The organism is Acetobacterium paludosum, from assembly GCF_008086595.1.
GTDB lineage: Bacteria > Bacillota > Clostridia > Eubacteriales > Eubacteriaceae > Acetobacterium > Acetobacterium paludosum.
The window spans coordinates 57672-115342 of record NZ_RXYA01000008.1; the positions used below are offsets into that span (position 1 = coordinate 57672).

The following is a 57671-nucleotide window of genomic DNA, read 5'->3' on the forward strand; positions in this document are numbered from 1 at the left end:
TCCGGCAATCAGCACATGAGGCATTTTGCCGATGTCGCCAATAATACTTTCTCCGGTAAGTGTTTTTCCCAGGGCAAAAGTTAACGGACTTTTGCTGTCCTTAAACTCAGGCGTATCAATGATTTCCCGTAAGCCGACAATTTCCGAAACTTCGTTGGGTACTTCTATTCCAACAGCGGCCTTGCCGGGAATCGGTGCTTCGATGCGAATATCTGAAGTTGCCAGACTTAATGCCAAATCGTTGGCTAAGTTCACAATCTTATTTACTTTCACGCCGGGCGCCAGTTGGAGCTCGAAACGGGTAATACTCGGGCCGACATTCACTTCAATAATTTTTGCCCGGACGCCAAAGTTTTTCAAGGTATCTTCAATGATTTTTGCTTTTTTGATTACATCATCTTTTTTTGATTTTTTTTTTGCTGCCGGAGGATTGAGCAGATCTAATGACGGAAACGTGTATTCTTCGATTTCTTCACCCAGGTTGATTTTCTCCTGATTAAGATGTTCTGCTTCTTCACCTTTGTCTTTTCCAATTTTTCCACGACTTAAGCCGCTAAAATCCGAATGATCAGCCATTTTGTTTTCTTCATTTATTCCATTGTCTATTTTGCCCCGACTTAAACCACTTAAATCCGATGGATTAAGAAAGTTTTCATGAATTTTAATGGGTGGTTCTTTGACAATGACTTCTTCTTCAATAAAACCAAACGGATCTGTCTTGGTCTTCTTTTTTGATTTGCCAGCTGATTGATTGACGGGTTTAAATAATGATTTGTTTGAGTCGCCGTTTATATGAAGGGGTTCAAATAATGCCGCATCATTTTCCTCCGCACTAATCGGGGGAATCATTGCTGTTTCGGATGTGCGATCTTTGGTCGCCTTCACTTCGTTTTTAATTTTTCTTTTATCTTTGATCGCCGCAATCTTGTCTTTAACGCGATTTTTTAAGGATGGTGCATCTTTATTTTTATCTTTGATGTTCTGCCAATATTTTTTGAGACTATTTTTGAATATAATTGCCATCATCAGAATAGAGGAAATAACGACAAGCAAAATCGTCCCTTTGACCGCAAATAACTTTATCAGTAATACCGCCAGCAATATTCCAATGATTCCACCGTATTGACCATACTGTGCTAAACTAAAAAGTTCCGGGATACTATAACCCATTAAATTAGGCGTATTAATCGTAAAGATAATCATCAAATTGACGAGCAGTAAAAAAACCAATACAAAGTTTTGGGCCCAATCATCAATTTTATTGATACAAAGAATAATTCCCAGGGCAACAAAGTAAAAACAAATTAATAGCGTTGCTGACCCAAAGCAATAGCTAAATCCCTGACTAACCAGATCACCAGCAATCCCGGCATTAAAATCAATATAGGAATAAGCGGTAAAACATCCGACAATGATAAGCAACACCCCAATAACCAGGTTATTGCCAAATATTTTTTTTGTTGCTTTCTTTTTTCTTCGACTTTGTGCTGCATTTCTGCTTTTTTGATTTTGTGTGGTTCTTTTTTTTGTAGCCATTCTTCTCCTCATAATATAACCCAAGAAATACACTTTGCAAGTTTCTCTGCGTTTGGCGACTGCCTTCACACAAATAAAAGACATGATAAAAGGTGTAGGAAAACCTACACCTTAGAGTCTCGACAATCATAAGGTGCAGCAATCATGAAATTTTGCGACAGCTCCTAGTGCTTGTTTATTAATTGTTATTACTATTGGAACGCAATATGACACTCAACTTCACTTTCCTGAGTGACCAAAACCACCATCGCCTCGTTCACTGGTTTCTAATTCTTCAATGCTGGTGACTTCTGAAAAATCCGCTTTTACATACTCAGCAAAAACCATTTGCGCAATTCGCTCACCTGGCTCCAACTGATACGGTCGATCCAGTAAGTTTATCAAAATAATCTTAATTTCTCCACGATAATCTGGGTCAATCGTTCCGATCCCGTTAACCAATGAAAGTCCGTGCTTAAGAGCCAATCCGCTGCGCGCCCGTATTTGGGCTTCAATTCCTAGCGGCATTTCAATAAATATTCCGGTCGGAATCTGATAAACTTTCTTAGGCATCACAATCAATTTTCCTTCGATATTCGCTCTTAAATCGACCCCTGCAGAGCCTTCGGTTTGATACTGCGGTAATGGGTACTCAGATTTATTGAAGATCTTGATTTTGCAATTATTAACCCTCATTATTCTTTTGGCAACATTGCTTTGCGAGATAAATTAATACGTCCCTGTCCATCTATTTCCATAACTTTAACGGTCACTTCATCACCGATGTTTACAACATCTTCAACTTTGTCGACGCGTTCGTTTGCTAATTTCGAAATATGGATCAAACCATCTTTTCCGCCTGGCAATGATACAAAAGCACCGAAAGTCATAATCCGGACAACCTTACCGGTCAATACTTCGCCAACTTCTACTACACGTACAATGTTTTCGATTATTTCCCGTGCGCGTTTTCCAGATTCTGAATCAGTCGAGGCAATGAATACCCGACCATCATCTTCAATATCAATTTTCACGCCGGTTTCATCAATAATTTTATTAATGACTTTTCCGCCTGAACCGATAACGTCTCTGATTTTATCAGGATTAATCTGCATAATGAAAATCTGCGGCGCATTTGGAGATAATTCTTTTCTCGGTTCTGATATTTCTTCATTCATAATGCCCATAATATGAAGTCTGCCAATACGAGCTTGTTCTAAGGCTTCAGTCAATACTTCTTCACTGATTCCATCGACTTTAATATCCATTTGAATAGCAGTAATGCCATCTGCTGTTCCCGCTACTTTGAAGTCCATATCGCCAAGGGCATCTTCCATTCCCTGAATATCTGAAAGAATAGCAAGTTTATCGCCTTCTTTAATAAGTCCCATGGCAATCCCGGCAACTGTCGCCTTTATCGGTACCCCGGCAGCCATTAGCGAAAGGGAACTTCCGCACACACTACCCTGTGACGTTGATCCGTTTGAGCTTAAGACTTCTGATACCACACGAATGGCATATGGAAAATCTTCTTCTGATGGCAGCACTGGTAACAGCGCACGCTCGGCTAGCGATCCATGACCGATTTCACGGCGACCCGGTCCTCTTGAAGGTCGGGTTTCACCGACACTGTAGGACGGGAAATTATAATGATGCATATACCGTTTTGATTCTTCATTTGATAAACCATCAAGTGATTGCGCATCGCCTAAAACACTCAGAGTTGTCACCGACAATACTTGGGTTTCTCCGCGCGTAAACAAACCTGAGCCATGTGGTCTGGCAAGAAAATCAATTTGGGCTGATATTGGTCTGATTTCATTCGTTTTACGATTGTCCGGTCGAATACGTTCTTCAAGAATAAGTCTTCTTATCTCTTTTTTCAAAAGAGATTTAAGAACATCATCAACTTCATTTCCCTTTTCTGGAAAGAGCTCTTCGCAATGTGCTTTTACCAACTCGTTTACTCTGTCGATATTTTCCAGTCTTTCAAGTTTGTCTGAAGTATTAACAGCATCCTTTAATCGATCACCGATAAATGAAACAATTTCATTCTGGACATCTTCAGAAGGCAAAAATAATTTGTATTCCTTTTTTTCTTTTCCGACTGTTGCGATGATTTCTTCCTGAAAAGCCACAATTTTTTTAATTTCTTCATGAGCTAATAAGATTGCATCCAACATCAGTTTTTCAGAAACGATGTTAGCACCTGCTTCAACCATCATAATGGCCTCTTTGGTTCCTGAAACAACTAAACTAAGATCACTTTTTCCGCGTTGTTCTTCGTTTGGATTAATGATCAACTCTCCGTCAACATAGCCTACTGCGACGGCGCCGGTTGGTCCGTTAAAGGGAATGTCAGAAATCGACAATACAATTGACGATCCGATCATAGCCGCAATTTCTGGGGCATTGTCCTGATCAACCGACATAACGGTTGCGGTAACGGATACATCGTTTCTAAAGCCCTTTGGAAACAAAGGGCGAAGGGGACGATCCATGAGTCTTGAATTTAAAATAGCTCTTTCCGTCGGTCGACCTTCTCGTTTTATAAAGCCTCCCGGAATTTTCCCAACCGAGTATTGTTTTTCTTCATAATCACAACTTAATGGAAAGAAATCCATTCCTTCACGGGGCTTTTTAGAAGCAGCAGTTACTACTAAAACTTCTGTTTCGCCATATCTAATCATGGCAGCACCTTTTGCAAGCTGTGCTACCTGGCCAATTTCCACCCGGAAAGGGCGTCCGGCAATTTGAGTTTCAAAAATATTCATTATTTTCTCGCTTTCTATTTATTTTAACCACAAGAAACACGTTTGCGAGTTTCCCGCCGTTCGCAGGCAATCTCCAAGTGAGTGTGAGGACTCATTTGACTCATTGCCTTCACGTAAAAAAAAGAGGGCGGAATACTCCGCCCCAAATTATTTTCTTAAGCCTAATCTTTGGATTAGTTCACGATATCGATTGATATCTTTGCCTTTTAAATAAGTTAATAATCGTCTTCGTTGTCCTACAAGTTTTAGCAGGCCACGTCGTGAGTGATGATCTTTTTTGTGAATTTGAAGATGTCCGTTAAGATCATTTATTCTTGCTGTCAGCAATGCAATTTGAACTTCTGGTGAACCGGTGTCACCATCATGTCTTTTGTAGTCATTGACTACTGTTTCTTTTACTTCTTTACTAATCATTTTTTTCTCCTTATTTTTCAAATTATCCATAGACCGAGTATTTTGTTGGAGTTTCAAAAAACCAAGTGAATGGAATTAACTTGTTAATTGTATCATAAGCACTAAATTATGTAAATAATTTTATTTTATGTAATTTTTCTGAATGTCTTCGATATCACTTTTTATTCGCACAACTAAATCGTCAATCGTATCAAATTTAATCTCATTTCGTATTTTATTCTTAAAGACAATCGTTATTTCTTCATCGTAGATATTCTCATCAAAATCATAAATATATGTTTCAATGCTAAAAGGATGTTTTTCAAAGGTTGGATTGCAGCCTAAATTTGTTAATCCATTATAGCATCTTCCGTTATAATAAACATGCGTATAGTAAACACCGGTGTTCGGTAAAACTATTTTTTTATCCAACTTAATATTTGCCGTTGGAATTCCGTATTGACGTCCCAGTCTTTTCCCCTGAACAACTCTACCGGTTAACGCATAATCACGTCCCAGGAAATCTTTTACTTCTTCAACCTGTCCGCAACTAATCAACTCTCTGATCAAAGTTGAACTGACTGAGTGCTCATCAATAATAAATTGGGGGAGAATCTCCACGGCAAATCCATATTTTTTTCCAAGTTCTGTTAATATCTCTGTCGTTCCTGATCCTTTGTAACCAAAATTATAATTGTATCCCACTACAAGTGTTTTCACCTTGTATTTTTTTAAAAGATATTCGGTAATAAATTTTTCAGGAGTCAGTTTCATCAGTCTTTCTGTAAAGGGATTTAAAAATACGTAGTCTAAACCAAATTCGCGAATGATCGATTCTTTTTCAGTGTTTGAAGTAATCAACCATGGTGTATAATTTGGAAAAATAAGTTCAAGGGGGTGCTCATTAAAGGTCATCACCCCTGTCTTCAATCCTAATTGATTGCCAATTTCTTTTGTTTTTTTCAAAAGGGCCTGATGTCCCCGGTGTACACCGTCAAAAAAGCCCAGCGCTAAAACAATTTCTTCTCCATGATATAAGGTCTTTGTCATTAATTTTCCTCACAATAATTTGCTGGGTTTTACGTAGTTTCCGTCTTCATCATCACTAAAATAGAACTTGCCCATTCCCACCAATTTTTCATTATCATATAACCGTATTATTTCTGATGGTTTAAACTCATCAAACGATTCCACTACATTCCACTGATAAAGCTTGTTACCATTAATTAAAAATTTTTTTCCGTCTTCTGTAGCAGTTATCCGTTTGAATCCATCAAGAGAATATGCCAAAGGATAAATATGCGCATCTAATTGATCTTCCGTCACTTTTTCTTCAATTTCTGATAGCTTAAGTGCTTCTTCAATTAAAAAATCCCCAACCTGATGACGAGTCAAACTTCCCATACACCCATAAGTTCCCAGTGCTGTACCGATATCACGGCATAAAGAACGCATATAGGTGCCTTTTGAACAGGTTACCCGTATTATAGCTCGCTGCGTCTTTTCTGAAAATTCCAATAAAGATAGTTTAGATATATGAACGAGTCGGCTTGGTATTTCGACATTCTCACCATTTCTTGCGTAGTGGTAAAGCTTTTTTCCGTTCACGCGAATCGCTGAGTAGATGGGTGGTTTTTGTGAAATTGTTCCAGAAAATTGCTCCAATACTTTTTGAAAGACTGCTTGAATAATGCCGATATTCTGTTTCTCGTTAGTAACAACTCCTGACAGATCGCAGGTGTCTGTTTCCATCCCCAACACCACTTCGGCTTCATAGACTTTTTCATGATCCGTAATATACTCGACCATTTTTGTCGCTTTGCCAATACATAGAACAAGAACTCCTTCAGCATCTGGATCAAGAGTTCCTGTATGTCCTATTTTTTTAGTTTTCAATAGCTTCCGGGTTTTAAAGACAACATCGTGGGATGTCATCCCTTTCTCTTTATAAACATTGAGATAACCATTATACTGTTTCATATTGTTCACTTTGCTCTTTATAAACTTCCATCAGATCTTCCTTTAAAAGTTCAATATCACCAGTGAAATTAAAACCTGCGGCTCGCTCGTGTCCACCACCACCATATTTTAAGGCAATTTCATGAATATCATATGGGAATTTTGCACGAAGCGACACTCGGTATTCTCCTGGTCTGACTTCTTTTAATAGTGCGGTAATATCTACCCCGATGGTATTTTGACCGACATTTGCAACATCATCGCTGATATTAATACTCCCGCCAAACTTCGTAATGGTATCATAATCTAAAACCATAAAGGCAATGGGCATACTGTCCAGAATCTCTAAGGAATGTATGGCGGCCCCGGTCATTTTCATTTGATCCATATTCTTTTGACTATGAAGCCTTTTTGAAAGATGAGCATAGCTTGGTTTGACTTTATAAAGTTCACTTGCAATGATGTGTGTATCAGTCGTCACGTTGGAAAATTGAAAACTTCCTGTATCGGTTGAAATTGCTGTAAAAATCGCATCCGCCATTTCCTCGTCAATTGTAACATCCAACGCCCGCAGGATACGAAATACAATTTCGGCCGTCGCTCCGGTAATTTCAATACAATTAAGATCTCCGTAATGAGCATTGCTTTTATGGTGGTCAATGACTAATTTCACTTTTGTTTTCGGCATTTTTTCAGGTGAAAATGCAAATTCACCAGTAGAGCAATCCATAAATAAAATAACATCATAGTTTTCTTGCAACTGTTGATTAAAACACTTAATCTCATTGAAAAAAAGTAATTTATCTTCAATCGGAAACTCAATATAATAGTCAACGGATTTATTCAACTGTTTCAAACCTTTTCCCATGGCTATCGCAGATCCGATCGCGTCTCCATCGGGTTTTTGATGAAGTAAAATCAAAAAGTTTTGGTTTTCCTTCAGACATTCTATTATTTCATCAGGAATTTTCTTCATTATCTTCCTTCAATTCTTGATCAACTTTTATTTCTTTATCATCCTTCAAACTTTTTAAAATTGATTCAATATGCATTCCGTATTCCACCGAATCGTCAATTTCAAATATCAATGCTGGTACAGAATGAACGGTAATCACTTTTCCAAGACTGGATCTTAAAAAGCTTTTGGCATTGTTCAACAGTTCAACTACCGCTTTTTTCTGGGCTTCATCTCCAAAGATACTGACATAAACAGTCGCTGTCTTGAGATCCGGAGTTGCCCTAACCCTGGTAATGCTAACATTGCTGTCTCTAATTCGAGTATCCTTCATTTTATGTATAATGATCAGACTCAATTCTCTTTGAATTTGTCCGTTAATTTTTTCGTTACGATGAGATGCCATATCATTGACCTCCTTCAGTATGAAAGATAGGACATTTGTCTATCTTTCGATTTTTTCCATAGTAAATGCTTCAATGTTATCGCCAACTTTTAAATCGTTGTATTTTTCGATTCCAATACCACATTCATAGCCGGAATTAACTTCTTTTACATCATCCTTAAAACGTCTCATTGAAGCAATTTTCCCCTCAAATACAACAATGCCATCCCTGATAATTCGAACATCATCATTTCGGTTAATTTTTCCATCTGTTATATAGGTTCCGGCGATGGTGCCAATGCTAGGTATTTTGAATACTTCTCTGACCTCGGCATTACCCATGACTTTTTCCCGGAATTCAGGTGCAAGCATGCCTTCCATGGCTTTCTTGATATCTTCAACAGCGTCATAAATGACTCGGTAAAGTCGAATATCAACATCTTCCGTTTCAGCAAGTTTAACGGCATTTTTATCAGGTCTTACATTAAAGCCGATCACAATGGCATTTGAAGTCGCTGCCAGCATAACATCGGTCTCATTAATAGCACCTACGGCACCATGGATCACATTGATTCGTACCGACTCATTATCAAGTTTTTCCAGTGATTGCTTAATCGCTTCGATTGAACCCTGAACATCTGCTTTGATGATAATATTAACATCTTGGATATTACCATCCTGGATCTGACTGAAAAGATCATCCAATGAAATATTTGAACGACGTTGTCGTTCTCCTTTTTGCATATCTTTTCGTTTTTCTGCCAATTGTCGAGCTTCTTTTTCATTTTCCAGCACAATAAAATCATCGCCAGCTATCGGAATATCAGATAAACCCGAAATTTCAACGGGTGTAGAAGGTCCGGCTTTTTTAAGTCGTTTCCCTTTATCGTCAATCATGGCTTTAATCTTACCATAAGTTGTGCCGGTAAGAATGCAGTCTCCAACATGTAAGGTTCCTTGTTGAACAAGTAAAGATGCTACTGGACCTTTTCCCCGTTTCACCTGTGCTTCAATAACCGTTCCTCTGGCTTCACGTGTTGGATCCGCTTTTAATTCTTCTACTTCAGCCATCAGGATAATCATCTCTAATAGTGCGTCAATTCCTTCGCCTGTTTTTGCTGAAACCAAAACGGCGATCGTTTCTCCGCCCCATTCTTCAACGACAAGGCCATATTCTGTTAATTCCTGTTTGACGCGATCTGGATTTGCTCCCGGTTTATCAATTTTGTTAATGGCAACCAGAATTGGAACACCGGCCGCCTTAGCATGATTAATTGCCTCAATTGTCTGTGGCATGACGCCATCATCCGCCGCAACAACCAATACCGCAATATCCGTTATTTGTGCCCCTCGAGAACGCATCGCTGTAAAAGCTTCATGTCCAGGTGTATCAATAAAGGTAATGGCCTGTTTTTTGATATTTACAGTGTAGGCTCCAATATGCTGAGTGATGCCGCCGGCTTCTCCCGCAATTACATTGGCTTTACGAATACGGTCAAGCAATGATGTTTTCCCATGATCAACATGTCCCATAACGGTGACGACAGGAGGTCGCAATACTTCATTTCCAGTTTCTTCTTCGTCATATTCCTCAAGAATTTTGGAAACCACATCTTCAATTTCAATAGCCTCAACTTCAAGGTCAAATTCGGCTGCGACGATGGCAGCTGTTTCATAATCAATTTCTTGATTGATGTTAACCATGGAACCAGACGCCATCAATGTTTTGATGATATCCGTTGCGTTTAATTCGAGAATTTCAGCAAGTTCCCCGACGGTTAGAATGTCAGGAATTTCAAAAACCTGATTCAATTGAACCGTTTTCTTTTTTTCATCCTTAATTCGTTTGTAAACGCTTCGTGCTGTTTTTTCTTTTTTGCTATGATCTCTCACCTTAGGTTGTTGTCCCTGGTTTGCCGATACCGGTCGTTTTTTATCTTCTGTTTTCTTAGGCACATTGCCCCCTGTATTTTTTTGACTTTTTTGATTGCTTTGATTTTTTTGTGGTGCCTTTTGTGGTGCCTTTTGTGGTGCTTTTCCGGTTTGAGTTTCTTTTTTTGATGCACTTTGAAACTTTTGATTCTCATTATCTTGTGAAACTTCTTTTTTATTATCTGCTTCTAAATCCGCCAGATATTTATCTTTATCAAATTTCTCTTCAAACTCAGCTACTTGTTGATCAGTCAGGGCACTCATATGATTTTTTACAGGAATATTGTGTTTGTTTAAAATAGCTACAAATTCTTTGCTGGGGATATTATATTTTTTTGCAAAATCGTATACTCTTAATTTTGACATATTATTCCTCCCTTCAAATTTTTATTTATTTATTTATTTATTTGTTCATTTTTACTTTTTCCATTAGTTGCTGACGAACGGCATCGACAACTTCCTTATCTACTTTTCTTTTAAATGCTCGTTCCAGGTAATTTTTATTCAAAAATTGATCCACGCAAGCTTCGGATTTACACACATAGGCGCCACGTCCATTCGCTTTTCCCGTGGAATCAAAAAAAATTTCTCCAGATTTATCTGACACAATCCTTAATAAGTCCCGTTTATCAAATTTCGAATGGCATATAACACAGGTTCTCTGTGGAATTTTTTTCATATATTACCTCTCTGACATCGATCTTTTATAATATTATAGCATAAAAAGCTATAGTATTGATTAAACCTTTAACTTTCTAGCTCAAGCTCATCTGCAAGTTTTAGTTCAGGTTCAGGTTCAGGTTCTTCTACTAATTCAAGGTTTTCCGCAAAGTCAAGCGCTTCTGCCACCTCAAGTTCTTCCAACTCAAGTTCTTCTTTTAGTTCTAAAAGAATATCTTCATTTTCATTATCTGATTTTTTATCAATCTGATATTTGCTGGCATAGTCAAGTTTGCTTTTAATATCAATTTTCCAACCGGTAAGTTTTGCTGCTAACCTTACATTCTGTCCTTCTTTACCAATTGCCAGTGAAAGTTGATAATCGTCCACAATGGCAATAGCGGTTTTTTCATCTTTATTCGGCAGTACTTGAACAACTTTTGCAGGACTTAATGCATTTGAAAGATACTCATCGATATTTTCACTCCATTTAATAACATCGATCTTTTCTCCTCTTAATTCATTAATGATATTTTGTACCCGAACGCCCTTTTGTCCTACACAAGCTCCAACTGGATCAATACTCGGATCATTGGCTTTTACAGCCACCTTTGTTCTCGAACCGGCTTCTCGGGATATGGAAATAATGTCCACAATACCATCAAATATTTCGGGTACTTCTGATTCAAACAAGCGTTTCACTAATCCTGGATGAGTTCTCGATACATTAACCTGAGGACCTTTTGTTGTTTTCTTAACCATCAATAAATATACTTTTATTCTTTGGTTAATGTCATATGCTTCTCCCGGTATTTGTTCCGATGGCAACATCACTGCTTCAAGTTTTCCAACTTCAACATAAACAACACCTTTTTCAACCCGTTTGATAATTCCGGTTAAAACTTCATCTTGTCTTTCAAGATAATCATTATAAATGATATTTCGTTCAGCCTCTTTAATTCGCTGAATAATTAGCTGTTTTGCATTTTGTGCAGCAATTCTACCAAAATCTCTGGGTCTTACTTCTTTACGAAAGAAGTCTCCGATATTATAGTTCGGATCAATTTCTCTAGCTTTATCGAGTGAAATCTGATTTTGATCATTTTCCGGTATTTCGACAATTTCTTTCATCGCATATACTTGAATATCCCCGGATTCACGATCAATATTAATTTCCACATTATGTGCATTTCCATAATTTTTTTTATATGCCGTGGTGATCGCTGCCTCAATGGCTTGAATTAATTCTTCTTTATCAATTGATTTCTCTTCTTGAATTATATCTAGAGCTCTAATAAACTCCGCATTCATAATTGTTTTTTCCGCCTTCCATGTTATTCAGCAGTTGGATGAGGATTAAAATTCAACTCATCCAATAGATTTGCTTTTGCAATTTTATTATTTTCCAGTTCTAATAGTTCACCTGTTTCAAGTTCAAGGGAAAGACCTTCAGGTGTATATGTCTTTAATACCCCTTGAAAATCTTTCTTCCCATTTAAAGGTGCGAAAAGATGAATGGTTATTGTTTTGTTAATACTCGCCATAAAATGCCGGTCTTTTTTCAACGGCCGATCAATCCCCGGAGAAGAGACTTCTAAAAAATAGCCTTGTTCAATCGGATCTTTTTCATCTAAAACTTCACTCACTTTTCGGCTGACTTTTTCGCAGTCATCCATTGTGATACCTTTTTCCGAATCAATATAGAGAATTAAGTACCAATCTTTTCCACCTTTTTCAAAGGTGAGATCTGCTAATTCATAATCAAGTGATTCTACAACTGGAGCAATCAGTTCTTCTAAAAAAACTTCTTTAGATATTTTTTTCATAGTTAATCCTTTTTGTTATAATTGTGTATTTATCAATCTTTAAATTAATAGTTAACCGCCTGCCTTTAAAGAGTCACCCTATAGGCATTTAGCTTGGGGTTCCGGGCAGTCTTTATTATCTGAATGCAAGCATTTGTTTAGCTTGTGCCCATGCGTAAAATAGTTAAGAGTGGGTCTCCCCACTCTTAATGAAATACTATTTAATTGAATAAACAATTAAAAAATTCATATCTCATAAAAACAACTAAACTTCTAAAATTTCCACTTCTTTATCTTTTAGAATCTGTTCAATGTTTTTAATCTCATCGTCCGTTACTTTTTGGATTTCCTTCTCACCCTGTTTTAAATCATCTTCGGTGATCAATCCTTCTTTTTGGGCATCTTTCAAATCCTGTATGGCATGTCTGCGTATGTTTCGCATTGTTACCTTACATTCTTCGCCATACTTTTTAACCAGTTTAACTAATTCTTTGCGGCGTTCTTCGGTAAGCTGAGGAATCAGTAAACGGATGATTTTGCCATCATTTGATGGGTTAAAACCAAGATCGGATTTAAGAATGCCTTTTTCTATGGCTGATATTGAAGTGGCGTCATAGGGTTGTATGACAATCATTCTCGGCTCAGGCGTACTGATGTTGGCAAGCTGATTTAAGCTGGTTGGTGAGCCATAATAATCTACCATAACCCTGTCAAGTATCCGGGGATTCGCCCGACCTGCCCTTAAACTACCTAAACTTTCGTTTAGATTTATCAGTGCCTTTGCCATTTTCTCATTTGTTGTTGCCTTAATCTCATTTACCATCTTCTATACCTCCTGAATAATTGTTCCGATTTTTTCGCCCATAACGGCACGCAAAATATTTTTCGGTTCATTTAAACCAAATACTAGAATGGGAATGTGATTATCCATACACAGTGATGTTGCAGTGGAATCCATAACCTTCAAGCCTTTATTCAGCACATCAATGTATGATAATTCTGTATATTTTTTCGCATCTGGATTGACTAATGGATCTGAGTCATATACCGCATCGATGCTTTTTGCCAGTAAAATAATTTCCGCATCAATTTCCGCTGCTCTTAAAGCCGCAGTGGTATCCGTTGTAAAGAAGGGATTCCCGGTACCGGAAGCGAAAATAACAATTCTTCTTTTTTCGAGGTGGCGAATTGCTTTCCTGCGAATATATGGTTCAGCAATCTGTTTCATTTCAATGGCGGTTTGAACCCGGACGGGTACACCCATTTCTTCAAGTACATCCTGGAGTCCAAGTGCATTGATGCAAGTTGCCAGCATCCCCATATAGTCCGCGGTTGATTTATCCATGCCTTCACCACTGCGTCCGCGCCAAAAATTTCCCCCACCTACAACAATGGCAATCTCAACTCCCAGATCAAAAACTTCTTTAATCTGTTTACATATGGATTCTACTGTTGGTGTGTCAATTCCATGACCTGCGCTGCCAGCTAATGCTTCACCGCTTAATTTAATGATTACACGTTTATATTTCGGTTCCATAAAACCCCCCCTTCCTTTTTTCCATTATATCGTAATTATCTGAAATTTACAATGCTGTCAACTGTAAAAAAAGAACACGAATGTGTCCTTTTTTAGAGTTTATGCTTTAATTTGTTTGGCAACTTCCTCAGCAAAGTTTTCTTCTTTTTTCTCTAAACCCTCACCCATTTGAAAACGAGCAAACCGTCTGATTTTGACATTTTCGCCAATCGCCATGATTTGTTCTTTTACCAAATCTCCAATTGTTATGTCAGGATTTTTTACAAAAGGTTGTTCCAGAAGACAGATTTCTTTATAGAATTTACTGATCCGTCCTTCAACCATTTTTTCAATAATTTTTTCAGGTTTTCCTTCATTTAAGGCTTGAACACGAAGAATTTCTTTTTCTTCTTCCACCTCTTCATCTGGCACTTCTTCTTTAGTGACATACAAAGGGTTTGTAGCTGCTATATGCATTGCGACATCTTTAACAAACGTTTTAAATCCATCAGTTTTTGCAACAAAATCCGTTTCACAATTTATTTCAACCAAAACACCAATTTTCCCACCCATATGTATATAGGATTCAACGATGCCTTCTGCTGCAATACGTCCTGATTTTTTATTTGTTGCTGCTAATCCTTTTTCTCTTAACACGATCATTGCTTCTTCAATGTTTCCATCTGTTTCTACTAAAGCATTTTTACAGTCCATCATGCCTGCGCCGCTTTTGGCTCTTAATTCTTTTACTAATTTTGCGTCCACGTTTATCCTCCTAGTAAGTTTTAAAAATTATTCTGCTTCTACAACTGGTGCTGCTTCTGCAACTGGTGCTGCTTCTACAACTGTTGCCGTTTCAGCAATTGGTGCCGTTTCAGCAATTGGGGCTGCTTCAACGACTGGTTCTGCGACTGCTACAGGCGCCACTACAATTTCTTCTTCAACTTGTTCGCCCTGACGTCCTTCGATAATTGCATCGGAGATAACTGATAAGATTAAGGCTACCGCCCGAATAGCATCATCGTTACCAGGAATAATATAATCAATTTCGTCTGGATCACAATTGGTATCAACGATTCCGATAATTGGAATACCTAATTTTTTAGCTTCGGCAATTGCAATTCTTTCTTTTTTTGTATCAATAACAAAAATTGCGCCTGGTACACCTTTCATCTCTTTGATACCGCCTAAGAATTTTTGTAATTTTTCACGCAGACGTTTTAACTTAATAACTTCTTTTTTAGGTAGAAGGTCAAAAGTTCCATCTTCTTCCATTTGTTCTAATTCATTCAATTTATCAATTCGTTTGCTGATCGTTCCAAAGTTTGTTAAAGTTCCACCTAACCAACGGTGATTAACACAGTAGCTTCCGCTACGTTTTGCTTCTCTTTCAATACTGGTTTGCGCTTGTTTTTTAGTTCCAACGAAAAGAATTTCTTCACCGTTTGCTGATAATTCTTTTACGAAATTATATGCTTTTTCAATTCTCTTCACAGTTTGTTGTAAATCAATGATGTAAATCCCGTTTCTTTCTGTGAAAATATATGGAGCCATTTTTGGATTCCATCGTCTTGTCTGATGCCCAAAATGCACCCCTGCTTCCAAAAGTTGTTTCATAGAAACACATGCCATAATCTTATTCCTCCTTGGTTTTTCCTCCATTCTCGTCAATTAAGATCATCGACCTGAAACCAGGCACCCAATGTCTCTCAGAGAATGTGTGTAATACATACCTTGATATAATAGCACAATCGATTAGCTCATGCAAGTTTTTTTTATTTTCAAAGCAAGTACTTTTGATAATTATCTCGTTTTTCGGCAATATTAAAAATTCGTTCAACATAATCTTTATTAATTATAAACTCTTCCTGTTCATAATCTGATGCATAAAAAGAAATTTCTTCTAGTAATTTTTCCATAACAGTATGAAGACGTCTCGCTCCAATATTCTCTTCTTCCTCATTTTGTAAAAATGCAATCTTAGCAATATGCTTAATTGCATCTTCTTCAAAAATCAGGTTAACCTCTTCCGTCCGGATAAGCTCTTGATACTGCTTAATGACAGAGTTTTCGGTCTGTGTCAAAATCTCATTAAAATCCGCTTCGGTAAGACTTTCCAACTGAACACTAATCGGGAAACGCCCTTGCAGTTCTGGAATCATATCAGCTATTTTGGAAACATGAAAAGCACCCGCCCCGATAAAAAGAATATAATCGGTCTTGACCGGTCCGTATTTGGTATTGACCGTGCTTCCTTCTACAATTGGTAAAATATCCCGTTGCACGCCTTCTCTTGACACATCGGGTCCTTGATTATTGCCATTCCCGATTATTTTATCAATCTCGTCAATGAAAATAATTCCATTTTGCTCCGCTTCCCGAATACCTATTTCCTGAACCTGATCCATATCGATGAGCTTCTGAGCTTCCTGGTTAATTAATATTCGACGTGCATCGGCAATGGATACATTTTTCTTCTTCTTTTTTTGGGGCAGTATATCTCCAAATATGTCATTCATATTAAATGACATGCTGTCACTGTTCATGCCCTGCATCACGCCGATAGTTTTTGATCCGTCATCATCCACTTCGATCTCAATGATTCTATCCTCTAAAAGTCCGGCTTCCAGTTCTTTTGAAAGAGCTTCTCTTTTTTCTTTTTTGCTTTGCTCTTTTTCGCTGTCTAAATCAACTGGCGTGGTGGTTACCGGCTGATTCGGCTTCATAAAGAGATCAAACGGTGTTTTCAGGGTTTCTTTTATTTTCTTAGAAGGCACTAAAATGTCAAGAATAATTTTGTTGACGTTTTTCTCCGCTTCTGAATAAACCTCTTTCATTTTTTCCTGTTGGACATTACGTATGGATGTGTTCACCAAATCCCGCACCATCGATTCGACATCCCGGCCAACATAACCGACTTCCGTAAATTTAGTTGCTTCAACCTTAATAAAAGGCGCTCTGATAAGCTTTGCCATCCGTCGGGCAATTTCCGTTTTACCCACTCCCGTCGGTCCTACTAGAATAATATTTTTAGGTGTGAATTCATCAATTAAGTCAGCCGGCAGCAACGAACGTCGATATCGATTTCGCAGTGCCACGGCCACGGCTTTTTTGGCCTTTTCTTGGCCGATAATATAACGATTCAGTTCATCAACTATTTTTTTAGGCGTTAATTCTTTCATACTAATTCTCTTCCATTTCTAGTACTTCTACTGAAATATTACTATTTGTGAAAACACAAATTTCAGACGCAATTTTCAAAGACTCAAAAACCATTTCTTTGGCACTGAGGGTGGAGTATTTCTTTAAGGCCCGTGCTGCTGAAAGGGCATAAGAGCCGCCTGACCCAATTGCCGCAACATCGTCATCCGGCTCGATGACTTCGCCATTTCCAGATAATATCAGTGTTTCGGTTTGATCCATTACTATGAGCAGTGCTTCAAGTTTTCTTAATGCCTTATCCGAACGCCACTCCTTAGCCAATTCAATTGCTGAACGTCGCAAATTCCCATTATATTTTTCCACTTTTTGCTCGAATTTTTCGCATAATGTAAATGCGTCCGCTACGGATCCTGCAAATCCGACTAAAATTTTATCGTTGTAAATTTTTCTTATCTTTGTTGCTTTATTTTTCATAATGATGTTTTCACCCATGGTAACCTGGCCATCTCCAGCTATCGCTACCTCTCCATTATGACGTATTCCAACAATTGTCGTTGCATGAAACATATTTTTCTCTCTTTCTCTTTTTGACATTTATTTTTATTCCCCGACTGGGGCTGTATATCCACAATCTTTTTTATCACAATAGATTTTTTTTCGTTTTCCCAAGCCCTTTTGAAACAGTGTTGAGCCACACACCGGGCACTTTTCAGCCATTGGCAAGTCCCAATTCATATAGTCGCAATCCGGATAATTACTGCAGGAATAAAAAGTTCTCCCTGTTTTTGAGAGTCTTTTGACAATATCCCCGCCACAAATCGAACAAATACCGCCGGTCTTTTCAAAATACGGTTTTGTGTTTTTACAGTCAGGAAAACCCGGGCACGCAAGAAACTTGCCATATTTTCCTTTTTTGATAACCATTCGTCTTCCGCACAATTCGCAATCAACGTCGGATTCCGGATCAGCGATGATGACCGACTCCGCATTTTCCTGGGCATTTACAAGATCTTTTCCAAATCCAGTATAAAAATGCTTTAAGACACTTTTCCAGTCATTCTTACCTTCAGCAACCAGATCAAGGCTATCTTCCATCTCCGCTGTAAAGGAAATATTAACAACATCTTTGAAATACTCTTTCATTAAGTTCGTGACTGTTACGCCCAGTTCGGTTGGTTTAAAATGTTTTTCTTCGACCTCAACATAATCGCGATTTTTGATCGTGGCAATGGTTGGTGCATAGGTGCTGGGACGGCCAATTCCTTTTTCTTCCAGGATTTTAACTAAAGATGCTTCCGTATACCGTGCCGGCGGCTTCGTGAATTTTTGATCTTTGGTTGTTTTTAATCTTATTAAGGGATCTCCGATGGCCAATTCCGGCAAAATGCTATCTTCATCTTTGCCATGGTTTTTCCCGATTCTTGTAAAGCCGTCAAATTTTTGAGTTTCACCTTTTGTTTTGAAAATCAGATTACTGCAGGCTACATCAACATCCGTGACATAATACTCAGCATCTGCCATTTGACTGCAAAGAAGTCTTTCCCAAATAAGTTTATAGAGTTTATGCTGATCTTTTTCCAATGATTCTTTTGCAACTTCAGGAGTTAGCATAATTGAAGAAGGTCTGATTGCCTCATGAGCATCCTGAACATTCTTCTTCTTAGTTGCTTTCTTTTCTATCCCCAGATAGTCATCTCCAAAATGCTGCTTGATATATTCCTTACTTTCTTCCACCGCTTCTTCAGCAATACGGGTAGAATCCGTTCTGAGGTAGGTAATTAACCCGGTTAGTCCGCTCCCCTTAATATCAACACCTTCATAAAGCTGTTGTGCTAAGCGCATGGTACGCTGTGTTGTAAAACCAAGGGTTTTATAAGCTTCCTGTTGCAACGTACTGGTTGTAAAGGGAAGCGCTGGTTTTTGTTTGCGAATACGTTTTTTTACATTAGCAACCATAATTGTACTTTCAGATACAATTTTTTCTAATCGCACCGCTTCTTCCACGGTGGCAATTGTCTTTTTTTTACCATTTTCAGAATAAAACTTTGAAATGAATTCTTTCTCATCATCTTCTTTTTTTAACAGCAAATCAAGATTCCAATATTCTTCAGGAATAAAAGCCTTGATTTCTTCTTCCCGATCGACGATGATTCGTGTTACCACCGATTGAACCCGACCACCGCTCAAGCCTTTTTTAACTTTTTTCCACAAAAAAGGACTCAGAGAATACCCAACTAATCGGTCAAGAATACGACGGGCCTGCTGGGCGTTTACTAAGTCAATATCGATGTTTCGCTTATTGTCTATCGCTGCATTTACTGCCTTCTTTGTAATTTCATGAAATTCAATCCGGCATTTTGTGTCCAAATCGATTTCTAAAAAATTGGCCATGTGCCATGAAATCGCCTCACCCTCGCGGTCAGGGTCAGTTGCTAAATATACTTGATCAGCTTTTTTCGCGGCCGTCTTTAATTTTTTTAACAATTGTGCTTTCCCACGAATTTTTATATATTCCGGTTCGAAATTATCTTCTATATTAATACCAATTCGACTTTTGGGAAGATCAATCACATGTCCCATCGTTGCTTCAACTTCAAAGCCTTTTGGTAAATACTTCTTAATTGTTTTTGCTTTTGCCGGTGATTCAACAATTACTAACGTTTTGCTCATTGAATACCTCCTTTTTTCTATTTAAATGTTATTTATCCTCATAAACAGCCACATTATAGCAAAAATAGTTACTAAATACAAATGGATGTCATAAAATATAACTGATGGATCTTAAAGTAAGACGATATTTCCGTATTTAATGTCAATAACTTCTTCAATTTCCATCATTGTTAATAAACCATTGATGGTATTAACCGGCAATTCTGAATAAATAACCAGTTCATCAATCGTGGTATATCCTTTTCTTATCAGATTATACAAAGTTTGTTCAGCTATATTAATCATTATTTTTTCTTTTGACGCCATCGTTTTTTTAGCATTTTTTAATTCTGAATGATTATTTACAATAACATAGTCCTCTAAAATATCTCTTGGATCCGTAACTAACTTAGCGCCTTCTTTTAATAGCTGATTGCCGCCTGCCCATTGCGAAGCACTGATATCTCCTGGTATAACATATACATTTTTGCCCTGCTCTAAAGCATGATTAACCGTTATTAATGAGCCGCTTTTTTTTCGGGCTTCAATGACAAGCACACCTTGTGACAAGCCGCTTATTATTCGGTTTCTTTGCGGAAAGTGGTAAGGAAGCGGTTTCTCGCCTAAATTAAATTCAGTAATAATCAATGCCTCTTTAGACATCCGATCAAACAACTTTTGGTTAGAAAACGGATAACAGATATCAATTCCTGTTCCTAAAACGCCAATTGTTCTTCCGAGCTCATCAATGCTGCCCCAATGGCTTTGCCCATCGATGCCTGCGGCTAAGCCGCTGACAATGGTGATGCCAACCGCGGCTAGGGATTGAGCAAATGCTTTGGCGTATCTTTTGCCTAATACCGTTGGGTTACGAGATCCGACGATTCCGATTTTTATGGAACTATTTAATAATGTCACGTCGCCCTTGACAAACAACCCTGCCGGTGGCATATAAATACTCTTGAGCATTTCCGGGAATAAAGGATCTTCTCGGGTAATCATACGAATACCCTGCTCTTCCATGTAGTTCATCGAATGACGTGCTTTTTCCAGTGATTTAGACCGCTCTAAATAATCCAGATTCTCTTTTTTAAAAATGTTTGTTTTTTCCAGTGATTCTCTGCTTATTGAAAAAATATTTTGGGGAGAAACAAATCTTTCCAGCATTATTTTCTTTTGTTTAGCCGTAATTTTTTCTAAACCTAAAAACCAAAGCCAATAGAACGCCTCATCCATTTGTGGCCTTCCTTTCTGTAAACGTTTTTATTATGTTATCATAACTCCCCTATTTTATGAATGCTTTTGTCAATTAACCATAATAAAACTTGATATACCCAATCGAGTACATCAAGCTTTATTTAAAAAGCATCCCTGTTTTTCTAATTGAAGCAAATTTGTCTACTCTCGATTTCCGGGAATCAGTAAAACTGAAGTCGGCGAAGTTCTAACAATATTATGGCTTAAGCTGCCCACAAACACTTCTTTAACAAACCCTCTGCCTTGAGTTCCCATCACAACCAGCGAGATCTTTTGTTCATTGATGATTCTAATAATTTCTGATATCGGTGCTCCAAACGGGATTTGCATATCCACTTCAATATTCCCTAAAGTTAATAATTGATCCTTTAATTTCTGTAATCTTTCCTGATCAATTTCATTAAATTCCAATAGACGATTTGAAAGATATGGTTCTATTTTAGACTGGTCCTGGACATGAACGAGCGTCACTTTGGGAACGCCGCATTTAACCATTTCTTTTACGTATTCAAAAGCGATGTCTGCATTCTCTGAAAAATCTGTTGAAAAAAGAAGATGACTAATGAGATCACATTTGGTTGAAGCATCTTCGTCTTCACGATTATCGCGAATAAGAAGTACCGGTTTACTCGAATTGTTGATCACATTATTTGCAACCCCATTTAAAAGCAATGACCCCAGCATGCTCCGTTTTTCAATATTTATTACGACTAACGAACAGTTCTCGGCAACTGTGATCCGGTTAATTGCATTTTTTTGATTTCCTGAAACGACCCGGGTTTCCACTTCAAACCCTTGTTGTTTTAATATATCCTTTTGTCTTTTTAGGTTTTCTTCAAACATTGATGTTAAATTTAAATATTGTGAAATACCCACATCAACTTCCTTAGGGTTAAAGCACTGGACAAGCAGGCATTCTTTCGTCCCCAATGTTTTTAATCCTCCAATGCATCTTATCATTTCAGGAAAAGCGGTTGATATCTCAGAAATCATTGCCATTTTTTTAAACATAATAAATCTCCTTCAGCTTTAAAATTTAGATTGATTCCATCTTAAGAGCAATAAAATTTGTATTTATTATATCCCCGAATACTTGCCTACTAAACATTATCTTTTCATTTCTTTCATTTTTTCTCTTAGACAAAATTTAAAAAGGCCAATTATTTATCCGATTGCAATGTACAACGATAAACAATTGACCTTTATTCATTTTTCCTTTATTGGCGTATGGCACTATTCGACTTTTTAATCTATCTTTCGGTCCCAATGAAAAACAAAGCCACGGTACCAGGGCCGCAATGTGCACCGATCACAGGTTCAACCAGACGAATAAGAATGTCTTTTATCCCAAATTTTTCCCGTATCTTATCGGCAAGATAATTCGCATCGTCCAGACAATCTCCGTGTGAAATATAGATGATTTGATTCTCCGGACAGATCGCCGTTTCCTCCATTTTTTCAAGCAAAGCCCGCAGCGAATTTTTTCTGCCGCGTACTTTTGAAACAGGTACGAGATGACCGCCATCATCCATATGCATAACTGGCTTGATACTCAGGACCGTTCCCACAATCGCACTTGATGTTGAAACTCTGCCTCCACGCATCAGATAAAATAAATCGTCCACTGTAAACCAATGACACAGATGCAATCTGTTTTCCATCAGCCACTCATAGACAAAATCGATTGAATTTCCTTCTTCACGAAATTTTGCCGCGTAGCTCACTATCAGCCCTTCTCCCAGTGATGCACCGAGTGTGTCGACAGCTAAAATTTTTCTGTTTGGATAATCTTTTTTCAATTCTTCCAAGGCCTGGCAGCCGGTCTGATAAGTTGCACTAAGAGCGGATGAAAACCCGATGTACAACAGATCTTTCCCCTCTTGAAGAATCTTTTCAAATACCGTACGACAGGATCCCGAACTCATACAAGAGGTCGTGATAACTTCTTTATTTCGCATCCTGGTATAAAATTCTGTTAAATCAGTTTTCTTGCCTTTAATATAACTTACATATTCAGTATCACCAATATGGTATAAAAGAGACAAAATGTGGATATCATATTTTTCGATCAGTTCATCTGGCAGATTAGCAGAAGAATCTGTTACAATTTCAAAGTTCATTACTTCTACTCCTTTTTTTAGCATCTATACCATATTAATACAGAATCATCAACTAATCAAGCAGAAGCATAAATTATGTGTATATTATATTTTTCTTCAATAAACAAAATTCCTCAGAGAAATACAACGACTTGCTTACTCGCAGTACTATTCACTTTTACTTAATTCTTCTTCCTCCACTAAAAAGGCACTGTCTTCAAGCGGTTTTTTAATAAGTAAATCAACATCTTCTTTTTCATATTTTAAAATATCTAATGCTTTTTTTATAGTTTCAGAAATTTCATCGATATTTTTTTGATGATTTTGTGAATACTCATATGCTCTTGACTCAAATTCGGCAATCATCTTTCGTGTTTTTAGTTTAGTTTTTATGGTGATATCCACAAGTTCTTTGTTTTTTTCATTGGCTTCCTGCAAACTGTCTGATGCTCTTATATTTAGTTCAGCCAGCATATTTTTTTCAGCCAATAATACACTTCTTTCATGGACAACTTCTTCATATTGCTTCTTCAGAATTTCATTTTCTGCCAGCAGCAACCTTTTTTCATGAACTACTTCGTCACTTTTTTTCTTTAAAATTTCATTTTCTGCCAGTACCTTTTCAAGATTTTCTTCCGGGCCATCATTTTTAGCATAATTTCCCAACTCATCATTCAGATCCTGAATCATTAACTTTAGTTGGTCAAGCTGATCTTTTAACTGAATACATTCCTGCTCATAATTTCTGTATTCATTTAATTTTATTTGCATTTCCAAATTTTGCGCTGCAATTTTCTCATACATCTGATCATTTTCTGCTGAGTCATTATTCTGATTCAGCTCAACTATTTCATTATTCAGTTTTTCATTTTCTCTAGTCAAATGATCAATTTGATCTTGCATCTCCATCTTCGAGTTTTTACACACATTAAACATTTCACCATATTGATCCCGTTCCTGTTTCAGCATTGCTGTCATGGAAGCATATTCGTCCAACCTGTTTTTGAAAGATCCTTCGGCGCTATGCAAATTATCGGATAATGTTTCGATATATTCTGATACTTGTTTAGCGTTATACCCTCCTAAGAATTTCTTTTTAAAGGGCACTTCACTATTTGTTTTTTGGGACTTATCCCTTAATTCATTTAGTGTAAATTGATCTGATTTCGTCGACATTCTATCCCCCCCTTACTCAATTTTAGAAATTTTAAACACGATTCGATGATGGATTTCGAAATTATTTCTATTTAATGAACCGGATTTGAGTTCGAGCACCCAGAAGGCTTTTTTTACGTACTGACTGATCCGTCCGGGTCTCATATCTTTTTCCATATTCAATATTTCGCCTTCGCGAGACAAAAAAATCACATCAATATTAAACTTCATTCCAAATGTATGGACTTGCTTACAATCTTCCAATAAAAGTCCCTGCTGCTCATCCAGTGATTTTGTCCTTAAAAGCCCTACCAGTCTGGAGCAAAAATCATTTGCCAGTTTCACTTCATTGAATAAAACAATATTATCTCTTAGTGCCAGATAATTATCCATGTCTAAATCCCTCCAAATTGCTTGACTACCTGTAATATTGTCGGACCTAATAACACAATAAAAAGAACAGGAAGGACAAAAACGACTAAAGGGATCATCATTTTCACAGGCGCCTTCATGGCTTTTTCTTCGGCCCGTTGTCTTCTTTTAATCCGTAATTCTTCAGCTTGAGATTTTAAAACCTGGTTAATGGGAATTCCTAATTGCTCTGCTTGTATAATTGAACCCACAAATGTTTTTAATTCTTCAACTGAATTTCTATCTGCTAAGCTTTTTAAAGCTTCACGTCTTGGTTTGCCAAAATTAATTTCCGAATGAACAATATTCAGTTCCGTTACCAATACTCCGCTCAGGCGTTCGCCAATTTTCACCATTGCCGAATCAAATCCTAATCCCGCCTCCATGGATACACATAATAAATCCATGACGTCCGGCATCTCATTCGCTATCGCTCCCTGCCGTTTTCTTATTTTAGTTTTCAGCAATAATATCGGACTGATCACGGAAAATAAAATACTCAAGAGTATGATTAAGGTCTCCATAGCGAGACTTAATCTTGTAAAAGCCGTCAGAATAAAGGCTGCCAATATAAATGCCCCAGAAAATACAAGTCTCGACGCATTGTATTCATTTACGGCAAGATGAAGACCTGCTAATCTCAAACTGGTTTCAAGTTTTTCTGTTTTATTGCCTTTGCTTTTGGGGAAAAGAACCGATACCCGCTTTATGACAGCTGTGAACACGGGCAAAATGACTCGTTGAAAAAAGGGCTTTTCAAAATCGTCATCTAAATCATGTTGATTTCTTTTCTTTATTGAATCAAGTCTTCTGCTTTTCGTATCAATTGTCTTCCCTTTGCCGTAAAATACGATGATCGTGAGAATAAAAACAAGTAACGATATGCTGATTGTTAAAAGCATCATAATGCCGGCCTCTTTTCATCAGATTGGTGAAAATTATGATTCACCAGTTAGAATTTTATGTTAACTATTTTTCTAATCACTAAATAACCGATGGCTTCCATTGCGGCTGCGACCACCACCATCGTTATTCCAAGATTGGATTGAAAAAAAATAGTCACATAACTTGGGTTAAATAATAAAAATATTAATATAATAAAAACCGGCATCAGTCCCACTACCATTCCAGAGGTTCTCCCGGTTGCCGTTAATACCTTAATTTCGCTTTTTATCTTAAACCTTTCCTTGATAGTTCCTGAAATACTGGTTAATATTTCTGATAGATTACCGCCCGTCTGACGTTGAATTAAAATTGCCGACACAATCATCATAAAATTTTGACTGTCTATTTTTTCCGAGAGTTTTGTTAACGAGGTCTCAATTGAACTTCCCAGCTTTAACTCCTTAACAACGCGTCCAAATTCCCCTGATATCGGATCAGGCATTTCTGTCGAGATACTGACAAGCGCTTGCTGAAACGTCAACCCGGCTTTTAAACAGCTGCTCATGATACTGATGGCATCCACCAACTGCTGTTCAAACAATTCAACTCGTTTCGCTCGTTTTTTATTAACATAAAAAGGTGGAATGAACACCCCAATTAGCAGTGCTCCAATTGCTAAAATGACATTGTCGCTTAATATTATTATCAGAATCGAGGGGGCAAATGCCAGTGCTGCCCAGATTTCAAGAAATTCAGAAGGTTTAATCAAAATTCCCGACATGGATAAATCATTCTCAAGTCTTTTTAGCATCTTTAACTTTTGGCCGTCACGCCCCTCTTTTTTCTTTTTTTCTCTTCTTTGCGCCAGCAATTCAATTTTATTGAGCGCCGTAATCTTGTCAATTCTTTCATGAATAAGACGTTTGTCCGCTAAAAGTGTATGCATTGTGGTCAAAACAAGAATAAATACCCCCAGTGAAATGACTAAAGTGATTAAAATTACATTCATTTATATTACCTGATTTTAATTCCTTTCTGTACCCGACTTATTCAATAAACCAGTCATCATTAACCTTGACGCCATTATGCATAATTTTTCCCAAACACCGAGGTTTTATGCCCAAGCTTTTAAACTGGCCTTTGAACTTACCGTCATTATCTAACTGTCCCGTCATTTCATAATTAAAGATATCCTGCATCACAACAACTTCACCTTCTAAACCATTGACTTCGGTAATGTTGACCACTTTTCTTGTCCCATCTCGCAACCGGGATTGTTGAATAATAATATCAATTGCCGATGTCGTCTGATCCCGAATTGCCCGAAGCGGCAAATCCATACCGGACATTAAAATCATTGTTTCTATTCTCGATAATGAATCTCGGGCTGAATTAGCATGAATGGTGGTCAAAGAGCCATCATGCCCGGTGTTCATAGCTTGGAGCATATCAATGGTTTCGGCCGAACGAACTTCACCAACAATAATTCTGTCCGGCCTCATCCTGAGTGCATTCACAACAAGCTCCCGGATTGAAATTTTACCTCGACCTTCAAGGTTGGCTGGTCGGCTTTCTAGGGTAATGACATGATCCTGCAATAATTGTAGTTCAGCTGAATCTTCAATGGTAATAATTCTCTCATTGTCAGGAATAAAGCTGGATAAAACATTAAGCATGGTCGTCTTGCCGCTGCCGGTCCCTCCGGAAACAATAATATTGAGCTTTCCCTTTACACAAGCCTCTAGAAAAGCCACCATTTTTTTAGAAATAGAGCCAAACTCCAATAATTGTTCTACCGTAATCGGTACTTTTGAGAATTTTCTGATGGTAATAACCGGCCCTACCAGTGACAACGGCGGAATGACTACATTAACTCGGGATCCATCCTGCAATCGCGCATCCACCATGGGGCTTGATTCATCAATATGTCTGCCCACCGATGATACAATCCGATCGATGACATTCATGACATGCTGGTTATCTTTAAAAACAACGTCTGATAACTGAATCTTTCCATTTTTTTCAATATAAATGCGATTATATCCATTCACCATAATCTCGGTTATGTCAGGATCTTTTAAAAGCACTTCCAGTGGCCCATATCCAATAATCTCGTTGAGTAATTCCTGGGTTATTCTTATTCTGTCCAAATGGTTTATGTTTTCCGCTTCAACTGCCATGATATTTTCTAAAATTTTTAAAATTTCTACTTTATTCTCTTTGCTGACCGTTTCGATCTTATTGTTGTTTATTTCATTGATCACTTCTTGATGGACCCGATTTTTCAAATCATCATGAATATCAATGTGATGTTCCTCTTTTTTCCCCTCTTCCTGATTATTCTTGTTTTGACCGATTCGCTGTTGTTCCATTTTTTCCCGCAGCCCCATCGTTTTCACCCCTTACTTTTTATTCCTAACTCATGTTATTATCGATCCTGCTGACAACATTTTTAGCAAGTTTCAAAAGATCCTTTCCGATTTCTGATTTAGGTGAATCCAGTACAATCGGCACCCCTTTATTATGACAATTGACCGCTGTTTTAAAATCAAGGGCGATATTGTTTTTAGCCGGTATACCGAGAACCCGCTGCATATCTTTTATGCTGATTAATCCCTTAGTTACTCGATTAATGACAATTTCCGTTTTCTCTCGTTGTTGCAGGGATTCCAGAATATTCAAGCTTATTTTCGTATTGCGCAAGGTTGATATATCCGGTACCGAAATTAAGAGAACAAGATTAGCATTTTCAATGGCTGTCATGGTAACATCATTGAATTGAGGTGTCGTATCGATGAGAATATAATCATAATACGGCCTCATGGTATTAATCATTGTTTCAACGTTATTTGGCGTCACGTACTCCGCATATTCGGGACTTTTCGGCGCACATACGATACTAACTCCAGAAAAATGTAATGTCATGATTCGTTTGATGGCATCAATATCCCCTGAATCTTTGCCCTGGGATAATTCTGCGATGGTGTTCTTGGGATCAATGTCGAAGTATACATTCACATCTCCAAATTGCAAATCCAAATCGACAATCGCAACTTTTTTTTTCATTTTCGCTAATGCCACGGCTAAATTTACGGTAACGGTTGTTTTTCCGATTCCGCCCTTTGCACCGAATACCGTGATAATCCGTGACTGCATATTCGTAGCAATGGTATCGGTATTTTCCAGCCGTGATTTCTCAATATTATAAGCGACTTCAATGTTCTCTGTCAGAGTTTTGGCATCGATGGGAAGCTGTAAAACCTTGCGCACCCCGGCCAGCATGACTTCTTCAATCATCGTCATATCAAAACGATCACATAAGAATATAACCGCACAACCCGGTATTTTTATATAGATTTTTTTTGCTGAATCAATCGCATCATGGTAATCATTTTCACACTGAATAATGATTACATGAGGTTTTAGACTGATCGCCTTATCAAGGGCCATTTCATCCTGTTTTGAAAAGCCGATAAACGCAATTTTCTCGTTTCCAAGCAAACTTTTTATTTCATATATTCGATTGTCATTATTGCCGATAATCATTACTTTTATCTTTTCCAAAGCTATTCCTCATTTCATTAAAAAATCGAATCTGCCTTGATCGATTTTTTAATTAATCGATCAAGGTGCATAGGGAGCTGGATTCGCAATTGTTCCATCAACTGGCGAGCGCAAAATCAAACGATATTTTCCCTCTGTTAATGCATAGTTTACTTTTAAAATGCTCTGTACAGGAACTAATACGGTAACAGATGTAGCCGCATCACCACTTTTAGTGGTTTCTTTTGAGCCGACTTCCAGCACCTCAACATTTTCAATCACGGTTTGTGACATTACTCTTTTACTTTCATCGGCGCTATTAATCATTGTTGCAATAAGGTCAACATGGTCTCCTTTACTGATATAACCGGCCACGCCGGTTATTTCATCCGTCTGTATTGTCATTGCCCGATAGTTTTGATCAACTGCATATGACAAGCTGTTATTCGCCTGATTGACATCACTTAATCTTGTTGATAGAATCTGTTCATCCGCTTCAATGCTTTCTCTGGTAATTCGACCGGTAACATCTTCCCCATTACTAACTGATAAAGCATTGACAAAATCAACCGGCACTTGTTTAACCGTGATCATTTCCGGCAATATCATTGTTCCCTTTGCTATCGTTTCTACTGCAACAACAACCGGCTGGGTTTTTTGGTTGGATCCGCCTTTCAGAGAGGATGCAAATTGAAAAACTGCAAATCCTGTTATAATTGAAACCGCCAAGGCGATAAGAATAAGTTTTTTCATTGATTTCTCCATTAAATACGACATTTTTCGCGTATTTTACTCATATCCTCGAACATATCACGCTATTTAAAATGCAATAAATGTTATGTCATTTCACTATCAGTTGAACTTTCATGACTATCAACTAGTTATTCTGTTAGTTTAAATAAAATTGGCGCAAAATACGGGAAACTACTTGCAACATCTGCTGATTGAAATGTTTTATTTGAACCGCTGATATCCACAACTCTACCAACAATACTGCCATTAAAAGTATAATTGGAACCTGTTACTAAAATTGATCCATTGGGTGCATACAGAATACCTTTGAAATCATGTGCTGAGCCACTGAAGTCAATTGCGGCATCAGATTTTATTGTGGAAGTATAGCCTGAATATATACATAACTTACTCTCTGTAGCATAGCTTCCGCCGGTGCCCGTGATTTTTATTTTTCCTTTAGCATAGATGGAACCTTCTCCACTGAATGAAATTCCAGATAAATCTGCACTTCCCTCTATGTAAACTGGTTGGTTAAGATTGATTGAACTGGCGTTTGCACTGGAAAAATTGCCTGCATAATACTGGCCAGCGGCAATCGCTTGTGCTTTGATTGTCGGAAGTACTGATGAATAATCAGGCATGGGTATATAAGCCGACCCAGGTAGTTTATTTGCAATATTATTGCCCACTACTGTACCAACCCCTTCACCATTATGGATAATGGTGCTTGTATTAGCGTCTACATTGAAATTACCATGGATATTTCCATTCACACTATTAGTTAACCCTGACATAGTCAAAACATTTTGTAATTTAACAGAAAAGCTAAGCGGATCTGGGTATTTGTTTCCAGAAAAAATTGCGTAATCAAATGCAGCACCTAAACCAGACCCTGACTTTTCTGCAACCGCTCGAGCTGATACTTCAGTTTGTGTTAAACCCAAAACTCGGGCAAATGAATACACTACTGTTTTTTTACATACAACCTCAATCCTGTTGGAGTTACCATTATAGGGGCTCGTTGCTGTAACTTCTGTAGATAATACCCCATTTTTACTGGCATAGGAGCTAGCTGTGGCTTTAGCAGTATTGGCAGTTGGTAACTTCTGTGCTCCAGCCAGAGCAGCAGCATCAGCAGCATTTTGCAGTTTTGTTTGTGTAAAAGAGACCATCCCCAAATCAAGAACCAGAGCTGCAAAGCCCAGAATAACGACCATTAACAAAGCAACAATAATTATAACATTTCCGGATTCATTATTTTTAAATTGTTTAATGATGGCAATTTGTTTTAGATTCCTCACGACCGTTCTCATCTCTATTCCACTTTCATCGTGCACGATGAACTTAAGTTGATTGTGTCACCGTGGACAAATACACCGACAATGGGAGTCAGCACATTTACATTGCCATTAACTTCTACCTTAACATCACCTAAACTTGGATTTGTAGGATTTGTAAATGTTACCGTTATTACCAATGAATTGGCTATATAATCCGGAGCGACAGCGCGAACGTGATCAGCAATTGCAGTTGTGCCTGATGAATGGACAATGGCAAAACGCGCGCCTTCTCTGGAACAATTGTCAACGATATTCTGATTGGTAAACAGCCAGCCAAAATCAATAATCGCGCACAAAATCATAATCAGAATCGGCAATGTGATGGCTAGCTCAACCACCGCCTGGCCATCTTCTTTTCGTATCCATCTGATTATATCTGCAAACATTTTTCCTCCCCGATGCTCATTTACGCATAGCATCCTGCTCATAAAGAAACTATTAATATTCTATCGGAAAATAGCTGGACTGATCCATGCTAATTGTAATTTAATTAAAAAAAGCATATTAGCAATGCAAAAGTCAGATCTTGACATGCATTACCAATATGCCAATGATTGTACTTATGCAGCTGGTGTTGTCAATTTAGTTTTAATATTTACAAAGAAAGTATTTAGCACTGGCCCCAATGCATAAATTGCAACGATTGCAGCTAATGCGATTCCGGCGATAATCAAACCATATTCAACCATTCCTTGACCGTCTTCGTCACTGATCATTTCCGCAAACATGTTTTTCATTTTCTTTCTCCTTTTCATTTTTAATATATAAAGTCCTAAACTTTATCACGCTCATAAATGTTGCCGATTGATTAACACTCCCAAATTAAAAAACAGTTTTTAATACACATAACCAATATACCAATGATTGTACTTATGCAGCCGGCGTTGTTAATTGAGTTTTAATATTTACAAAGAAAGTATTTAGCACTGGACCCAATGCATAAATTGCAACGATGGCAGCTAATGCGACTCCGGCGATAATCAAACCATATTCAACCATACCTTGGCCTTCTTCATCTGTGATCATTTCTACAAACATGTTTTTCATTTTCCTTCTCCTTCTTATTTTTTATATGTAAAGTCCGAAAACTTTATCACGCTCATGAATGTTATCCATTGATTAGTAGTCCCAAATCAAATAATAAATAGTGACTGTTTATCATATTTATAACCAGCACTGCCACAAATCCAGAGGCCATAAATGGTCCCAATGCTATTTTTGATTTCAAATTCCCCTGGCCTGTGATAATAATGTAAACAGTATAGATGATCAAGAAAAATGTCATAATCAGGATTGCCGTTAATACTCCATACAACCCGAGACAAAAGCCTACGGCTGCAGCATATTTGACATCTCCCCAACCAGCTCCTTTTCCAATCATTGCCGGTAAAAAGAATATAATAAAGCCTAATGCTAAACCGAATAAATTGACCTCTATGTTACCAATCGGTTGACCTGTCACTAAAAATGCCGCGCCAATGATCAACGTTATGAGGATGAGCTCATTTGGTATTTTCTTAATACTGATATCCACTGCCGACAGGATGATGCAAACAGAAAAGAGTAACATGCATTCCAGCGTATTGGATTGCAACCCATTGATTAAAATAAGAAGAAACCAGCCTATGGTGTTTACGGCAGCCCAAAGCATTGTTTTTCTAATGCTTCCTGAAAATCGATAAGGCATGAGTGTATTAACTCTTCTTTGAATTAAATAGATTGTGGACTTCTCCATACATACGCCGATGATTGCTCCAACTGCTAAAACGACAATATTAAAGAACGTCATTTGGTTCATTATTTAACCCCCTTATTCTTTTTTTGCAATAAAAAAGCAACGTTTTGACGCGTTGCACTAAAGGTATATTAAATATACCCCTTCTACCTGCAACTGGCTGTCATATAAAAATTTACTTAGACCCTTAAGCTTTGCGTCCTTACCTTTCGATAAGTATGCTAAATATTAAATTATAATCTCAAATTTTTTCTTTCAATAAAAAAACAACGTTCTGACACGTTGCACTTAAGGCATATCAAATACACCTATCTTATTCGCAACTGGCTGTCATATAAAAAATTACTTAGACCCTTAAGCTTTGCGTCCTTACCTTTCGATAAGTATGCTAAATATTTAATTTACATTATTCTAATACACTTATGTTCTTATGTCAAGTGTTTTATTCTTAAATATATCATTACAAGAGTAAATTTTAATTCTTTTTTTAAGACCTGATTAATAAAGCCTCACAAGCCCAAATTAAAAACACCTGTCAACTCTAAATGAGTCACAGATGTTTGTGAAAATGATACTTGTTATTATATAATAGCTTTATTACTCCAATTCTTTTTGTCGTTCCAATTGCCTTTCAGCCATTTCAAAAATCGCATTAATATTTTCAGTTTCTTCATATTTTGTATAGTAGCCAAAGGGAACAGACAGTTTTATGGATTCCACCTTTGCTTCATCCATACTTTTTTTAATTCGCTTAATCGCCCGTTCTACATTCGCGCCTGCAGTTCTAGGCATCAGAATAACAAATTGATTACCTTCCAGTCGGGCAACGACATCATCACCTCGGCAGACATTCTTGAGAATTTGAGCGACCTTCTTAATCAAAATATCCCCTACTGTACGTCCATACTTAACATTAACCTGGTCCAAACGGCTAACCGACAGTAAAATTATTGACAGCGGATAATATGATTTATTATCCAGTCTTTCTAATTCCTTATCATAATACTTTCGATTATATGCTCCTGTCAGCTGATCACAAAAAGTCAACGATTCTACATTTTCCTGATTTTTTCGCTCTTCAAGCATTGCTTTTAAGAATTTCTTATTTTCTGTTACATCCTGAATAAAACATACCATCCCTGTAATTTCGCCATTTTTGTTTTTTACCGGGGCCCAATGATTTTTCCCCAGGATTATATTATCCTCGCTATCCTTATGTTCTTCAATTGAACAAAACTGTTCCCCTGATAAAACGCGATCAAGAAAGCCTTTCATGTTTTTCCATTCTTCATTGTCATCTATGAGATCAAGCAAATTAGTACCTATCTCTATGTCTTTTCCCCATTGAGATTTTGCCATCTCCTTATGTCGATTGTTAAAGCTTATATACCGGTACTCTGTATCTAAGCAAAAGATAATAAAATCATGAGTTGTTTCAAGAATTGTTTTTAAAAGATTATTTGCAAGCTCCAATTTTTCAGATAATGTTATAATACATTCTTCTAAAGCTTGATCGCCTTGCTTTATTCGCTGATCTGCTATAATTGTATCAATTGTAATTTTGTCGTCATGATTACTCACTATGCCCAACCCTCCTAAAATAATTAAATCCTAGCTATTACATCAAATTAAACTTGTCTTTATCTCAATTTTCTTCATAACGATGTTGCTCCATATACAAAACTAGGAATCACTTTTTACATTGTACCATTTTCATCAGCAACTTTCTACTTCTTTAATTACTTAACTAAGCGGAATTTATATATTTTCCTTATATTATGACGATAATTGATGATAATTGACAGTTTTGATCGATTGGGGTAAAATAATTTGCATAGTTCAATCTAGCTAGAAATATAAGGAGATGAAAGATAAAAATGCAACAAATCGGTGATCACTCAGAAGCGAACAAAAAACTAATTCTTTTTGATATTGTATTAATTACATTTATGTCAACTTTGGACACCAGTATTATCAATGTTGCGATGCCCCGTATGGTGGATGCATTGTCCACCACCACTCAGCTCATCACCTGGGTGGTAACAATTTATCTCATTGTTATTTCTTCAACTATTTTAATTTTTGGACGGCTCGGCGATCTAAAAGGAATCAGCAAAATTTTCATTTGCGGTATTGGGCTATTCACCTTTGGTTCCGCCTTATGTGGATTATCCGGTTCTTTAATCATTTTGCTCATGGCCCGAATGATCCAGGGAATCGGTGCGGCTGCGACGATGGCCACAAGCTATGGCTTAATTACACAGGTCTTTCCAATAAATGAGAGAGGCAAAGCATTGGGTATTTCTGGTACTTTTGTAGCGATTGGATCGATGACCGGACCAACTTTAGGCGGTTTTATTGTTGATGCCTTAAGTTGGCACTATATATTCCTTATTAATATACCCTTCGGAATCTTTGGTTTGATATTAGCGATAAAAGTTCTGCCTAAACCAGTCCCAAAAGCAAAGGAAACCCTTGATATTAAAGGCGCACTACTGTTTGCTTTGACAATTATACTTTTATTTTTCTCCCTGAATATTGGAGGAACGGTGGGATACACCCAGCCCGTCATTATGCTATGCCTTTCACTTTCACTCATTTCATTTGTTGCATTTATTCTCATTGAAAATAAGTGCAAAGCCCCTCTTCTTCAATTGAGTATTTTTAAAAGCACCTTGTTTTCTCTTAGTATCTTTTGCGGATTTATTTCATTCATTGCGATTGGCAGTTTCACAATCATTCAGCCATTTTATCTTGAAAACGCATTGAATTTATCGCCTTCCACGACTGGATTAGCCATGATCGTTTATCCTATATTCTTGTCCGTTGTTTCACCCATCAGCGGTTATTTATCAGACAAAATTGGATCGAAAATGCTCACTTTTCTGGGCTTGACTTTATTGAGTTTTTCACTTTTTCTCATGTCAAGCTTAACCGAAACATCTCCCATCTGGCTGTTTATTATTTTTGTTATCATTATGGCTATCGGGAACGGCCTGTTTCAGCCTCCCAATAATGTATTGGTGATGTCCAGCGTCTCTGATGATAAGATCGGTATCGCCGGCAGCGTTAATTCTCTGGTAAGAAATATTGGCGTCGTTTTTGGGGTAACCATGTCCACTAATCTTTTGTATTTGCAAATGAGTAACAAAATAGGATATCCAGTTTCTAATTTTGTTAAAGGAAGAGCTGATGTTTTTATCTTTGGTATGAAAAGCGTTTACTTAAGCGTAGCTTTCATTTGCGCCATTGGAGCGATTATAACTGCCATCCGTTTTTTGGGGAAGAAGCCTCACAAGATAAATGCTGAAGATTCTCCGAATTTTTAATTTTCTATGTTCCCACCGTTATCTAAAAATAAACGGTGGGAACTCCCTGCTAACCGTCAGTCGTTATTTTGATACCGCTTGATTGCATTCTCCAAATATTTATTACAGTCTTCGGTATTTTTTTAATGCCATCACATTCACTATAAACAGTACGCCGATAAATAATACCGAACCCACCAGCCAGGGCCATATTTCCATAAAACCCTTGCCTTGAATCATAATCATTTCCAGTGATGTACAGCCATAGTAAATCGGTGTAAAATAGCACAGATTTCCCAATCCAAAGGGAATCGTATCAATGGGTATCAGTCCGGAAAAAAAGATCTGCGGAATTAACACCACCGGAATAAACTGAACCATCTGCAATTCGTTGTTTGCAAAAATAGAAACTAGGGCTCCCACAGATACCGCCGAAAAGGCCATTAAAATCATTACCAAAATACAAAGCGATACCGAACCTTCCACATGAAGGTGCAAGACATAAACAGAGAATAAAATAATCACCACACTTTGCAGTGCCGATAACAAACCATAGCCGAAGGTGTACCCGCCAATAATATCCATTCGGCTAATCGGCGTCATGAGCATCCGCTCTAAAGTTTGTCCAAAACGCTCCCGTACAAATGACATCCCCGAAAGAATGAAAACAAAGAAAAATGAGATAACTCCGAGAAAAACATAACTGAGGGAATCTAACTGATTGTCATCCGCTGTTTCATAAACATACTCGATCAGCAATTCACTCTGTGAAGGCTGCAAAACTTTATTGGTATCCTGAATGGCTTTTAAGGCTGTGGCGGATTTGGAGTTCTTCTCCAGCAGTTCAATGTGAGTTCCTTCTGAATCTTTCCAAATCAGCGCATCGATTCCGTTCTCCTCCAAATAGTTTTTTGCCTCCGGTTTTTCATTCAACTCGATAACCCCGGCATTTTGTTGCAGTTCTGTAATGAATTTTTCACTCATATCGTAAGTCGCAATTTGTGGAACATAGTTCGAATTTCCTAAAATAAAATACAACAGAGTTAAAACCAGCAGTGGTGCAAACAACAGTAGTCCCAGCGAACGTTTATCGTTTTTTATTTGTCCCAGGATTCGTTTAACAATGCTTAACATGTTGCGCCCTCCACTTCTGACTGATCGTCCATAAAAAACAATTCCTCGATATTCCCATTTGGTGTCATTCCGATTAAATTTTCAACGGTATCCTGGGCAATAATATGGCCGTTTCGAAGCAGTGCAGCATCATCGCACTGAGTCACTTCATCCATGACATGGGTCGTAACCAGAATAGTAACTCCGCTTGACTTCAGTTGCTTAAGATACTCCCATATTCTTCTTCGCAAAACTGGATCAACCCCGACAGTCGGTTCATCCAACAGCAGCAGCTTTGGATGATGAATCATTGCCACCGCTAACGATATTCTTTTTTTCATCCCTCCCGAGCAATCACGAACCAACTTAGTTTTATCTTGCAGCATATCCACAACCTGCAGCAGTTCTTCGGCATTTTTCTCGAATGTCTTTCGATTCAATTTATGAAGTCCCGCAAAAAACTTCAAATTCTCCCATACCGACAGTTCCTCATACAGTGCTTCATTTTGGGGCATATAACCCATTTCTGCTAGAAGTTGTTGGTTTGGCACCTTGGTTCCGCCGATTGTAACGGTTCCATTTTCCGAGCGGATAGCTCCCATCATAATGCGCAACAAGGTTGTTTTCCCTGAGCCGGATGCTCCTAGCAGACAAAATATCCGCCCGGAATTAATGGTTAAGTTAATCCGATTCAAGACCCGCTGTTTTTTAAAAGATTTATCGACTTGATTCACTTCTATCTTCATTTTCAATGTTCTCCTCTTGATTTTTCTATTACCCTCATTTTAGTCCCAATGGTGCCCGTATTCAACCAACAGTCTTTTTCAAAGTGTCGGATTTTCTTGTTAATCCTGCTCTATTGGTTTATAATTATCATAAACGACATGGTTAACGAGGTAATATCTCCATGAACAAACCTTTATCAACGACCGCTCAAATCACCCGACAAAATCTGATCGATTCATTTTGGCAGTTATATTGCAAAAAAAGAATTGAGAAAATCTCTGTAAAAGAGGTTTGCGACCTTGCCGGATATAATCGCTCGACTTTTTATGTTTATTTTATCGACGTATACGAAATTCTGGAAGAAATTGAAGAGCAGACTATTACCACTGAGGATTTTAAGAAAATTGTAATCAAACAGCTTTTTCGCGGTAAGCTTTCACATACTGATCGCAAAAAAATTATTTTGAAATCGGTTCTTGAGTTCTTTGAAAAAAACAAGACCAACCTCCCTGTTCTATTAGGGGAGAACGGTGACCCCCTATTCAGACAGAAGGTCTTGCAGAAACTCACTCCTGCGGTACTATCGATGTATAAAAAGCTAACGCCTCAACAACTGCTGGAAGTGAAGTATTTAATGGAATACCAGAGTGCGGCCATGCTCAGCACTATTTCCAAATGGTACACCAATGATAAAGACATGCCAACCGCACAGTTTTTAGAACTGCTTTTAGCGGTCACAACAAATGGTATTCAAACGGAATTATCAAAATATTAATACCAAATAAAAAACGGCTTGATCCGGTCCGCAATCAGCGTTCCAGTCAAGCCGTTTTTTTTATTGCTTTTTATAAAGCTCCGAATAATGCTATTCTGTTTCAGCTCTTATCCGAATTTTTCAGCTCATCACTCACCCTTCGGTATTTGATAATCGGTCCATCTCCAGATAATAGCTTTTCTCCCGATTTTAAAGCTGAAGCTTTCGGCTTCTGAGTAATGACGACTCTTTTATCCTGACGTTCGATGATTCGATTGGCAAACTTTCCAAAGAATGCTATGATTCGATTTATTATTCTCGAATTTGTTATTTTGCAATAAAACCGGATATACAAAACTGTATTTTCTTCATCCACCGGGGCAAAATAGATGATGACCTTAACTTTATGAGAAATGTGGTTCATCCACATATTGGGAAACATAAAACTCAGATACGTCTCTTTAATGATACATTCCGCCGCCGGTTTTGGCGTTTGTCCCTCATCAACCTCATTATTTGCACTAGTTGTTAAGACATTATTTTCAAATTCTACTTTAGGTCCATTAATAAGGGTTTTATTCCCTCTCCCTATCGTATTGTAATGCACGATTGGAACATGGACAACATCCAGCTGGTTTTCAATAGAACGTGAGTAATGGGAATTCCAATGATCTTCAATTTCACTATAGACATAGGAATCATCTACATGATCATAAAAAAACGGCAACTCTCCAGTGGCATTTTCTTCATCTCCATACCATAGATATATAATTCCGTTTGATTCTTTGACCAAGTAATGTTTGACATTATAGCGGCTGATATCGACAGTGGATGCTTTGCCATTTGCCGGGATGAACATGCATTTTCCATTTTTATCAAACTGAAGTCCATGAAAGGGACAGCGAATACAGTCACCCTTTATTTTTCCCTTACTGAGTTCAGCACCCCGGTGAGTACACTGATCGACCACACAGCCAAGCTCATTTTTGGTATTTCTAAATAATGCCAGGTCTAAATTCAACCTTTTTACACCAAGCATTTTATTTTTTTTAACTGCTTTTGATGGGAGTATTGCATACCATTGATTTTTGATCATAACTGTTCTTCCTTTCAAAATATAAAATCTGAAATTCTTCCTTTTATCTTTGATTCAGAAATACAATTCTCTTTAAATGTTTTCTGTAATAAAACGCCTTCGGAATTTAGTCAAAAATTTCATTCAATTCTTTTCGACTTGCTTCATCCGCCAGTAATAATATGTCATCACCGACAAGAATTTTTGTATCGCCATTGGGAATCGACAATACTTCATCATGAGTAATCGAAATAAGTACTGTTTGTTTGGGAAGTGATAAATCTTTTAACAATTGATCGGCGGCTTTGGCCTTTCTTCCAACCTTCATTTTAATAATCGAGTAGTCTCCTTCGGTGAGTTTTAAAAGGGTAAACATATCTTTTATATTCATTTCTTCAACAATGAAATGGGCCATGATATCTGCCTGATTAACACGAATATCTACACCCATTCCACTGTCAAATAACCAGGCATTTTTAGGATTGTTAACTCTGGCGACAACTCGTGGAATACCAAACTCCATTTTAGCAAGGGTTGAAATGACTAAATTTGTCTCATCGTTACCAGTAACGGCAGCAACAACATTAGCGGAAACAATATTCGCTTTTTCCATTGCATCAGGATCTGAACCATCTCCATAAAAAAGTATTTCAGGAGGAAAGACTTTTTCAAGCATGTGAAAGGTTTTTTCATCATGTTCAATCAGAGACACCTCATGTCCATTTGATAATAACAGAGCAACAATGTAGGAGCCTACTTCTCCTCCACCGATAATAACGATTCTCATCCTAATTCCTCCTTCTATGATAAATCTAACATGTATCTCAATTTCTTAGTTGCCGATAGCATGACTGAAAGATAGAGAATATCTTCCGCTTCAAAAACGGTACCAGATGTTGGCATAAATGTTTTTTCATTCCGCGTAATCGCCACGACATGAATCTCTCCAATAACCATGATATCATTTACCCTTTTGCCAATGAGCATGGGTGTGACTTCAATTCGTACTAAATCCACATTACCATTGCCGATCTCATAAACGCGGTCTAAATGATTATATGATAAAATTTCGGTTGCTCTTTCAATTCCCCAAGTTGTTGTGGATATCGTTTGAATACCCAGTCGATGATAGATATTTGCCTTACGGGGATCGTACAATCGCGCAATGACATGGGGTACCCGATAAATATTTTTTGCAATTCTTCCGATAACCGCATTCGCGGCATCACTTGCTGTGCAGGATACAATGGCATCTACTTTATCAATCCCCGCTTCATTAAGCACATCCCGATCAAAGCCGATGCCGGTAACTTTTAATCCGGTAAAATTCATTCCCAGACCTTTAAATGCCTCTGGATCAGAGTCAATCACCGTTACCTGATGACCTCTTTTGACCAGATTCATGGCTAAACCGATGCCCAGTCTGCCCAAACCTACTACAATAACTTTCATACTTTCACCTCTCTATTTTTTCACAATCGTTTTTTTATCGTTTCGACGAATTAATGCTTTTCTAGCTTCTTCAAGCAACAAAATAATCGGTGGCCACATACACAAAAACAGCCAATCTGTTAAACTGAGTGCCGCAGTATGAAAAACAGACTGCAATACTGGCAAGTAAATTAAGGTGATTATCAAAATAATTTGCACAATGACTCCAAAATTCACTTGACTATTCGTAAACAATCCCACTTTAAAAACAGACTGTTTTTCTGTTCGACAATTGTATACGGCGCCAATTTGACAAAATGCGATGGCAGCAAGTGTCATTGCCGTTGCCTTGATGTATACGGGATCAACCCCACCGGCAAGAGCCACACCAGGCCATCCATTTTGCATATTGATAAATAAGTAAGAGATTGTTGAAGCCGCCGAAGCCAATAAGCCATACCAGAGAAAAGCTTTGAAAACGACATTTTTGCTTAACAACGGTTCTTTTTGATTGCGCGGCGGTTTATCCATAATTCCTGCTTCCGGTTTCTCGGTTCCCAATCCCAATGCCGGTAGCATATCTGTCCCTAAATCAATCGTTAGAATCTGCATAACCGTTAATGGTAATGGAATGGCTCCTCGGGAAACCAGGTATAAAATAGATGGAAATGCTTCCGCCATATTTGAGTTTAAAATATAAAGCAGAAATTTTCGAATATTACTGTAAACTGCCCGACCTTCTTCAATGGCATGAACAATCGAAGCGAAATTATCATCGGTCAAAATCATGTCGGCTGCTTCTTTTGCCACGTCGGTACCGGAAATACCCATGGCTACACCAATATCGGCTTTCTTAAGGGCTGGTGAATCATTGACACCGTCCCCGGTTACCGCAACAACCTCGCCCATTTCCTGTAAATTAGTGACAACCCGCAATTTTTGTTCAGGTGCTACCCGGGCAAAGATAATCTCATCTTTCAGATATTCTTTTAGTTGCTCATCCGAAAGCGCTTCCAGATCCAGTCCGGATAAAACCCGGGGATGGAGACCTTTTACAATTCCAATCCGTTTTGCAATGCTTTCAGCCGTTAAACCATAATCTCCCGTAATCATGATGATGCGGATTCCGGCATGGTGGCACTCTTCGACAGCATCAACCACCTCTGCCCGGGGCGGATCGGCCATGACAACCAAACCCACAAAAACCATATCCTGTTCAATGATTTCCGGTGTATAAGCACTCATAGCAGTGGGAATTTTGTCTTCTTTGTGAAGCAAACGATAGGAAAGTGCCAGGACACGCAGGCCGTTACGGGCATATCCGTCATTTGCTGCCATGATTTTTTTTCGGATTTCTTCTGTTATCGGCTGAGTTTCTCCGTCTATTCGAATAAAATCGCTTAAGTTTATAATTTCTTTTGGAGCCCCTTTTACATAGGCAACCCGCCTAGTTCCATCAATCGGTTTCTCCAATTGATGAACGGTTGTCATTCTCTTACGTCGGGATTCAAAAGGTAATTCCCATAAGCGGGGAGTTAATTCCAACTGTTCTTTCATATTAATGCCCGCTTTTTCAGCGACCACCCCTAAACAAGCCTCTGTCGGATCACCTAATACAGTATAGCGGGGAGACTCTTCATTTGGCGGCAACAAACGGGCATTACTGCAAAGTGCGACCCCTGTTAACAAAATCCTCAGGTCTTCATTGTCCTGCGCCATGACCTTTTTATTGCTATCCATGATATCTCCGACTGAACTGTATCCCACCCCGGTCACTTCATATTCTTTATCGATTAACCATAAATGATTAACCGTCATTTCATTTTGCGTTAATGTCCCGGTTTTATCAGTACAAATAACAGTCGTGCTCCCTAAAGCTTCAACCGAGGAAAGTTTTTTTACCAGCGCATTTCGTTTGGACATGCGTTGTACTGCCTTCGCCAGGGATAGCGTTACCGTTGGAAGTAATCCTTCCGGGATAAACGCGACAATCATCCCTAAAGCAAAAACAAATGCGGTGGCAACCGGTTCCTTCACTAAAAACATTGCTGCCGCAAAAAAGAATATCCCTAAAGCAATCGCAATAATCGAAATTTGTTTCGTCAATCGATTCAGTTCTTTTTGCAAGGGACTATCTTCTGCTTCCATGTTTTGTGTTAAACCCGCAATTTTTCCAAAAGCTGTTTTCATCCCAATTTCCATGACAGCAGCTTTTCCATTACCTTCTGAAACACTTGTCCCGGCAAAAATCAAATTAGGCGTTTCAGCCCGAGTTAAATCTTCTTTTAATACAGCTTCCTTAGTTTTTCGAACCGGGTTGGATTCGCCGGTTAAGGTCGATTGATCGACTTGTAAATCGCTGCATTCTATCAGGCGGGCATCTGCTGAAATCTTGTCGCCCTCTTCAAATAGAATAATATCTCCAATTACCAGGTCTTCGGCAAGAATTTTTTGTTCTTCCCCACCTCGAATAACTCTTGCATAGGATGGTAGCATATTTCTTAGGGCATCTGTTGCTTTACCGGCACGATGTTCCTGCCAAAAACTAAAAACGCCATTAATAACATTAACGGCCCAAATTGCGATTCCCAATTGCGGCATTCCTGCAAAAAAAGCAATCGCGCCTCCACCCCATAGTAATATTGCCATTAAATGCGTGAAATTCAACAGAAAAATAAGTAGTTGGGATTTTTTCTTTTTCTCATCGATAAGGTTTTTTCCAAATTTTTTCTGTATATTTTCCGCCTGGGTTTGGGTTAATCCCTGAGGGCTTGTTCCCAGCGCTTCATAGACCCCATCTACCGGAAGCTTATATATATTTTCTTTCACATCCGAAATCGATTCCTTTTTATCCAAATTTTTTCCTTCTTTCTCGATGAAGTAAAACAGTTGCGGTTTTATTTTTTTTTCGCTTGTATGCTTATACTAATAATTTTATGCCTGCAAATGCTAATTAGCAAGCGAATAAATCAACCAAAGTAGCCATATTTTTATTACCTAAAAAGCAAAAGAAATGATTCGTTCGTTTCAGAAAAAATAATATAATTTTGATGAATAAGTTTTAAATAATGTTATAATGAATTTATATATTAAAAAGAATGTACAAAAGGAGGGATTGTTATTAACTTAGAAATTAAAAAAGGCGTTGAATCGTATTTATATCAACGAAATGCCAAAGAGATTTATATCGAAATGACCAATCGCGGAGGCTGCTGCTCAGGTCCCGTTTATCTTCCGGTGGTCAAATTAGGAAAACCGGATTGTGAGAATATGTATGACCTCATTATGAAAGATAACATTGCCTGTTATCTTCCTAGAAAAGCGATAAATAATGAAACTAAACAGGTTACTATAAAACTTCACAACATTTTAGGGCGTAAGTCTTTAGCAGTAACTGGAATACTTGCCTACAAAGAAGATACCTGGGCCCGGAGCCAAAAAAAATATTAATCATTTCTCATTCTGCAATCAAACATCATCATGCTTCGAGCTTTTTATAAGAAAGGTTTTTATATGGAAACAGAAGTAAAATTAACAAAACTGGCTAATTGTGCTGGATGCGGCGCAAAAGTTGGTGCCGGAACCTTATCACAAATTTTAGATAAGCTCCCTACTTTAAACGATCCGCGTCTGATTGTTGGCTTTGATAAAAGCGATGACGCGTCTGTCTATGTCATCAATGACGAGCTGGCACTGGTGCAGACCATTGATTTTTTTCCACCGATCGTCGATGACCCCTTCATTTTTGGTCAGATTGCTGCTACCAATGCCTTAAGTGATATCTATGCCATGGGCGGCGAGCCGAAACTGGCAATGAATATTTTGTGCGTCACCAAACAGATGAGCCAGGATACCATTTATTCCATTCTTCGCGGCGGCTATGAAAAAGCCTATGAGGCTGGCGCTATCATTACCGGCGGCCATACCATTGAGGATGCTGAACCCAAATACGGATTATCCGTCTCCGGATTCGTCAATCCCAAACGGGTATTGAGAAATTCCTCCGCTAAAGAGGGTGATGTCCTTATTCTAACAAAACCTCTTGGCATCGGAATCCTGACAACTTCTGCCAAAGCAGATATGGTGAGTGAACCGGTCTTAAAACGGATTTATGAACAAATGTCAACCTTAAACAAAACAGCCCGGGATGTCATGATAAAATACGATATTCACGGTTGCACCGACATAACCGGCTTTGCTCTGCTTGGTCATTCTTATGAAATGGCACAGGGCAGCAAGCTGACCATCCATTTGGACAGCAGTTCCGTTCCTTATCATCCGGAAGCCTACGGACTGGCTGAAATGGGAATGATTCCCGAAGGTGCTTATCGTAACCGGGATTATGCTGAGTGCGGCGTTCGTGCCTCAAAAAAAGTTTCCGTCGCCATGCAGGATATTATGTATGATCCACAAACCTCAGGAGGACTTTTGATAGCTGTCAGCGAAGCAGATTCTGTTAAGATGATTAAAGAACTTAAAGACTCGATTCCCTGTGCCGCTATTGTCGGACATGTAACCAAACGTGATGATTACGCTATCGTCATCGATTAATTTTTTTTAAAACTAGCTTTTCAGCGAAAAAAGAGACAGCTTTCTATGGCTGTCTCTTTTTTACTTTTGAATATGATCAGCGGGTAGTAAAACGCCGTTATAGCTTCGCGTGTTCAGATCATCTTATCTTCAAGTTCTTATCTTCAAGTTCTTACCTTCATGATTTCAGGCAGATCTCATTTTTCCAGCATTCTATCAGTCGTTCCAATGAGTACCTCGCGTTGGCAGGACTTGTCGATGGCAGCTTTATGATCTTTTTATTAGTACTCTCATAACAGTAGCGATTATATAATTCATAAGCCTTGCCGCCATTTGCATAAATGGTTTCAATAGTTATCTCATGCAATAGCTTTACGATATCGTTTGGTATGACATTTTTAATTGAACTGTCACTTGAACCATTTATGTCACAGGAATAGATGACATCCCAGACCGCGATATTGTTTCTTAACAGCATGGTCTTCTGATCTTCGATCGTTTCAGGGGTTGGAACTCCCACAAGCGCACTTACAACTTTCCAAAATCTGTTTTGGGGATGCTGGTAGTAAAAGCTTGCCTCCCGTGATTTTACAGATGGGAATGTCCCCAATATTAGAATTCTTGATTTTCCATTATAAACAGGTTCAAATGTATGTTTCATAATGCTTCAATCTCATGCTGTTTCTTTTTAGTCAATTTCATGAATACTGTGTGATAAGCCAATTGAATGCAATCGACCAGAATCTTCTCCGGTACATCGCCGTCCAGCATAATCGAATTCCAATGCTGTTTGTTCATATAATATCCGGGAATAATATCCGGATACCGAGAACGAAGAATTTCACCGTCACCAATGGGCAGCTTGATTGTCAATAACGAGTCTCCTTCTTTATTTTCACCACGCATGGCAAACATCACATCTCCGACAAAATATCGGACTGCATCCCATTCCTGTTTATAATCCCGGGATGTTCCCGGCATTGGTTCAACCGTTCTTTCAATCAGTTCATCCCATTTTTCACAAGGTTTCATTTTTCTTCTCCTTTGCAACCAAAGTTTTTGATATAGATATGAATTTCTGGTTGCTTTATCCCATCTCTTGTCAGCAGATTTTGTTTATCCCGCTGAAAATTTGCTTCATATAAAGGTTTACCGCTCGGTTAGCCGGTCCTCAAACTTTTTACAAAATAACCTATCACCTTTTTTGATAACCGTATGTTCTTCCTATTTCTTGCTCATAAATTCTTCTCTGGTCATGGAATAAGCTTTGACATCCCGGATTTCACCGGTATAGATCTTTTCTGCCTGTCGGATTGTGCCTTCATAAAATAAAGCCGCATTTTTCTATGACCCGCTGTGATCCCAGGTTTGATGGGTAATGCACCACCGAGATCAGACTGAGACCAAGGGTATTAAAACCATAGGCGATCACTTCCCGGGCGGCTTCTGTCATGATGCCTTGGCCCCAATAGTCCTCCCCCAATGCGTAGCCCAGCATCCGTGCCTGATCATTCTCTCGATGAGGATCTTCAATCAAGCCGATTGAGCCGATAATCCTTTTGTCCTGAACAATTCCCCAGATGTTTTCCTGCTCCACAAAAATCATCTTCATAATCTCTTCGGTTTCTTTGATGTTTTCATGCGGCTTCCAGCCAGCCTGAGGTCCAACATTCTTGCTTTTGGAATAGCTATAGACATCGTTCGTATCGTCCATTGTCAGCGGTCTTAACACCAGTTTGCTTGTACTAATGCTCTCCATTTCATCCTCACTCACTTCAAAATAATAGTTTCTTTGGTCTGAAAGCTTAATTCTCATTCTGCCTTATAAATTAAACTCAGCAGAATCGGGGATTCTTTGTGAAAGTCCGTTTCACATTTCTCCTTCTTTTCAAAGGACCGGTCAAACGCTTCTAAAGCGGATTCATCAATCTGAAAGACTGGTGATTCTTCAAATTAGCCACTGACTTTTTCAAGAGTTCATAAGCCAGCAAGCCCACCGCGAAATATCCATCGGCTGTTGTGATATCATACCTTTCTGCCAGTCGGAAGCCCAGGCGTCCGTAGAATCGGGGATCACCATAAATCAGAACCGCATTAAATAATTTAGTCTTGCCTGCATTATGTTAAATTGAGCGAGCAACTAGCCAACTTAAACATGAATTTTGTTTGATTTTATACCCATGTCTTCTCGACGTGGGTAATTCGTTGAGCGCTCTATTCTTCCCGTCTTTACCAGCTCTTCAAAACCGTCTTCTGCTTAAATATGCTCACCACCTGGGCGATTCCGGTGACTCCTTCTTCTATTGCCTTTAAATTAGTGTTGCCATATCCCAGCACCAGCGCATGGTCACCGGCTTTCTTTGCCTGCACCGGATTTTCGTCATCATGAAGAAAATAATCTCCCAGTGTCGTCACAAAAATCTGTTTTTCGTCGAGGGCCTTCCGGAGCTCTGCATCAAACAAAACTGACTCAAAGGCCGCAACCAGATGCATCCCGGATCGGGTTCCGGTCACGGTAACGTCATCACCAAAGCTTTCTTTTAGACAGATTTCCAGATAATTGCGTCGTTTAAGATAAATCCCTTTCATTTTCCGGATATGCTGGGTCAGATATCCCTCTTCAATAAATTTGGCCAGCGTCAGCTGTTCAAGAACCGGCGAATGGATATCCGTCACGTATTTTTCGTTTTTCATTTCCGCCACCAGACACCCCGGCAGCACCAGATAGCCCATTCTCAGTGCTGGTGACAAAATCTTCGAGAAGGTACCTACGTAGATAACCCGGTCCGGATCAAGATTCTGCAGGGACTGGATAGGATTGCCTTCAAACCGAAATTCACTGTCATAGTCATCTTCCACAATCAGGCAGTCGTGCTTTCTGGCGTATTCAATCAGTTCAATCCGCCGTTTGATGGACAGAACCACGCCGGTGGGAAACTGATGGCTAGGCGTTGTAAAAATCAGCTTCGGCGGTTTTTCCGGAAGCGCTGCCGTCATAATCCCATTTTCATCAATCGGGATCGTTTTCATTCTGACCCCAAGGCTGCTCAATGTATATACGATGCCCTGACTGATGGGGTTTTCAACCAGAACCTCCTCGTCTTTTCCCACCATCCGGGATAGCAGGCTGAAAGCCTGAGCGGCTCCGTTGACAATCAGAATGTTCTCCGGCCGACTGTTGACGCCGCGCACCCGTTTTAAATAAATTGAAAGCTGATTTCTCAGGGCATGCATCCCAAAACTGTTCTGATAATCCAGACTTGCGCTGTCAAGGGTTTGGGTAACCGATTTGTAGAGCTGTCCCCATTTTTTGATCGGGATTGTATTCAAATCCGGAACCCCGGTGCGAAAACTCACCTGCTTTTGGGGATACAGCAAATCCCTGGGCTCTTTTTTTTCATCTGAAGAAGATATTTCTTTGCGTTCAAAAAAGATCCCATCACTGACATAAGTGCCGGACCCTTCCTTTGAATAAAGATATCCTTCCGCCCAGAGCTGTTCATAGGCCTCCATCACTACATTGCGCGACACTGAAAGAAATTCCGATAGCCCCCTGGTGGACGGCAGCTTTTCATCCGCTTTCAGGTCCCCTGAAAAAATGAATTCCTTCAGCGCCTGATAAATCTGCTCCGATAAGGATTCATCCTGATTTCTGTTTAAATTGATATGTAGCATACTTTCTCCAAAGTGGTTTGAATTTTTCAACCGTAAATGGCTCTTTTTAATGCCACTTCTTTCTGCTACGATTATATCACAAATGCAATTAGAAAAAAAATCAAAATCCAGGGAGAATCCAAAATGATCACAACTACTTTTTTTATTGCCTCGCTGATTGTCATTCTGATTCCTGGAAGCGGTGTGCTTTATACCGTTTCCAGCGGCATAACAGGAAGTCGAAAAAACAGTTTCTTTGCCGCCGTGGGCTGCACCCTCGGCATTATCCCCCATCTGACTCTCAGCATTCTGGGGCTTTTATTCATCCGGCAAATGAATTCAGCCGCCTTTAACCTGATTAAATGGGTTGGCGCCATCTACCTGTTGTATCTTGGCTTAGGGATGATTCTGTCAAAAACCAGCCTGACGGCAAACGAAGAAATCACCGTATCAACCCCACTTTCGATTATCTTAAAGGGCATTTTTATCAATCTTCTGAATCCCAAGCTGACACTGTTCTTTTTTTCCTACTTGCCTCAATTCATTGTCAGTGGCGATGACTCCACGGCGCAAAGCCTGCAGCTCGGCATTTTCTTTATGTTACTCACCCTGATCATTTTTATGCTCTATGGGATTCTGGCCGTTAGCTTCAGCGAGCTGCTGAAGCATTCACCCAAAATCTTTCGTCGGATTCAGCAAGTTTTTGGAGCCGTCTTTATTATCTTTGCTATACAGCTAGCTTTTTTTTGAAATATCTGCTGTTTCCCAGATATCCAACATTGATGCGAAGCTAAAACAGAATCCGCCTTCCCATCTCTACACAATATTTCGTGAACAGTGATTTTTCGGTGTGAATGGTAATTGAAATTCATCCATGGTATTGATAAAATCTTGTTAGACAAAAAAGGATGGTCAATCTATCCGGAAAACTTTATATGGAGGAGAATTTATAATGGGATTATTTGATAAGTTTAAACAGGGCAGCAAAGATATGATCAAAAGCTATGACAAAGTGAAGCTCAATCAGAAGCTGACCTATGAAGAGCTCTACGATGTGATGAAAGATGGGACCTACCCCTGTGGCGAACCACAGCTAACCGGAAAAGGCATTATGCATTGCATCCAGTTTCCACCAGTTAGCAAATATGTCATCCAGGTAGCACTCAGCGGAACTACCGTTACTGTCACAAAAATCTACAGCGGCATTGGCGGCATCCTCAAAGAAACCGTCGGTGATGCGGTGACCGGCGGCTGGTATGATGTATTAAACGGTGAAAACATCGACTTGAATCAGATGACACGTATCGTCGGTGAAGAACTGACAAAACTGTGCCAAACAAAAGGGTTGCTGAACTAGAATAAGAGCATGAATAAAACAGCTCTGTCAATCTGGCTACGCCCCACAACTTAAAGCCCAACAGATATGAAGGGACGGTTCAAGGCCGGTGAAAAAATCGCTTTTTCACCGGTCTTGAACCGTCCCTTCGTTTTATATATTATTTAAAACGATCGATACGCAGAAAGTCTTATCGACTGCCTTAAAAGAAGCTTCACCGTTATACTTTTTGGCCATGCCCATTACTGATAGCATACCAATACCAGCTTCCTCTTTTCTTTTCTGGGATAAATAGATGTCGTTTTTTAATCTCAATGTCCCTTCATAACTATTGTCCACGGCAATGTATAGCTTGTTATTTAGAAACTGGGATGAGATTTTTATAAATTTGTTTGCGTTTGTTATTTTGCAACAGGCTTCCAAAGCATTTTCCAGGATATTTCCAAATATAACACATAGATCCGTTTCGTCTATTTCTAAATCGTTGGGCACTTGTGTTGCAATTGAAAGATCAATCGCTTCTTTTTTGCAAGTATTTACATAATAGCCTAATATCGCATTGACCACATCATTCCGACAATATAAAACATCTGAAATACTCAATCGATTTCCCAACAACTCGGATATGTATTTTTCAACTTTTTCATTGTCTTTTTGCTGAATCAATCCCAGCACGGTATTGAGATGGTGCCTTAAATCATGTTCGCCTTTTCGAGTCTCTTCAATACACTCTCCAAATTTCTTGTAATAATCGGACTGGTATCCCAACTGCTGCTTGATCATCTCATTGTTCTCAGTCAAAACAACATTTTTTTCTGATTGTTCCAACATTTCGATAACGACATAATAGATGAGGTTAAATCCCAAAAACGATGCAATATTAAATACTAGAAATTGCCATTGTGCAATCAAAGTAACATCCATCGCCGCAAATGCCATACTGATAACATAGTATACCAGCGGAATAATCCATAGATAGCTCCAGGCTTTGTTGAGGGTCCGCATGACCTGTGCGATTTTTTTTCTAAAAAATATCCAAATCAAAGGATAGGTGATTAATAAAATCAAACATTGAAACAGGTTAAAATAAAAAGAATATGAGCTTTGCACATAGACTCGATGCAGTACATAGGTAATGTAAGAAATCTCAAAGAACTTAGCCATATATACGATAAAATCAGCATAGCTTTTTACAAGCAAAGCGACAAACAAAAGTTTTGACGGGGTCCCCTGTACCGTTGCAGTATAGACAACAATATATAACAATAAAAAGAAAACACTATGAAAAAGGCGCAAATTATTCCAGTTGGGGAACAATTGAATGATCAGGATCACTGAAACAATATTTAGAAGCATGCACAGGATTCCAACCAGAGCAACTATTCTTTTTGAATATCGAAGTTGATCCCATACTGGTATGAATGCTAAAATAAAATAAGGGAAAATAGAGAGGCTAATACCCCAAACAGTGTTTAAGTTACTACTGAGCATCACTTTCTCCTCTAACGTTTGTGAATATAAAGTTTAAATATGTCTGTCGAACAACCACACTCCGACTTCTGGGAATTGCTACCACGTCTCCATTTTTCATGATAAAATCAGATGACGTATAGTCTTCTACAAAATTCATATTAATGATATTACAGCGGTGGCAGCGTAAAAAGGGTGTCCCGCCCAGTTGTCTTTCTAGTTCAGATAACGGAACGTAAGTTTTAATTTCGTCTCGTACCGTATGGATGATGGACACCTTGTTAAAAACCTCGACATAAATGATATCTCTGAGATAAACAACGACTTCGAGTTTTCCATTTGGAATGCAAATAGACTTCATGTCATTTGCGTACATCTCTTGACAGCGTTCTAATGCTTCGAATATTTTTGCTTCTGTTATGGGTTTTATTAAATAGTGTTGCGCTTTTAACTCAAACCCTTCAATCGCATAATCCCGGCTTGATGTAGTGAATACGAGTGCGCATTTCTCCCCTATGTTGCGTAGCTTTTTTGCAATTTCAATTCCGTTGTCCTCTTCCAAATAAATATCCAAAAAAATAATATTGAACAATCCAACATGATAATGATTCCAAAATTCCTCAGCTGAACAAAAAAAAGAAAGGTTAAAATCACAACAATTAACCTCTGCATATTTTTTTATCAAAACGTCGATTCTTTCCTGTTGCTCCTTTTCATCTTCACATACCCCAATATGAACCATCCTGTCCTCCAACTGTTGATTGATTGACTATATGATTTCATTTTAACATATTGAATAGAATATTTCAATTTTTTTGCAGTTGAATCATTTCGTGGAACGTCATTTTAGCTCGTGAGTTTTAATTGTTTTCCGCTCTGATTGTTGGTATCATAATTGCATAACAAATTCAACTTTGAGGAGAAAAAATGAAAAAGAAGAAAATATTTAGTTTGTTGGTGGTTTTTGCTTTGTCGGTGTTTATTTTTACAGGTTGTGGTGGTTCATCTTCGACCGGGAGTGGTTCATCTTCAAATCAAGCAACAACTTATTCTCAGGATTTTACAATTGTCAATGATACTGGGATTGAAATTTATTCAATCTATGTTTCACCAACCGGAGAAAAAAATTGGGGGGATGATATTTTAACAACGGATACCCTTCCAACCGGAAACTCAACCGATATTGTATTTGACACTGATGTTCAAGATCAATACTGGGATTTAATGATTGCCGACTCTGCTGGAGCGACCGTTGAATGGACAAACATTGATTTATTCTCTGTTTCAGAAATTAATCTAAAAATCGAGAATGGCAGTCCTACCGCAACATTCAAATAAAAAAATTCAGATGAGGCTTTTGCAAACCGGCGAAACAAGCGGTTAAGCAGAAGCCTTCTTTTTATGTTATCCAAAATATTGTCACCTAGATTTAATGGTCTGCAGAACAGAAAGAATTACCAACTTCTTGAAGATCCGAAACCAGAGCAGTCTATTTTATCCATCCCTGCATTTTCCAGTACTCCGTATCAACCGGATTCCAGACCATTCCTTTTTGCATCATTTTAAATAGTTTGAAAACAAACATAGTCTTGAGTCCCGGTTTCACTTTTCCGACTTTACGTTTGATTTTTACAGCAACTTTATTGACGTCCTGAGCGATCTGCTGCTGCTTTTTGCCCGTCACCTGATCACACGACCATGCGCCGACCACTTCCGAGATTCGATAAGTCTTTCCGATTCCCAGCCAGAAAAGCTGTTTCGCAATATCCCTGGTGGTTCCCTTAGCTCCCCCGCCAGCCGTAGTTGAAATAGCGACCGCAATTTTCCCAGTCATCTTACCATTTGGTCGGTGGCTAAACCATCGATATGCCAAATGATCAAAAAATGTTTTCAACTGACCAGTCATTCCCATACAGTAATTTGGCGAATCAACGATAATCACATCAGCGGCGTCTATCGCCTCAATCATCGGTGTCATCTGCTCGTAATGCGGACATTTCTTTTCATCTTTCAATATGCAGTTGAAACAACCAACACACGGTTCTAATCCATTGACATTAAATTCCTCTACATCCTCTTTTTTACATTCCAGCTGTTCGATCAGCTGATGTGTCACATGATATGTATTGCCCTGATGAGCCTGGCCATGAATAACTGCTACTTTCATAATCTATATCCTTCCTTAAATCCGGTGGTTATTTTTTTAATCTTTTTCCGAGTTCTGTCAAATTTATTAATTGTCATTTCAGCCTACCAGTACTAAGCAGCCTGGCCTTTATAACAATCAATCAGATAAGACATCCGTAGCATAAAGCGAATATATGAATCATTTAGATCAACATTGCTGATTTCGGATATCCGTCCCAGTCGATACACCAGTGAATTTCGGTGAATAAACAATTTTTCTGATGCGAATTTGATACTGCATCCACTGTCTAAATAAACTTTCAGGGTAGCATAAAAGCAGGTTTCATTTTTTCGGTCGTATTGTCGCAACATACTTAATGCCGGATGGCAGAACAGTCCAAGCTGAGATTCATCTTCCACATGATCAAGCAGATCATAAAACTGATAATCGATATAGTAGAAAATAAGATTTTCCGGATTCAGCCGTTTCCCAAGATTTAGCGCCGAAACCGCCTGGCGATAATATTTGGCAAAACTTTCAACGTGTGTAAAGGCGTTGCTGACACCAATGCGAAGATGTTCATTGGCCACCAGATTCTGCAGCTCTTGTAATTGTTCACCTTGGAAATCATCATTTCTCGAAAGCGGTGCCAAAACAGCTGCTTTGCCCTCATGGTAGGTAACATGTGAACCTGGTAAAACGTCTTTCAACGCCGGCACAATATGATCTTTCAAATGCCGCTCGCCAAGATAGCGTGTCGGGAGAACCGAGAGTGCAATCAGTTTGGATGCAAACTCTAACCCGGGAAAGCAACTGGCAATATTTTCCGGCGGTGCTCCAATCAGTAGTTCATACAGCAGTTGTTGATAACGCGTACCGCTCTGAAACAGATAAGAAAAATAATGGGTAATGGTATAACTGATGGCATGACTCACCACCTCCAGCATTTCCATATGTACCGGAGTTACTGGGGTTTCGCCTTCAATCATCAGCAGAAAACCAACCTGCATGTCATTATGGAAGACCTTACTGCTCAACTTTCGATGGGGTGATTCGGTGCATGAAACTTCAATGGCACCAGTGGTATGGGCAGCTTGTTGAATTGGCTTCAGCTGTTGCACGGCCTGGATAAAATCATAACTGCAATACCCCTGTCTGATATTGTCCTTCCATAAATCATCGGTAACTGGGATCGAAGTGGAATGAGCCAGAATTTTGAAATTAACATCGCTGAAAATCAGAGAATTTCCAAGCATTATGGACGCGGTATTAACGACAGCCTGAAGATCTCTTGTTTCATTGGCGCGCTTTATGAGTTCTTCGTAAAGAAGCCCGCCCCCTGAACTTTTCATCAAGGTACGAGCCAGATTGACAGCTGAAAATAATTCCGATGTCTCAACAAAAGCGAGATTTTGGATTTTCTCGGTTGAGGATTTGTCATCTTTAACCAGGATACAGTGACAGGGTGGAGTTTCAGCACTATCTAATTGGCTGCTATAACCAAAGTATAGGACATTTCCTTGAAATGAATTTTGCCGTCCGTCAATTAACGCAATGTCGATAATCTCGGTCTGATTGTCACAAGAATCTTTTATGATCGGTATATTAGCCGATATTTTTGTGATGAGATCATTAAATTTCATGCTCGACCCCTCCAGATTAAGCTATTTTATATTTGCTCTTTAAAATTAGAATAGTGCATCATGCACAAATTGTCAATGAAAAATCGTTTTCCGTCAATATAGGAAAATTCGGACAGACAACGTATAATGAATTTATCCTAAACTCAATGCGGTTAATAATAAGGAGGAAAAATATGTATGAAAAACTGTTTAAAGAAGGTACTATTGGAAAACTAAAATTGAAAAATCGTCTGGTCATGGCTCCGATGGGGATCGGACTGGCTGAACTGGACGGTTCGCCGACTGAAGATATGATTGCTTACTATGAGGCCCGAGCCATTGGTGGGGCCGGGTTGATCATTCCTGAAATTACTCGTGTAAACGATGTGCATGGTGCCGGAATGCTGCGTCAGCTTTCCGTTACCAAAGATCGTCACATTGAACCATTATCGAGATTGGCGGAAGCCGTCCATAAACATGGTACAAAAATCTTCATTCAGCTGCATCATCCCGGCCGTGAAACGCTGGCTGCTCTGGTCGGAGGACCGGTCGCTGCGCCATCAGCAATTCCCTGCAAATATCTCAATCAGCCGACCCGGGCTCTTGAAAATGCCGAAATTAAAGAACTGGTACAACAGTTTATCGCCGGTGCCGTTCGCGTGCAGAAAGCTGGCTGTGACGGTGTTGAACTGCATGCTGCTCATGGTTATCTGATCAATCAGTTTTTAAGCCCCTATACCAATAAACGAGATGATGAATACGGTGGCAGTTTTGAAAACCGGCTGCGTTTTATGGCCGAGATTATCGCCGGTATCCGGAAAGAATGCGGACCGGATTTTCCCATCAGCGTACGTCTTTCCGTTGAAGAGTTTTTAAGTAATGTCGGGGTAACGGAAGATTACATTCATATCCAGGATGGCGTCAAAATTTCCATGGCCTTGGAAAAATTGGGGATTGATGTCATCAATGTCAGCTGCGGAATTTATGAAACCGGGTCGGTCTGCGTCGAACCGATTTCCTTCCCCCAGGGCTGGCGACGGGATCTGATCAAAGCGGTTAAAGATCATGTTTCCATTCCGGTAATCGGTGTTTCGGCCATTCGTGAACCGGCCGTAGGTGAAGATTTTCTGGAAGACGGCATCGTAGATTTTGTGGCTTTAGGCCGCGCCTGGCTGGCTGATGAAGAATGGGGTCTTAAAGTAAAAGAAGGCCGGGAGAAAGAATTATGCAAATGTATTTCCTGTCTGCGCTGCTTTGAAAGTTTAAACGAAAATAATGCCGTTGGTCTTCCCCCTGTCTGTTCCGTGAATCCACGCCTGGCCAGAGAGAAAAAGCTTGGCAACTTAGATCACGATTCTTGCAGTCATAAAGTCGCCGTCATCGGTGGTGGTCCAGCCGGCATGTCAGCCGCCCGCACGCTGGCCCTTCGAGGCATCCAGGTTACCTTGTTTGAAAAAGAAAATGAACTTGGAGGTCTAGTCAATCTTGCCAAAATGCCCCCTCATAAAAGTGTGATGGACTGGATCTCACAATATTATCAGAATGAGTTTGCTCGTCTGAATGTAAAAGTTAACCTACATACCGAAGCAACTGTTTCTATATTAGCGGAAATGAAACCGGATGCAGTCATTCTCGCCACCGGCAGTACCCCGATCGTGC

Annotated in this window: 57 protein-coding genes and 2 riboswitches (2 of these 59 cut by a window edge); of the genes, 8 read left to right on the plus strand and 49 right to left on the minus strand. The window is 38.8% G+C overall.

Going from position 1 to position 57671, the window contains the following annotated elements; translation table 11 throughout:
- The 35 genes from FZC41_RS09550 to FZC41_RS09720 form a co-directional block, all read right to left on the minus strand.
- A protein-coding gene (locus FZC41_RS09550) for a DNA translocase FtsK (protein WP_148567187.1) crosses the window boundary here: on the minus strand, positions 1–1536 show its 5' portion. Its footprint begins 954 nt before the window's first position; 1536 of the gene's 2490 nt are visible here — the first part of the coding sequence; it begins with the start codon at positions 1534–1536; its stop codon lies beyond the left edge, outside the window.
- A 219-nt stretch (positions 1537–1755) separates the two neighbouring features.
- Positions 1756–2211: a dUTP diphosphatase gene (gene dut, locus FZC41_RS09555; RefSeq protein WP_148567188.1), complete on the minus strand. Its 456-nt coding sequence runs from the start codon at positions 2209–2211 to the stop codon at positions 1756–1758.
- Positions 2211–4289 carry a polyribonucleotide nucleotidyltransferase gene (locus tag FZC41_RS09560; RefSeq protein WP_148567189.1) on the minus strand — a complete coding sequence of 693 codons (2079 nt, stop codon included), beginning with the start codon at positions 4287–4289 and terminating at the stop codon, positions 2211–2213. Before FZC41_RS09560 ends, dut begins: the two co-directional genes overlap by 1 nt.
- A 147-nt stretch (positions 4290–4436) precedes the next feature.
- Positions 4437–4703, minus strand: a complete 267-nt coding sequence (rpsO, locus tag FZC41_RS09565; RefSeq protein WP_148567190.1) for a 30S ribosomal protein S15 — start codon at positions 4701–4703, stop codon at positions 4437–4439.
- Between the two features lie 120 nt (positions 4704–4823).
- Positions 4824–5732, minus strand: a complete 909-nt coding sequence (locus tag FZC41_RS09570) for a bifunctional riboflavin kinase/FAD synthetase (protein WP_148567191.1) — start codon at positions 5730–5732, stop codon at positions 4824–4826.
- A 9-nt stretch (positions 5733–5741) separates the two neighbouring features.
- On the minus strand, positions 5742–6662 hold the full coding sequence (gene truB / locus FZC41_RS09575; RefSeq protein WP_148567192.1) for a tRNA pseudouridine(55) synthase TruB: 921 nt from the start codon (positions 6660–6662) through the stop codon (positions 5742–5744).
- The gene (locus FZC41_RS09580; protein WP_148567193.1) at positions 6649–7617 is read right to left on the minus strand and encodes a DHH family phosphoesterase; all 969 of its coding nucleotides are present in this window, start codon (positions 7615–7617) and stop codon (positions 6649–6651) included. The genes truB and FZC41_RS09580 overlap by 14 nt, the downstream gene beginning before the upstream one ends.
- Positions 7601–8002 (minus strand): 30S ribosome-binding factor RbfA, encoded by a 402-nt coding sequence (gene rbfA / locus FZC41_RS09585; RefSeq protein ID WP_148567194.1) that lies wholly within the window; start codon positions 8000–8002, stop codon positions 7601–7603. Before rbfA ends, FZC41_RS09580 begins: the two co-directional genes overlap by 17 nt.
- A 39-nt stretch (positions 8003–8041) precedes the next feature.
- Positions 8042–10279: a translation initiation factor IF-2 gene (gene infB / locus FZC41_RS09590; RefSeq protein ID WP_148567195.1), complete on the minus strand. Its 2238-nt coding sequence runs from the start codon at positions 10277–10279 to the stop codon at positions 8042–8044.
- A gap of 37 nt (positions 10280–10316) precedes the next feature.
- Entirely contained in the window at positions 10317–10592 is a 276-nt protein-coding gene (rnpM, locus tag FZC41_RS09595) for an RNase P modulator RnpM (RefSeq protein WP_148567196.1), read from the minus strand.
- Between the two features lie 68 nt (positions 10593–10660).
- Complete coding sequence (gene nusA / locus FZC41_RS09600; protein ID WP_148567197.1) at positions 10661–11884, minus strand: transcription termination factor NusA; 1224 nt, start codon at positions 11882–11884, stop codon at positions 10661–10663.
- 23 nt (positions 11885–11907) lie between these two features.
- Positions 11908–12399 (minus strand): ribosome maturation factor RimP, encoded by a 492-nt coding sequence (gene rimP, locus FZC41_RS09605; protein ID WP_148567198.1) that lies wholly within the window; start codon positions 12397–12399, stop codon positions 11908–11910.
- Positions 12400–12643: 244 nt separating this feature from the next.
- The gene (gene frr / locus FZC41_RS09610) at positions 12644–13201 is read right to left on the minus strand and encodes a ribosome recycling factor (protein ID WP_148567199.1); all 558 of its coding nucleotides are present in this window, start codon (positions 13199–13201) and stop codon (positions 12644–12646) included.
- Between the two features lie 3 nt (positions 13202–13204).
- A complete protein-coding gene (gene pyrH / locus FZC41_RS09615; RefSeq protein ID WP_148567200.1) occupies positions 13205–13915 on the minus strand; it encodes a UMP kinase in 711 nt (236 codons plus the stop codon).
- Positions 13916–14014: 99 nt separating this feature from the next.
- On the minus strand, positions 14015–14659 hold the full coding sequence (gene tsf, locus FZC41_RS09620) for a translation elongation factor Ts (protein ID WP_338000855.1): 645 nt from the start codon (positions 14657–14659) through the stop codon (positions 14015–14017).
- A gap of 27 nt (positions 14660–14686) precedes the next feature.
- A complete protein-coding gene (rpsB, locus tag FZC41_RS09625; RefSeq protein WP_170253938.1) occupies positions 14687–15526 on the minus strand; it encodes a 30S ribosomal protein S2 in 840 nt (279 codons plus the stop codon).
- 149 nt (positions 15527–15675) lie between these two features.
- Entirely contained in the window at positions 15676–17076 is a 1401-nt protein-coding gene (gene hslU, locus FZC41_RS09630; protein WP_148567202.1) for an ATP-dependent protease ATPase subunit HslU, read from the minus strand.
- 1 nt (position 17077) lies between these two features.
- Positions 17078–17623 carry an ATP-dependent protease subunit HslV gene (gene hslV / locus FZC41_RS09635; protein ID WP_148567295.1) on the minus strand — a complete coding sequence of 182 codons (546 nt, stop codon included), beginning with the start codon at positions 17621–17623 and terminating at the stop codon, positions 17078–17080.
- 33 nt (positions 17624–17656) lie between these two features.
- Positions 17657–19726, minus strand: a complete 2070-nt coding sequence (gene topA / locus FZC41_RS09640; RefSeq protein WP_148567203.1) for a type I DNA topoisomerase — start codon at positions 19724–19726, stop codon at positions 17657–17659.
- A gap of 111 nt (positions 19727–19837) precedes the next feature.
- On the minus strand, positions 19838–20941 hold the full coding sequence (dprA, locus tag FZC41_RS09645; protein ID WP_148567204.1) for a DNA-processing protein DprA: 1104 nt from the start codon (positions 20939–20941) through the stop codon (positions 19838–19840).
- A 162-nt stretch (positions 20942–21103) separates the two neighbouring features.
- Positions 21104–21973 (minus strand): universal stress protein, encoded by an 870-nt coding sequence (locus FZC41_RS09650; protein ID WP_148567205.1) that lies wholly within the window; start codon positions 21971–21973, stop codon positions 21104–21106.
- 239 nt (positions 21974–22212) lie between these two features.
- Complete coding sequence (locus FZC41_RS09655; protein ID WP_148567206.1) at positions 22213–23082, minus strand: DegV family protein; 870 nt, start codon at positions 23080–23082, stop codon at positions 22213–22215.
- A 147-nt stretch (positions 23083–23229) separates the two neighbouring features.
- The gene (locus FZC41_RS09660; RefSeq protein ID WP_148567207.1) at positions 23230–24237 is read right to left on the minus strand and encodes a coiled-coil domain-containing protein; all 1008 of its coding nucleotides are present in this window, start codon (positions 24235–24237) and stop codon (positions 23230–23232) included.
- A 12-nt stretch (positions 24238–24249) separates the two neighbouring features.
- Complete coding sequence (locus FZC41_RS09665) at positions 24250–24609, minus strand: DUF192 domain-containing protein (RefSeq protein ID WP_148567208.1); 360 nt, start codon at positions 24607–24609, stop codon at positions 24250–24252.
- Positions 24610–24611: 2 nt separating this feature from the next.
- Entirely contained in the window at positions 24612–25532 is a 921-nt protein-coding gene (locus tag FZC41_RS09670; protein ID WP_148567209.1) for a type II secretion system F family protein, read from the minus strand.
- A 47-nt stretch (positions 25533–25579) separates the two neighbouring features.
- Positions 25580–26521 (minus strand): type II secretion system F family protein, encoded by a 942-nt coding sequence (locus tag FZC41_RS09675; RefSeq protein ID WP_148567210.1) that lies wholly within the window; start codon positions 26519–26521, stop codon positions 25580–25582.
- A 37-nt stretch (positions 26522–26558) separates the two neighbouring features.
- Positions 26559–27902 (minus strand): TadA family conjugal transfer-associated ATPase, encoded by a 1344-nt coding sequence (locus FZC41_RS09680; RefSeq protein WP_148567211.1) that lies wholly within the window; start codon positions 27900–27902, stop codon positions 26559–26561.
- 25 nt (positions 27903–27927) lie between these two features.
- Positions 27928–29076 (minus strand): CpaE/TadZ family protein, encoded by a 1149-nt coding sequence (locus tag FZC41_RS09685; RefSeq protein ID WP_148567212.1) that lies wholly within the window; start codon positions 29074–29076, stop codon positions 27928–27930.
- A gap of 60 nt (positions 29077–29136) precedes the next feature.
- The gene (gene cpaB / locus FZC41_RS09690; RefSeq protein ID WP_170253939.1) at positions 29137–29808 is read right to left on the minus strand and encodes a Flp pilus assembly protein CpaB; all 672 of its coding nucleotides are present in this window, start codon (positions 29806–29808) and stop codon (positions 29137–29139) included.
- 128 nt (positions 29809–29936) lie between these two features.
- On the minus strand, positions 29937–31103 hold the full coding sequence (locus FZC41_RS09695) for a pilus assembly protein TadG-related protein (RefSeq protein ID WP_148567214.1): 1167 nt from the start codon (positions 31101–31103) through the stop codon (positions 29937–29939).
- Positions 31104–31105: 2 nt separating this feature from the next.
- On the minus strand, positions 31106–31516 hold the full coding sequence (locus FZC41_RS09700; protein ID WP_170253940.1) for a TadE/TadG family type IV pilus assembly protein: 411 nt from the start codon (positions 31514–31516) through the stop codon (positions 31106–31108).
- Positions 31517–31690: 174 nt separating this feature from the next.
- Positions 31691–31867 (minus strand): Flp family type IVb pilin, encoded by a 177-nt coding sequence (locus tag FZC41_RS09705; RefSeq protein WP_148567216.1) that lies wholly within the window; start codon positions 31865–31867, stop codon positions 31691–31693.
- 133 nt (positions 31868–32000) lie between these two features.
- The gene (locus tag FZC41_RS09710) at positions 32001–32177 is read right to left on the minus strand and encodes a Flp family type IVb pilin (protein WP_148567217.1); all 177 of its coding nucleotides are present in this window, start codon (positions 32175–32177) and stop codon (positions 32001–32003) included.
- A gap of 61 nt (positions 32178–32238) precedes the next feature.
- The gene (locus FZC41_RS09715; protein WP_148567218.1) at positions 32239–32928 is read right to left on the minus strand and encodes a prepilin peptidase; all 690 of its coding nucleotides are present in this window, start codon (positions 32926–32928) and stop codon (positions 32239–32241) included.
- A gap of 85 nt (positions 32929–33013) precedes the next feature.
- A riboswitch (cyclic di-GMP riboswitch) is annotated at positions 33014–33098 on the minus strand.
- Between the two features lie 82 nt (positions 33099–33180).
- Positions 33181–33265: riboswitch (cyclic di-GMP riboswitch) on the minus strand.
- A 197-nt stretch (positions 33266–33462) separates the two neighbouring features.
- Positions 33463–34446, minus strand: coding sequence for a sensor domain-containing diguanylate cyclase (locus FZC41_RS09720; protein ID WP_148567219.1), 984 nt, complete (start codon positions 34444–34446; stop codon positions 33463–33465).
- Positions 34447–34742: 296 nt separating this feature from the next.
- Here FZC41_RS09720 and FZC41_RS09725 point away from each other — a divergent pair, with 296 nt between their 5' ends.
- Entirely contained in the window at positions 34743–36194 is a 1452-nt protein-coding gene (locus tag FZC41_RS09725; protein ID WP_148567220.1) for an MFS transporter, read from the plus strand.
- Between the two features lie 102 nt (positions 36195–36296).
- Here FZC41_RS09725 and FZC41_RS09730 read toward each other — a convergent pair whose 3' ends face one another.
- Positions 36297–37307: an ABC transporter permease gene (locus FZC41_RS09730; protein ID WP_148567221.1), complete on the minus strand. Its 1011-nt coding sequence runs from the start codon at positions 37305–37307 to the stop codon at positions 36297–36299.
- Positions 37301–38032, minus strand: coding sequence for an ABC transporter ATP-binding protein (locus FZC41_RS09735; protein ID WP_148567222.1), 732 nt, complete (start codon positions 38030–38032; stop codon positions 37301–37303). Before FZC41_RS09735 ends, FZC41_RS09730 begins: the two co-directional genes overlap by 7 nt.
- 161 nt (positions 38033–38193) lie before the next feature.
- Between FZC41_RS09735 and FZC41_RS09740 the strand changes: the two genes are divergently transcribed.
- On the plus strand, positions 38194–38787 hold the full coding sequence (locus FZC41_RS09740) for a TetR/AcrR family transcriptional regulator (RefSeq protein ID WP_148567223.1): 594 nt from the start codon (positions 38194–38196) through the stop codon (positions 38785–38787).
- A gap of 100 nt (positions 38788–38887) precedes the next feature.
- Here FZC41_RS09740 and FZC41_RS09745 read toward each other — a convergent pair whose 3' ends face one another.
- The 4 genes from FZC41_RS09745 to FZC41_RS09760 all read right to left on the minus strand — a co-directional run bounded on the left by FZC41_RS09745 (position 38888) and on the right by FZC41_RS09760 (position 44128).
- The gene (locus FZC41_RS09745; protein ID WP_148567224.1) at positions 38888–39862 is read right to left on the minus strand and encodes an aromatic ring-hydroxylating oxygenase subunit alpha; all 975 of its coding nucleotides are present in this window, start codon (positions 39860–39862) and stop codon (positions 38888–38890) included.
- Positions 39863–39968: 106 nt separating this feature from the next.
- The gene (locus FZC41_RS09750; protein WP_148567225.1) at positions 39969–40628 is read right to left on the minus strand and encodes a potassium channel family protein; all 660 of its coding nucleotides are present in this window, start codon (positions 40626–40628) and stop codon (positions 39969–39971) included.
- Positions 40629–40642: 14 nt separating this feature from the next.
- Complete coding sequence (locus FZC41_RS09755; protein WP_148567226.1) at positions 40643–41293, minus strand: potassium channel family protein; 651 nt, start codon at positions 41291–41293, stop codon at positions 40643–40645.
- 12 nt (positions 41294–41305) lie between these two features.
- Positions 41306–44128 (minus strand): cation-translocating P-type ATPase, encoded by a 2823-nt coding sequence (locus tag FZC41_RS09760; protein ID WP_148567227.1) that lies wholly within the window; start codon positions 44126–44128, stop codon positions 41306–41308.
- 276 nt (positions 44129–44404) lie between these two features.
- On the opposite strand from FZC41_RS09760, the gene FZC41_RS09765 reads away from it, so the two are divergent.
- Both FZC41_RS09765 and selD read left to right on the plus strand, forming a co-directional pair.
- On the plus strand, positions 44405–44722 hold the full coding sequence (locus FZC41_RS09765) for a CC/Se motif family (seleno)protein (protein WP_279235177.1): 318 nt from the start codon (positions 44405–44407) through the stop codon (positions 44720–44722).
- A gap of 63 nt (positions 44723–44785) precedes the next feature.
- Positions 44786–45823, plus strand: a complete 1038-nt coding sequence (gene selD / locus FZC41_RS09770) for a selenide, water dikinase SelD (RefSeq protein WP_148567229.1) — start codon at positions 44786–44788, stop codon at positions 45821–45823.
- A 157-nt stretch (positions 45824–45980) separates the two neighbouring features.
- Here selD and FZC41_RS09775 read toward each other — a convergent pair whose 3' ends face one another.
- The 4 genes from FZC41_RS09775 to pdxR form a co-directional block, all read right to left on the minus strand.
- Entirely contained in the window at positions 45981–46463 is a 483-nt protein-coding gene (locus FZC41_RS09775; RefSeq protein WP_148567230.1) for a DNA-deoxyinosine glycosylase, read from the minus strand.
- A complete protein-coding gene (locus tag FZC41_RS09780; protein WP_148567231.1) occupies positions 46460–46834 on the minus strand; it encodes an MmcQ/YjbR family DNA-binding protein in 375 nt (124 codons plus the stop codon). The genes FZC41_RS09775 and FZC41_RS09780 overlap by 4 nt, the downstream gene beginning before the upstream one ends.
- Before the next feature lie 289 nt (positions 46835–47123).
- Positions 47124–47561, minus strand: coding sequence for a GNAT family N-acetyltransferase (locus FZC41_RS09785; RefSeq protein WP_205737067.1), 438 nt, complete (start codon positions 47559–47561; stop codon positions 47124–47126).
- Between the two features lie 470 nt (positions 47562–48031).
- Complete coding sequence (pdxR, locus tag FZC41_RS09790) at positions 48032–49477, minus strand: MocR-like pyridoxine biosynthesis transcription factor PdxR (protein WP_148567232.1); 1446 nt, start codon at positions 49475–49477, stop codon at positions 48032–48034.
- 123 nt (positions 49478–49600) lie between these two features.
- Here pdxR and FZC41_RS09795 point away from each other — a divergent pair, with 123 nt between their 5' ends.
- Complete coding sequence (locus tag FZC41_RS09795; RefSeq protein WP_148567233.1) at positions 49601–50206, plus strand: LysE family translocator; 606 nt, start codon at positions 49601–49603, stop codon at positions 50204–50206.
- A 202-nt stretch (positions 50207–50408) separates the two neighbouring features.
- Positions 50409–50813, plus strand: coding sequence for a hypothetical protein (locus FZC41_RS09800; RefSeq protein ID WP_148567234.1), 405 nt, complete (start codon positions 50409–50411; stop codon positions 50811–50813).
- A gap of 132 nt (positions 50814–50945) precedes the next feature.
- Here the strand turns inward: FZC41_RS09800 and FZC41_RS09805 are convergent, their stop codons facing one another.
- Complete coding sequence (locus FZC41_RS09805) at positions 50946–52283, minus strand: sensor histidine kinase (RefSeq protein ID WP_148567235.1); 1338 nt, start codon at positions 52281–52283, stop codon at positions 50946–50948.
- The gene (locus FZC41_RS09810) at positions 52273–53004 is read right to left on the minus strand and encodes a LytR/AlgR family response regulator transcription factor (RefSeq protein WP_148567236.1); all 732 of its coding nucleotides are present in this window, start codon (positions 53002–53004) and stop codon (positions 52273–52275) included. The genes FZC41_RS09805 and FZC41_RS09810 overlap by 11 nt, the downstream gene beginning before the upstream one ends.
- 185 nt (positions 53005–53189) lie before the next feature.
- Here FZC41_RS09810 and FZC41_RS09815 point away from each other — a divergent pair, with 185 nt between their 5' ends.
- On the plus strand, positions 53190–53600 hold the full coding sequence (locus tag FZC41_RS09815; protein WP_148567237.1) for a hypothetical protein: 411 nt from the start codon (positions 53190–53192) through the stop codon (positions 53598–53600).
- A 151-nt stretch (positions 53601–53751) separates the two neighbouring features.
- Here FZC41_RS09815 and FZC41_RS09820 read toward each other — a convergent pair whose 3' ends face one another.
- Both FZC41_RS09820 and FZC41_RS09825 read right to left on the minus strand, forming a co-directional pair.
- Positions 53752–54429 (minus strand): flavodoxin family protein, encoded by a 678-nt coding sequence (locus FZC41_RS09820; RefSeq protein ID WP_148567238.1) that lies wholly within the window; start codon positions 54427–54429, stop codon positions 53752–53754.
- A gap of 92 nt (positions 54430–54521) precedes the next feature.
- Entirely contained in the window at positions 54522–56033 is a 1512-nt protein-coding gene (locus FZC41_RS09825) for a PucR family transcriptional regulator (RefSeq protein WP_148567239.1), read from the minus strand.
- A gap of 173 nt (positions 56034–56206) precedes the next feature.
- On the opposite strand from FZC41_RS09825, the gene FZC41_RS09830 reads away from it, so the two are divergent.
- Positions 56207–57671 carry the 5' portion of an FAD-dependent oxidoreductase gene (locus FZC41_RS09830; protein WP_148567240.1) on the plus strand. The gene runs 1346 nt beyond the window's last position, so the window shows 1465 of its 2811 coding nt (coding positions 1–1465); the start codon lies at positions 56207–56209; the stop codon falls past the right edge of the window.

Coding starts and splice junctions, on each gene's coding strand:
- dut (WP_148567188.1), bottom strand. CDS start 2,211: ATGAGGGTTAATAATTGCAAAATCAAGATCTTCAATAAATCTGAGTAC.
- FZC41_RS09560 (WP_148567189.1), bottom strand. CDS start 4,289: ATGAATATTTTTGAAACTCAAATTGCCGGACGCCCTTTCCGGGTGGAA.
- rpsO (WP_148567190.1), bottom strand. CDS start 4,703: ATGATTAGTAAAGAAGTAAAAGAAACAGTAGTCAATGACTACAAAAGA.
- FZC41_RS09570 (WP_148567191.1), bottom strand. CDS start 5,732: ATGACAAAGACCTTATATCATGGAGAAGAAATTGTTTTAGCGCTGGGC.
- truB (WP_148567192.1), bottom strand. CDS start 6,662: ATGAAACAGTATAATGGTTATCTCAATGTTTATAAAGAGAAAGGGATG.
- FZC41_RS09580 (WP_148567193.1), bottom strand. CDS start 7,617: ATGAAGAAAATTCCTGATGAAATAATAGAATGTCTGAAGGAAAACCAA.
- rbfA (WP_148567194.1), bottom strand. CDS start 8,002: ATGGCATCTCATCGTAACGAAAAAATTAACGGACAAATTCAAAGAGAA.
- infB (WP_148567195.1), bottom strand. CDS start 10,279: ATGTCAAAATTAAGAGTATACGATTTTGCAAAAAAATATAATATCCCC.
- rnpM (WP_148567196.1), bottom strand. CDS start 10,592: ATGAAAAAAATTCCACAGAGAACCTGTGTTATATGCCATTCGAAATTT.
- nusA (WP_148567197.1), bottom strand. CDS start 11,884: ATGAATGCGGAGTTTATTAGAGCTCTAGATATAATTCAAGAAGAGAAA.
- rimP (WP_148567198.1), bottom strand. CDS start 12,399: ATGAAAAAAATATCTAAAGAAGTTTTTTTAGAAGAACTGATTGCTCCA.
- frr (WP_148567199.1), bottom strand. CDS start 13,201: ATGGTAAATGAGATTAAGGCAACAACAAATGAGAAAATGGCAAAGGCA.
- pyrH (WP_148567200.1), bottom strand. CDS start 13,915: ATGGAACCGAAATATAAACGTGTAATCATTAAATTAAGCGGTGAAGCA.
- rpsB (WP_170253938.1), bottom strand. CDS start 15,526: ATGGCATGTGTTTCTATGAAACAACTTTTGGAAGCAGGGGTGCATTTT.
- hslU (WP_148567202.1), bottom strand. CDS start 17,076: ATGAAAGAATTAACGCCTAAAAAAATAGTTGATGAACTGAATCGTTAT.
- hslV (WP_148567295.1), bottom strand. CDS start 17,623: ATGTTTCATGCAACGACAATTGTTGGAATACGTCATAATGGAGAGGTA.
- topA (WP_148567203.1), bottom strand. CDS start 19,726: ATGAGCAAAACGTTAGTAATTGTTGAATCACCGGCAAAAGCAAAAACA.
- dprA (WP_148567204.1), bottom strand. CDS start 20,941: ATGGATGAGGCGTTCTATTGGCTTTGGTTTTTAGGTTTAGAAAAAATT.
- FZC41_RS09650 (WP_148567205.1), bottom strand. CDS start 21,973: ATGTTTAAAAAAATGGCAATGATTTCTGAGATATCAACCGCTTTTCCT.
- FZC41_RS09655 (WP_148567206.1), bottom strand. CDS start 23,082: ATGAACTTTGAAATTGTAACAGATTCTTCTGCTAATCTGCCAGATGAA.
- FZC41_RS09660 (WP_148567207.1), bottom strand. CDS start 24,237: ATGTCGACGAAATCAGATCAATTTACACTAAATGAATTAAGGGATAAG.
- FZC41_RS09665 (WP_148567208.1), bottom strand. CDS start 24,609: ATGGATAATTATCTGGCACTAAGAGATAATATTGTTTTATTCAATGAA.
- FZC41_RS09670 (WP_148567209.1), bottom strand. CDS start 25,532: ATGATGCTTTTAACAATCAGCATATCGTTACTTGTTTTTATTCTCACG.
- FZC41_RS09675 (WP_148567210.1), bottom strand. CDS start 26,521: ATGAATGTAATTTTAATCACTTTAGTCATTTCACTGGGGGTATTTATT.
- FZC41_RS09680 (WP_148567211.1), bottom strand. CDS start 27,902: ATGGGGCTGCGGGAAAAAATGGAACAACAGCGAATCGGTCAAAACAAG.
- cpaB (WP_170253939.1), bottom strand. CDS start 29,808: ATGAAAAAACTTATTCTTATCGCCTTGGCGGTTTCAATTATAACAGGA.
- FZC41_RS09695 (WP_148567214.1), bottom strand. CDS start 31,103: ATGAGAACGGTCGTGAGGAATCTAAAACAAATTGCCATCATTAAACAA.
- FZC41_RS09700 (WP_170253940.1), bottom strand. CDS start 31,516: ATGTTTGCAGATATAATCAGATGGATACGAAAAGAAGATGGCCAGGCG.
- FZC41_RS09705 (WP_148567216.1), bottom strand. CDS start 31,867: ATGAAAAACATGTTTGCGGAAATGATCAGTGACGAAGACGGTCAAGGA.
- FZC41_RS09710 (WP_148567217.1), bottom strand. CDS start 32,177: ATGAAAAACATGTTTGTAGAAATGATCACAGATGAAGAAGGCCAAGGT.
- FZC41_RS09715 (WP_148567218.1), bottom strand. CDS start 32,928: ATGAACCAAATGACGTTCTTTAATATTGTCGTTTTAGCAGTTGGAGCA.
- FZC41_RS09725 (WP_148567220.1), top strand. CDS start 34,743: ATGCAACAAATCGGTGATCACTCAGAAGCGAACAAAAAACTAATTCTT.
- FZC41_RS09730 (WP_148567221.1), bottom strand. CDS start 37,307: ATGTTAAGCATTGTTAAACGAATCCTGGGACAAATAAAAAACGATAAA.
- FZC41_RS09735 (WP_148567222.1), bottom strand. CDS start 38,032: ATGAAGATAGAAGTGAATCAAGTCGATAAATCTTTTAAAAAACAGCGG.
- FZC41_RS09740 (WP_148567223.1), top strand. CDS start 38,194: ATGAACAAACCTTTATCAACGACCGCTCAAATCACCCGACAAAATCTG.
- FZC41_RS09745 (WP_148567224.1), bottom strand. CDS start 39,862: ATGATCAAAAATCAATGGTATGCAATACTCCCATCAAAAGCAGTTAAA.
- FZC41_RS09750 (WP_148567225.1), bottom strand. CDS start 40,628: ATGAGAATCGTTATTATCGGTGGAGGAGAAGTAGGCTCCTACATTGTT.
- FZC41_RS09755 (WP_148567226.1), bottom strand. CDS start 41,293: ATGAAAGTTATTGTAGTAGGTTTGGGCAGACTGGGCATCGGTTTAGCC.
- selD (WP_148567229.1), top strand. CDS start 44,786: ATGGAAACAGAAGTAAAATTAACAAAACTGGCTAATTGTGCTGGATGC.
- FZC41_RS09775 (WP_148567230.1), bottom strand. CDS start 46,463: ATGAAACATACATTTGAACCTGTTTATAATGGAAAATCAAGAATTCTA.
- FZC41_RS09780 (WP_148567231.1), bottom strand. CDS start 46,834: ATGAAACCTTGTGAAAAATGGGATGAACTGATTGAAAGAACGGTTGAA.
- FZC41_RS09785 (WP_205737067.1), bottom strand. CDS start 47,561: ATGGAGAGCATTAGTACAAGCAAACTGGTGTTAAGACCGCTGACAATG.
- pdxR (WP_148567232.1), bottom strand. CDS start 49,477: ATGCTACATATCAATTTAAACAGAAATCAGGATGAATCCTTATCGGAG.
- FZC41_RS09795 (WP_148567233.1), top strand. CDS start 49,601: ATGATCACAACTACTTTTTTTATTGCCTCGCTGATTGTCATTCTGATT.
- FZC41_RS09800 (WP_148567234.1), top strand. CDS start 50,409: ATGGGATTATTTGATAAGTTTAAACAGGGCAGCAAAGATATGATCAAA.
- FZC41_RS09805 (WP_148567235.1), bottom strand. CDS start 52,283: ATGCTCAGTAGTAACTTAAACACTGTTTGGGGTATTAGCCTCTCTATT.
- FZC41_RS09810 (WP_148567236.1), bottom strand. CDS start 53,004: ATGGTTCATATTGGGGTATGTGAAGATGAAAAGGAGCAACAGGAAAGA.
- FZC41_RS09815 (WP_148567237.1), top strand. CDS start 53,190: ATGAAAAAGAAGAAAATATTTAGTTTGTTGGTGGTTTTTGCTTTGTCG.
- FZC41_RS09820 (WP_148567238.1), bottom strand. CDS start 54,429: ATGAAAGTAGCAGTTATTCATGGCCAGGCTCATCAGGGCAATACATAT.
- FZC41_RS09825 (WP_148567239.1), bottom strand. CDS start 56,033: ATGAAATTTAATGATCTCATCACAAAAATATCGGCTAATATACCGATC.